This is a genomic window from Streptomyces sp. NPDC041784, assembly GCF_055591025.1.
The window spans coordinates 48,622-89,061 of record NZ_JBVJAB010000030.1 but is presented as its reverse complement, the minus strand read 5'-3'; the positions used below and the strand labels follow the sequence as shown (position 1 = coordinate 89,061).

Annotated in this window: 31 protein-coding genes and 1 pseudogene; 26 read left to right on the top strand and 6 right to left on the bottom strand. The window is 72.6% G+C overall.

Going from position 1 to position 40,440, the window contains the following annotated elements:
* The 3 genes and pseudogenes from ACZ6D7_RS39200 to ACZ6D7_RS39190 form a co-directional block, all read left to right on the top strand.
* A pseudogene (locus ACZ6D7_RS39200) lies at positions 1–147 on the top strand (IS481 family transposase); the annotation flags it as partial.
* A 158-nt stretch (positions 148–305) separates the two neighbouring features.
* Positions 306–977, top strand: coding sequence for a response regulator transcription factor (locus tag ACZ6D7_RS39195; protein ID WP_469501347.1), 672 nt, complete (start codon positions 306–308; stop codon positions 975–977).
* A gap of 78 nt (positions 978–1,055) precedes the next feature.
* Positions 1,056–2,270, top strand: a complete 1,215-nt coding sequence (locus tag ACZ6D7_RS39190) for a cytochrome P450 family protein (RefSeq protein ID WP_469501344.1) — start codon at positions 1,056–1,058, stop codon at positions 2,268–2,270.
* Positions 2,271–2,285: 15 nt separating this feature from the next.
* Here the strand turns inward: ACZ6D7_RS39190 and ACZ6D7_RS39185 are convergent, their stop codons facing one another.
* Positions 2,286–3,302 (bottom strand): Gfo/Idh/MocA family protein, encoded by a 1,017-nt coding sequence (locus ACZ6D7_RS39185; RefSeq protein ID WP_469501341.1) that lies wholly within the window; start codon positions 3,300–3,302, stop codon positions 2,286–2,288.
* A 129-nt stretch (positions 3,303–3,431) separates the two neighbouring features.
* On the opposite strand from ACZ6D7_RS39185, the gene ACZ6D7_RS39180 reads away from it, so the two are divergent.
* The 12 genes from ACZ6D7_RS39180 (at position 3,432) to ACZ6D7_RS39125 (ending at position 18,743) form a co-directional block, all read left to right on the top strand.
* The gene (locus tag ACZ6D7_RS39180; RefSeq protein ID WP_469501364.1) at positions 3,432–4,169 is read left to right on the top strand and encodes a GntR family transcriptional regulator; all 738 of its coding nucleotides are present in this window, start codon (positions 3,432–3,434) and stop codon (positions 4,167–4,169) included.
* 196 nt (positions 4,170–4,365) lie between these two features.
* Positions 4,366–5,370, top strand: a complete 1,005-nt coding sequence (locus ACZ6D7_RS39175) for a sugar ABC transporter substrate-binding protein (RefSeq protein WP_469501338.1) — start codon at positions 4,366–4,368, stop codon at positions 5,368–5,370.
* The gene (locus tag ACZ6D7_RS39170; RefSeq protein ID WP_469501336.1) at positions 5,367–6,482 is read left to right on the top strand and encodes an ABC transporter permease; all 1,116 of its coding nucleotides are present in this window, start codon (positions 5,367–5,369) and stop codon (positions 6,480–6,482) included. Before ACZ6D7_RS39175 ends, ACZ6D7_RS39170 begins: the two co-directional genes overlap by 4 nt.
* Complete coding sequence (locus tag ACZ6D7_RS39165; protein ID WP_469501334.1) at positions 6,479–7,300, top strand: ATP-binding cassette domain-containing protein; 822 nt, start codon at positions 6,479–6,481, stop codon at positions 7,298–7,300. Before ACZ6D7_RS39170 ends, ACZ6D7_RS39165 begins: the two co-directional genes overlap by 4 nt.
* Positions 7,301–7,366: 66 nt before the next feature.
* Positions 7,367–8,515 (top strand): ROK family glucokinase, encoded by a 1,149-nt coding sequence (locus tag ACZ6D7_RS39160; protein WP_469501362.1) that lies wholly within the window; start codon positions 7,367–7,369, stop codon positions 8,513–8,515.
* Entirely contained in the window at positions 8,512–9,105 is a 594-nt protein-coding gene (locus ACZ6D7_RS39155; protein ID WP_469501332.1) for a sugar kinase, read from the top strand. The genes ACZ6D7_RS39160 and ACZ6D7_RS39155 overlap by 4 nt, the downstream gene beginning before the upstream one ends.
* A 118-nt stretch (positions 9,106–9,223) precedes the next feature.
* Entirely contained in the window at positions 9,224–12,064 is a 2,841-nt protein-coding gene (locus ACZ6D7_RS39150) for a DEAD/DEAH box helicase (RefSeq protein WP_469501329.1), read from the top strand.
* Positions 12,064–14,088, top strand: coding sequence for an SWIM zinc finger family protein (locus tag ACZ6D7_RS39145; protein WP_469501326.1), 2,025 nt, complete (start codon positions 12,064–12,066; stop codon positions 14,086–14,088). The genes ACZ6D7_RS39150 and ACZ6D7_RS39145 overlap by 1 nt, the downstream gene beginning before the upstream one ends.
* 110 nt (positions 14,089–14,198) lie before the next feature.
* On the top strand, positions 14,199–15,788 hold the full coding sequence (locus ACZ6D7_RS39140) for a flavin-containing monooxygenase (protein ID WP_469501323.1): 1,590 nt from the start codon (positions 14,199–14,201) through the stop codon (positions 15,786–15,788).
* A 164-nt stretch (positions 15,789–15,952) separates the two neighbouring features.
* The gene (gene pcaDC / locus ACZ6D7_RS39135) at positions 15,953–17,254 is read left to right on the top strand and encodes a bifunctional 3-oxoadipate enol-lactonase/4-carboxymuconolactone decarboxylase PcaDC (protein WP_469501320.1); all 1,302 of its coding nucleotides are present in this window, start codon (positions 15,953–15,955) and stop codon (positions 17,252–17,254) included.
* A gap of 43 nt (positions 17,255–17,297) precedes the next feature.
* A complete protein-coding gene (locus ACZ6D7_RS39130) occupies positions 17,298–17,933 on the top strand; it encodes an MBL fold metallo-hydrolase (protein ID WP_469501359.1) in 636 nt (211 codons plus the stop codon).
* A gap of 30 nt (positions 17,934–17,963) precedes the next feature.
* Positions 17,964–18,743 (top strand): exodeoxyribonuclease III, encoded by a 780-nt coding sequence (locus ACZ6D7_RS39125; protein ID WP_469501317.1) that lies wholly within the window; start codon positions 17,964–17,966, stop codon positions 18,741–18,743.
* A gap of 1 nt (position 18,744) precedes the next feature.
* On the opposite strand, the gene ACZ6D7_RS39120 is transcribed toward ACZ6D7_RS39125, so the two are convergent.
* Positions 18,745–20,487 carry an SGNH/GDSL hydrolase family protein gene (locus tag ACZ6D7_RS39120; RefSeq protein WP_469501314.1) on the bottom strand — a complete coding sequence of 581 codons (1,743 nt, stop codon included), beginning with the start codon at positions 20,485–20,487 and terminating at the stop codon, positions 18,745–18,747.
* A gap of 163 nt (positions 20,488–20,650) precedes the next feature.
* Here ACZ6D7_RS39120 and ACZ6D7_RS39115 point away from each other — a divergent pair, with 163 nt between their 5' ends.
* On the top strand, positions 20,651–21,070 hold the full coding sequence (locus ACZ6D7_RS39115; RefSeq protein ID WP_469501312.1) for a DUF6278 family protein: 420 nt from the start codon (positions 20,651–20,653) through the stop codon (positions 21,068–21,070).
* Positions 21,071–21,436: 366 nt separating this feature from the next.
* On the opposite strand, the gene ACZ6D7_RS39110 is transcribed toward ACZ6D7_RS39115, so the two are convergent.
* Both ACZ6D7_RS39110 and ACZ6D7_RS39105 read right to left on the bottom strand, forming a co-directional pair.
* A complete protein-coding gene (locus tag ACZ6D7_RS39110) occupies positions 21,437–23,008 on the bottom strand; it encodes a CocE/NonD family hydrolase (RefSeq protein WP_469501310.1) in 1,572 nt (523 codons plus the stop codon).
* An 81-nt stretch (positions 23,009–23,089) separates the two neighbouring features.
* Positions 23,090–23,836, bottom strand: a complete 747-nt coding sequence (locus ACZ6D7_RS39105; RefSeq protein ID WP_469501307.1) for a hypothetical protein — start codon at positions 23,834–23,836, stop codon at positions 23,090–23,092.
* 144 nt (positions 23,837–23,980) lie between these two features.
* Between ACZ6D7_RS39105 and ggt the strand changes: the two genes are divergently transcribed.
* Entirely contained in the window at positions 23,981–25,795 is a 1,815-nt protein-coding gene (gene ggt / locus ACZ6D7_RS39100; RefSeq protein WP_469501304.1) for a gamma-glutamyltransferase, read from the top strand.
* Here the strand turns inward: ggt and ACZ6D7_RS39095 are convergent.
* Both ACZ6D7_RS39095 and map read right to left on the bottom strand, forming a co-directional pair.
* Positions 25,790–28,336: an ATP-dependent Clp protease ATP-binding subunit gene (locus tag ACZ6D7_RS39095; RefSeq protein WP_469501302.1), complete on the bottom strand. Its 2,547-nt coding sequence runs from the start codon at positions 28,334–28,336 to the stop codon at positions 25,790–25,792. The two genes, ggt and ACZ6D7_RS39095, sit on opposite strands and share 6 nt — an antisense overlap.
* 215 nt (positions 28,337–28,551) lie before the next feature.
* Entirely contained in the window at positions 28,552–29,322 is a 771-nt protein-coding gene (gene map, locus ACZ6D7_RS39090; protein ID WP_469501300.1) for a type I methionyl aminopeptidase, read from the bottom strand.
* Between the two features lie 32 nt (positions 29,323–29,354).
* Here map and ACZ6D7_RS39085 point away from each other — a divergent pair, with 32 nt between their 5' ends.
* The 9 genes from ACZ6D7_RS39085 (at position 29,355) to ACZ6D7_RS39045 (ending at position 40,355) form a co-directional block, all read left to right on the top strand.
* Positions 29,355–29,606, top strand: coding sequence for a helix-turn-helix domain-containing protein (locus ACZ6D7_RS39085; protein WP_469501298.1), 252 nt, complete (start codon positions 29,355–29,357; stop codon positions 29,604–29,606).
* Between the two features lie 144 nt (positions 29,607–29,750).
* On the top strand, positions 29,751–31,202 hold the full coding sequence (locus ACZ6D7_RS39080; RefSeq protein ID WP_469501296.1) for a hypothetical protein: 1,452 nt from the start codon (positions 29,751–29,753) through the stop codon (positions 31,200–31,202).
* Between the two features lie 180 nt (positions 31,203–31,382).
* Positions 31,383–32,225: a nitrilase-related carbon-nitrogen hydrolase gene (locus tag ACZ6D7_RS39075; protein WP_469501294.1), complete on the top strand. Its 843-nt coding sequence runs from the start codon at positions 31,383–31,385 to the stop codon at positions 32,223–32,225.
* A 29-nt stretch (positions 32,226–32,254) separates the two neighbouring features.
* Positions 32,255–33,505 (top strand): aspartate aminotransferase family protein, encoded by a 1,251-nt coding sequence (locus tag ACZ6D7_RS39070; protein ID WP_469501356.1) that lies wholly within the window; start codon positions 32,255–32,257, stop codon positions 33,503–33,505.
* 46 nt (positions 33,506–33,551) lie between these two features.
* The gene (locus ACZ6D7_RS39065) at positions 33,552–35,138 is read left to right on the top strand and encodes a PucR family transcriptional regulator (protein WP_469501291.1); all 1,587 of its coding nucleotides are present in this window, start codon (positions 33,552–33,554) and stop codon (positions 35,136–35,138) included.
* A gap of 155 nt (positions 35,139–35,293) precedes the next feature.
* Positions 35,294–36,136 (top strand): nitrilase-related carbon-nitrogen hydrolase, encoded by an 843-nt coding sequence (locus ACZ6D7_RS39060; protein ID WP_469501288.1) that lies wholly within the window; start codon positions 35,294–35,296, stop codon positions 36,134–36,136.
* A gap of 115 nt (positions 36,137–36,251) precedes the next feature.
* Complete coding sequence (gene hydA, locus ACZ6D7_RS39055) at positions 36,252–37,655, top strand: dihydropyrimidinase (protein WP_469501287.1); 1,404 nt, start codon at positions 36,252–36,254, stop codon at positions 37,653–37,655.
* Positions 37,656–37,666: 11 nt separating this feature from the next.
* Positions 37,667–38,686, top strand: coding sequence for a TIGR03842 family LLM class F420-dependent oxidoreductase (locus ACZ6D7_RS39050; protein ID WP_469501285.1), 1,020 nt, complete (start codon positions 37,667–37,669; stop codon positions 38,684–38,686).
* A gap of 139 nt (positions 38,687–38,825) precedes the next feature.
* Positions 38,826–40,355, top strand: coding sequence for an NCS1 family nucleobase:cation symporter-1 (locus tag ACZ6D7_RS39045; protein ID WP_469501283.1), 1,530 nt, complete (start codon positions 38,826–38,828; stop codon positions 40,353–40,355).
* Positions 40,356–40,440: the final 85 nt, after the last annotated feature.

Sequence of the window (40,440 nt, the reverse complement as noted above, 5' to 3'; positions counted from 1 at the left end):
TACCTACGGCCCTACACCAGCAACGAACAGCGAACGGCAGCCCTCAACACCTTCCTGCACACCTACAACTACCATCGCTGCCACACCGCACTCGGAGGCAAGCCCCCGATCAGCCGCGTCAACAACCCTGCGGGTCAATACACCTAGCGACCACCCGTCCGCCCCGGCCCCGTCCGCCCGGGCTTCCGGTCCCCGGCCTCCGGCCTCCCCCGGCTCAGCGGGGGGCGGTTCGGGGCACCACCCGCTCGTCGGCTCCGGCCGCCGTGCGGCCAACTCACCGGCCGTTGCCGTGATTACGTAAGCCCATGACTGCGATCAGACTCCTCCTCGTGGACGACGACCCCCTCGTGCGGGCCGGCCTGTCCTTCATGATGGGCGGCGCCGAGGACATCGAGATCGTCGGCGAGGCCGCGGACGGCGGCGAGGTCGAGGCGCTCGTCGACCGCACCCGGCCCGACGTCGTCCTCATGGACATCCGGATGCCGGCCGTGGACGGACTGACGGCCACGGAGCGGCTGCGGGCCCGGCCGGACGCCCCACAGGTCGTGGTCCTCACCACCTTCCACGCCGACGAGCAGGTGCTGCAGGCGCTGCGCGCGGGCGCCGCCGGGTTCGTCCTCAAGGACACCCCGCCCGCCGAGATCCTCGACGCGGTGCGCCGGGTCGCGGGCGGCGACCCCGTCCTGTCGCCCACCGTCACCCGGCAGTTGATGGCCCGCGCGGCCGGTACGGCGGCCGACGCCCGGCGTGCACGCGCGCGTGAGCGGCTCGCCGCCCTCGGGGAACGCGAACGGGAGGTCGCCGTCGCGGTCGGCCGGGGTCTGTCCAACGCCGACATCGCCGCCGCGCTGTTCCTGAGCGTCGCCACCGTCAAGGCCCATGTCTCGCGTGTCCTGGCCGAGCTGGGCCTCAACAATCGGGTCCAGATCGCCCTGCTCGCCCACGACGCGGGATTTCTGGAGGAGGACACACCCTAGGTGTGTTGCCCTGCGAGGTCGGGCTCGGGCACCAGTTCGCCGGCTCGGCCGTTGTCGCGGAAAGGGGAGAGGAGCGCCATGACGGACGTGGTGGACCTGGGGGAGTTCGGCGACGGGTTCCGGCGGGACCCGCACACGGTGTACGCGCGGCTGCGTGAGCGCGGGCCGGTGCACCGGGTGCGGCTGCCCGTGCCCGACGCGCACCACGAGACCTGGCTCGTCGTGGGGTACGAGGAGGCGCGCGCCGCGCTCGCCGACCCCCGCCTGTCCAAGGACGCGGCGCGGATCGGCGTCACGTTCCTCGACGAACAGCTGATCGGCAAGTACCTGCTGGTCGCCGACCCGCCGCAGCACACGCGCCTGCGCGCGCTGGTCTCGCGCGCCTTCACCATGCGCCGCGTGGAGGAGCTGCGGCCGCGGATCCGGCGGATCACCGACGACCTCCTCGACGCGATGCTGCCGCTCGGCCGCGCCGATCTCGTGGACTCCCTCGCCTACCCGCTGCCCATCACCGTCATCTGCGAGCTGCTCGGCGTCCCCGAGCTGGACCGCACGGAGTTCCGCAAGCTCTCCACCGAGGCCGTGGCACCCACCAGCGCGGAGAGCGAGTACGACGCGTTCGTGCGGCTCGCCGCGTACTTGACCGAGCTGATCGAGGACAAGCGGTGCGCCGGGCCGAGCGGTGACCTGCTGAGCGACCTGATCCGCACCACCGCCGAGGACGGCGACCGGCTCTCCGACGGCGAGCTGCGCGGCATGGCGTTCATCCTGCTCATCGCCGGCCACGAGACCACCGTCAACCTGATCACCAACGCCGTTCACGCCCTGCTCACGCACCCGGACCAGCTCGCCGCCCTGCGCGCCGACCCGTCCCTCCTCGACGGCGCGGTCGAGGAGGCCCTGCGCTACGAGGGGCCGGTGGAGAACGCCACGTTCCGGTTCGCCGCCGAGCCGCTGGAGATCGGCGGCACGGGCGTCGCGGCGGGCGAGGCGGTGATGATCGGCCTGAGCGCCGCCGACCGGGACGGGGAGCGCTATCCGGCTCCGGACCGCTTCGACATCCGCCGCGACACCCGGGGCCACCTCGCCTTCGGCCATGGCATCCACTACTGCCTCGGCGCTCCCCTCGCCCGCCTGGAGGCCCGTATCGCCCTCGGCTCCCTGCTCGATCGCGCGCCCGGCCTCGCCCTCGACGGCCCGCCCGGCGACTGGCTGCCCGGCACCCTGATGCGCGGGATGCGGAGTCTGCCGGTGCGGTGGCAGCGGGAACAGCAGCTGAAACCGGTCCGGTAGGCGCCCCGCGCACCCTCACACCGCCTCGGCCGCCCCCGCGATCTCCGCCATCGACACGGCCCTGCGCTCCCGTCGGGACGTCTCGCAGGCCTCGGCGACACGGAGGGCCTGGAGGGCCTCGCGGCCGTCGCAGGGGTTGGGGCGTTCACCCCGGAGGACCTCCACGAACGCGATCAGCTCGGCCTCGTACGCGGGGCCGAAGCGTTCCTGGAAGCCCGTCCAGGGCTTGTCGGCGGCCGGGGGGCCGGTGGGCTCGGTGGAGGCGATGGGGGTGCGGTCGTCGAGCCCGACCACGATCTGGTCCAGCTCCCCGGCCAGCTCCATGCGCACGTCGTAGCCCGCGCCGTTCAGCCGGGTCGCCGTGGCCGTGGCGAGCGTGCCGTCGTCGAGGGTGAGGACCGCGGCCGCCGTGTCGACGTCGCCCGCGGCGCGGAACATCGCGGGCCCCGCGTCGGACCCGGCGGCGTACACGTCCCGTACCTCGTGCCCGGTCACCCAGCGCAGACAGTCGAAGTCGTGGATGAGGGCGTCCCGGTAGATCCCGCCGGACACCGGCAGCCAGGCGGCCGGCGGCGGCGACTGGTCCGAGGTCAGCGCCCGCACGGTGTGCAGCCGCCCGAGCCGCCCCGAGCGCACCGCCTCCCGCGCGCCGGTGTAGCCCGCGTCGAAGCGGCGCTGGAACCCCATCTGAAGGATCGTTCCCGCAGCCTCGACCTCGGCGATCGCCTGTAAGGTCCCCGCCAGGTCCAGGGCGATGGGCTTCTCGCAGAACACCGGAAGCCCGGACCGCGCCGCCCGGCCGATCAGTTCGGCGTGGGCCGAGGTGGCCGTCGTGATCACCACGGCGTCCACGCCCCAGCGGAAGATCTCGTCCACCCCGGGGGCGGCCGTCTCGCCCAGCCGCAGCGCGAGCTCCTGGGCCCGCGCCGGTTCCGCGTCCGTCAGGATCAGGGATCCGACCTCGCGGTGACGGCTGAGAGTGTTCGCATGAATGGTGCCGATGCGGCCCGTCCCGATGACCCCGATGCGCATGAGACCAAAGTGACCTCGGAGCCCGCACCCTGTCAATGCGTATGTCCGGACAATCGAACTACACAACTTCCCGTCAACAGCGCACGGAGCTACGCTCGGCGGGTGCCGAAACCAGAAGTGGACCCGACCGTGCAGCTCGACCTCCGTGTGGACCGTAGCTCTCCGGTGCCCCTGTACTTCCAGCTGTCCCAGCAGCTCGAGGCCGCGATCGAGCACGGATCGCTCACCCCGGGCAGCCTGCTGGGCAACGAGATCGAGCTGGCGGCCCGGCTCGGCCTGTCCCGCCCGACCGTGCGCCAGGCGATCCAGTCCCTCGTCGACAAGGGCCTTCTGGTGCGCCGCCGGGGCGTCGGCACCCAGGTCGTGCACAGCCAGGTCAAACGGCCCCTGGAACTCAGCAGTCTCTTCGACGACCTGGAGGCGGCCGGCCAGCGCCCGGCGACGACCGTCCTGGTCAACGCCGTCGAGCCCGCGTCCGCCGAGGTCGCGGCGGCGCTCGCGGTCGCCGAGGGCAGTGAGGTGCACCGCGTGGAGCGGCTGCGGCTGGCGCACGGTGAACCGATGGCCTACCTCTGCAACCACCTCCCCGTCGGCCTGCTCGACCTGGACACCGGCCAGCTGGAGGCCACCGGCCTGTACCGCCTGATGCGCGCCGCCGGGATCACTCTGCACAGTGCCCGCCAGTCCATCGGCGCCCGCGCCGCCACCGCCGCCGAGGCCGAGCGGCTCGCCGAGGCGGAGGGCGCCCCGCTGCTCACCATGCAGCGCACCACCTTCGACGACACCGGGCGCGCCGTGGAGTTCGGCGACCACATCTACCGCCCGAGCCGTTACTCCTTCGAGTTCCAGCTGCTCGTACGGTCCTGAGCGCGGCCGCGACCGGCGGGCCCGGCCTGGTCGCATTGTCCGGACAAGGTGACCGGATGTCCGGACAAGGTGCCGGATATGTGCTCCCCGGTGATCATGTCGGTGATCCCTGTGTTCGATAATGGGGCGTTTGCGTCCGGTGAGCGGTCACCGAGCGTGCGCGTACGACTGAACACAGCAAGAAGGGCACGGCCTCGTGGCACGGTTTCGGACCTGGGCAGGGATCGCGTCGGCGGGGGCACTCACCGTGTCCCTGGCGGCGTGCAGCGCCACCGGCGGCAAGCGCGCGGAGGACGCCCGCGAGGCCGCGGCCGCCCGGGGCGGGGCGGCGGTGGACACGCCCCGCTGGACCATCGCGATGATCACTCATTCGGGTGATGGCGACACCTTCTGGGACATCGTCCAGAGCGGCGCCGAGCAGGCCGCCGCCAAGGACAACATCACCTTCCTGTACTCCCACGACGACGAGGCCCAGCAGCAGGCCCAGCTCGTGGACACGGCGGTCGACAAGAAGGTCGACGGGATCATCGTCACCCTCGCCAAGCCCGACGCGATGAAGGCGGCCCTGGCCCGTGCCGCGAAGGCCGGCATCCCCGTGGTCACGGTGAACTCGGGCTCGGCGGAGTCCAAGGCGTTCGGCGCGCTCGCCCACATCGGCCAGGACGAGTCGGTCGCGGGCCGGGCCGTCGGCGAGGAGCTGACCGAGCGCGGCCGCAACAAGGCGCTCTGCCTGCTGCACGAGCAGGGCAACGTCGGCCACGAGCAGCGCTGTGCCGGTGTGGCGGAGTCGTTCGCCGGCACGGTGGAGAACCTGTACGTCAACGGCACGAACATGCCCGACGTGCAGTCCGCGATCGAGGCCAAACTCCAGGCCGACCCCTCGATCGACGCCGTCGTCACCCTCGGCGCCCCCTACGCCGACACCGCCGTGAAGGCGAAGCGCGGGGCGCGCAGCAAGGCCGAGATCGACACCTTCGACCTCAACGCCAAGGTGGCCGCCGGCCTCGCGGACGGCACCCTCGGCTTCGCCGTCGACCAGCAGCCGTACCTCCAGGGCTACGAGGCCGTGGACCTGCTCTGGCTCCACAAGTACAACGGCGACGTCCTCGGCGGCGGCCGGCCGGTGCTGACCGGCCCGCAGATCGTCACCAAGGACCAGGCGGCCGAGCTGGCCCGCTACACCGAGCGGGGCACGCGATGAGCGCGACGACGGACGCGACGGACGCGACGGACACGACGGACGCGACGGACGCGACGGACGCGACGCGCACCACGGGCACGACGGCGCGGGTCACACCTGACGGAACGATTCCTCGGGCATCCGTCCTGCGCGGACTCCTCGGCCGCCCCGAACTCGGCTCGGTCGTCGGCGCCCTCGCGGTCTTCCTCTTCTTCGCCCTCGCCGCCGACAGCTTCCTGCGCGCGGCGAGCCTGAGCACGGTCCTGTACGCCGCGTCGACGATCGGCATCATGGCGGTCCCGGTCGCGCTGCTGATGATCGGCGGCGAGTTCGACCTCTCGGCCGGCGTCATGGTCACGTCCTCGGCGCTCATCTCGTCGATGTTCAGCTACCAGATGACGGCGAACGTCTGGGTGGGCGTCGGCGTCTCCCTGCTGGTCACCCTCGCCGTCGGCGCCTTCAACGGCTTCCTGCTCACCCGCACCGGTCTGCCCAGCTTCATCGTCACGCTCGGCACCTTCCTGATGCTGACCGGCCTGAACCTCGGCCTCACCAAGCTGATCGACGGCACGGTGTCCACGAAGACGATCGCGGACATGGAGGGCTTCGCGTCCGCCCAGGACGTCTTCGCGTCCACCCTCACCGTCGGCGGCGTCGACTTCAAGATCACGATCGTCTGGTGGCTCGCCCTCGTCGCGGTCGCCTCCTGGATCCTGCTGCGCACCCGGGCCGGCAACTGGATCTTCGCCGTCGGCGGCAACAAGGACGCCGCCCGCGCGGTCGGCGTCCCGGTCGGCCGGACGAAGACCGGCCTCTACATGGGCGTCGCCCTCGGCGCATGGATCTCCGGTCAACACCTGCTGTTCAGCTATGACGTCGTCCAGTCCGGCGAGGGCGTCGGCAACGAGTTGACCTACATCATCGCGGCCGTCATCGGCGGCTGTCTGATCACCGGCGGATACGGCAGCGCCGTCGGCTCGGCGGTCGGCGCGCTCATCTTCGGCATGACGAGCAAGGGCATCGTCTTCGCCGAGTGGAACCCGGACTGGTTCACCTTCTTCCTCGGAGCCATGCTGCTCCTCGCGACCCTGCTCAACGCCTGGGTCCGCCGGCGCGCGGAGGCCACCAAGTGACACTCGTCGAGCTGACCGACGTCAGCAAGCACTACGGCACCGTCCGCGCCCTCGAAGGGGTCTCCCTGGAGGTCCACGCGGGCGAGATCACGTGCGTCCTGGGCGACAACGGCGCGGGAAAGTCGACCTTGATCAAGATCGTCGCGGGACTGCACCGCCACGACGGCGGCGTCCTGCGTATCGACGGCGAGGAGACGGCCCTCTCCTCCCCGCGCGAGGCCCTGGACCGGGGCATCGCCACGGTCTACCAGGACCTGGCCGTCGTCCCCCTGATGCCGGTGTGGCGCAACTTCTTCCTCGGCTCCGAGCCCAGGAAGGGCGTGGGCCCCTTCAAGCGCCTGGACGTCGACCTCATGCGCCGCACGGCCCGCGCGGAACTCCTGCGCATGGGCATCGACCTCCGCGACGTCGACCAGCCCATCGGCACCCTCTCGGGCGGCGAACGCCAGTGCGTGGCGATCGCGCGGGCCGTCCACTTCGGCGCGAAGGTCCTGATCCTGGACGAACCGACGGCGGCCCTGGGCGTCAAACAGTCGGGCATGGTCCTGAAGTACGTGGCGGCGGCCCGCGACGAGGGCCTCGGTGTCGTGTTGGTCACCCACAACCCGCACCACGCGTATCTGGTGGGCGACCGGTTCGTGCTGCTGAAGAGGGGCGCGATGGCCGGCTCCCACACGCGCGCGGAGATCACGCTGGAGGAGCTGACACGGCAGATGGCGGGCGGAAACGACCTGGACGATCTACGCCACGAACTGCTGAGTGCCCAAGGGGCGCGGGGAACCGCGCGGGGAACCACGACGCACCCGCGGTCGGCATAGATCGTGGCCCCCCCTTCGTTCCCCCGGACGGCACCCGGTGTGAGCGTGAGGCAGAATTTGGCCTTGATGAGCACCTACGGCAACTTCACCGCCCCCATCGGCTCCCGCCGCGCGCCCGCGCTCCGCACCGTGGGCACCCGGGAGCGCCGCTCGCACCTGACCGCGCCCCGCGTGCCGACGGTCGGCATCGACATCGGCGGCACCAAGGTGATGGCGGGCGTCGTCGACGCCGACGGCAACATCCTGGAGAAGGTCCGTGCGGAGACCCCGGACAAGTCCAAGAGCCCGAAGGTCGTGGAGGACACGATCGTCGAACTGGTCCTGGACCTGTCCGACCGCCACGACGTGCACGCGGTCGGCGTCGGCGCCGCGGGATGGGTCGACGCCGACCGCAACCGCGTCCTGTTCGCGCCGCACCTGTCCTGGCGCAACGAGCCCCTCAGGGACCGCCTCTCCGGCCGCCTCGCGGTTCCCGTCCTCGTCGACAACGACGCCAACACCGCCGCCTGGGCGGAGTGGCGCTTCGGCGCCGGCCGCGGCGAGGACCACCTGGTCATGATCACCCTCGGCACCGGCATCGGCGGCGCGATCCTCGAGGACGGCCAGGTCAAGCGCGGCAAGTACGGCGTCGCGGGCGAGTTCGGCCATATGCAGGTCGTGCCCGGCGGCCACCGCTGCCCGTGCGGCAACCGCGGCTGCTGGGAGCAGTACAGCTCCGGCAACGCGCTGGTCCGGGAGGCCAAGGAGCTGGCCGCGGCCGACTCCCCGGTGGCGTACGGGATCATCGAGCACGTCAAGGGGCAGATCGGTGACATCACAGGGCCGATGATCACGGAACTCGCCCGCGAGGGCGACGCGATGTGCATCGAGCTGCTCCAGGACATCGGCCAGTGGCTCGGCGTCGGCATCGCCAACCTGGCCGCCGCCCTCGACCCGTCCTGCTTCGTCATCGGCGGCGGTGTCTCGGCCGCCGACGACCTGCTGATCGCGCCCGCGCGGGACGCGTTCAAGCGCCAGCTCACCGGCCGCGGCTACCGCCCCGAGGCCCGGATCGTGCGCGCCCAGCTCGGCCCGGAGGCCGGCATGGTCGGCGCCGCCGACCTGGCCCGGCTGGTCGCCCGCCGCTTCCGGCGCGCCAAGCGCCGCCGCGTGGAGCGCTACGAGCGGTTCGAGCGGTTCACCGAGGCGGCCCGGCGCGCCCGGGACACCGCGTGACCGCCTCCCTGCCCCGCCAGGCCGCGCCCCCGGACGAGCCGTCCCGGCCGCCGGAGGACCGCCGCCACGTGATCCGCCGCAGGGCGCTCACCCTGCTGATCATCGTGCTGCTCATCGGCGTCCCGGCCGGCTACCTGGTGATCTCCGCCAACCAGAGCCGGGACAGCGGCAAGGACAAGGAGGCGAAGTACTCGGCGACCGGCCTGACCGAGGGCTGGCCGTCGAAGGTCCAGCGCCGCCTGTACCAGGTGCCGATCCCGCACCCGTCGAACAAGGTCGCCTACTACGAGACGAACAACTGGAAGACCAGCCGGCTCTACGTGCAGTTCCAGACCACGCACGCCGGCCTCGACCAGTTCCTCGCGGACATCGGCGTCGGCCAGGACGACCTGGAGAAGGACGACATCACCATCGGCGCCCGCGACCGGGACGTCACCGGCTGGCGGTTCTCGGGCCCCGGCGCCCGCACGGGCGACTACTACGGCCTGGTCCGCGAGCGGAAGAACCCGACGCCCACCCTGGACGTGGTCGTGAACCACCAGAACCCGATATACCCCATGGTGTACGTCGTCTCGCGCACGGTTCCCTAGACCGGCCGGTCCCGGCCGGGTGTGCCGCTGCGGCCGGCCGCCGGGGCCGATTGTCAGACCCCGCCCGTAGAGTCGAAGACGACTGATCCGACACGCGGGCGGGAGGTGGACAGAGCGTATGGCAGCGCGTTTCGACGACACGGTCACGGAGCGGGCGCACGCCGCGTCCGTGCGGCTCGCCGCCGTCTTCCTGCCCGCGCCCCTGCCGCGCGACGGCCGGATCGCCCTGTGGGACCCCCAGGGCGGCCCCCTGCCCGACACACCGCACGCGGAGCCCACGGAGCTGACCGTCGTACGCCCCCACGGCAGCTCCGTCCGCCGCAGGCCGACCCCCGCCCTGTCGTTGCCGCTCGACAAGGCGCTCCCGCTGCTGGTCCGCGCCCGCCGCGACCCCGCCGCCCACCCCGCCACCGCCTGCTGGGGCGCCGCCGCGCTGCACGCGCTGCGGCTCACCGCCCGGGGCCGCCTGCTGCCCGGCATCACCCCGGCCGGCCACGACGCCTGGCGGGCGGGCCCGCTGGACCCGGAGGACATCGCGCACCTGCGCGCCGTCGCCGCCGCCCTGCCCCACGAGGGACACGCCGTCCCGCTGCCCGGCCCGGGCGCGCTCCGGCTGCCCCAGCCCGAGGCCCTGCTGCGCTCCTTCCTGGACGCCGTCGCGGACACCCTGCCCCGCACCCCCGCCGCGCCGCACGCGAGCGGGAGGCCCTTCGCGGACCGCCGGCCCCAGCGGCTGACCGGGACCGCCGCCCACGAGTGGGCCGCCGAGGTCGCCGCCGGGATGGACGCGGGCGTGCGGATCTCGCTCCGCCTGGACCTCTCGGCGTCCGACCTGTTCGACGACGGGGAGGGGGCGCGCCGCGCGGGCGCCGCGGTCGTCCAGGTGCACAGCCTCGCCGACCCCACCCTGGTGACCGACGCGGCGGCCCTGTGGGCGGGCTCGGCGGACGCCGCCTTCGGCCCCCGCGCGCGGGTCGACGCCGCGCTCGCCGTGCGCCGCGCGGCCCGGGTATGGCCACCGCTCGCCCGGCTCGCCGACCAGGACACACCCGACGTGCTCGCCCTGTCCGAGGAGGAACTGGGCGACCTGCTCGGGGTGGCCGCGACCCGCCTCGCGGCGGCCGGGGTCGCCGTGCACTGGCCGAGGGACCTCGCCCAGGACCTGAGCGCGGCCGCCGTCGTACGGCCCGCGCCGGGCTCGGCGACCGACGGCACCGGCTTCTTCGAGAGCGAGGAACTGCTCCAGTTCCGCTGGCAGCTGGCGCTCGGCGGCGACCCGCTCACCGAGTCCGAGATGGACACGCTCGCCGAGGCCCACCGCCCGGTCGTCCGCCTGCGCGACCAGTGGGTCCTGGTCGACCCGGCGCTGGTCCGCAAGGCCCGCAAGCGCGAACTGGGCCTGCTGGACCCGGTAGACGCCCTCGCCGCCGCCCTCACCGGCACCGCCGAGGTCGACGGCGAGACGGTGGAGGCGGTGCCCGTCGGCGCCCTGGCCGCCCTGCGCGACCGCCTCACCACCGGCATCCACCCGGCCGAACCGCCCGCGGGCCTTCGGGCCACGCTCCGCGACTACCAGCTCCGGGGCCTGGCCTGGCTGGACCTCATGACCTCCCTCGGCCTCGGCGGCTGCCTCGCCGACGACATGGGCCTCGGCAAGACGATCACCGTGATCGCCCTCCACCTCCGGCGGGCCCGCACCGCACCGACCCTGGTGGTGTGCCCCGCCTCCCTCCTCGGCAACTGGCAGCGCGAGATCACCCGCTTCGCGCCCGGCGTCCCCGTCCGCCGCTTCCACGGCACCGACCGCAGCCTCGACGACCTGACCGGCGGCTTCGTCCTCACCACGTACGGCACGATGCGCTCGGCGGCCCCGACGCTGTCCCAGCAGCCGTGGGGCATGGTCGTCGCCGACGAGGCACAGCACGTGAAGAACCCGTACTCGGCGACCGCGAAGGCCCTGCGCACGATCCCGACCCCCGCGCGCGTGGCCCTCACCGGCACCCCCGTGGAGAACAACCTGTCCGAGCTGTGGGCCCTGCTCGACTGGACGACCCCCGGCCTCCTCGGCCCCCTGAAGTCCTTCCGCGCCCGCCACGCGCGCGCCGTGGAGAACGGCGAGGACGAGGAGGCGGTGGAGCGCCTCGCCCGTCTGGTCCGCCCTTTCCTGCTGCGCCGCAAGAAGTCCGACCCCGGGATCGTCCCCGAGCTGCCGCCCAAGACGGAGACGGACCACCCGGTCCCGCTCACCCGCGAACAGGCGGCCCTCTACGAGGCGGTGGTGCGCGAGTCGCTGCTCGCCATCGAGACGGCCGACGGCATCGCGCGCCGGGGCCTGGTGCTGAAGCTGCTGGGCGCGCTGAAGCAGATCTGCGACCACCCGGCGCTGTACCTCAAGGAGGAGGCCACCTCCGTCGGCGACAGGCTCGCCGCCCGCTCCGGCAAACTGGCCCTGCTGGACGAACTGCTGGACACCCTCCTCGCCGAGGACGGCTCCGCGCTCGTCTTCACCCAGTACGTCGGCATGGCCCGCCTGATCACCGCCCACCTCGCCGCGCGCGCGATCCCCGTCGACCTGCTGCACGGCGGCACCCCGGTACCGGAGCGCGAACGCATGGTGGACCGCTTCCAGGACGGCGCCACCCCGGTCCTCGTCCTGTCCCTCAAGGCCGCCGGCACCGGCCTGAACCTCACCCGCGCGGGCCATGTCGTCCACTTCGACCGCTGGTGGAACCCGGCCGTGGAGGAACAGGCCACCGACCGCGCCTACCGCATCGGCCAGACCCAGCCCGTCCAGGTCCACCGCCTCATCACCGAGGGCACGGTCGAGGACCGTATCGCCGAGATGCTCCAGGCCAAACGCGCCCTGGCCGACGCGATCCTGGGCTCCGGCGAGTCCGCCCTCACCGAACTGACGGACCGTGAACTGACCGACCTGGTCCGGCTGCGGAGGGAGGCGTGATGGCGGAGCCGGAGAGCACCACCGGCGCCGCGCCCCGGGAGGACGGCGCGAGTCCCGCCGACGCCGCCCGCCGCGCCCTGCGGGCCGCGCGGGACCGGGCGCGAACGCAGGAACAGCCGACGACGGCGACCGACGCGGACGACGCCGGACGCGTGCCGAGGCCGGGCGACGCCGCGCGCGCGGCCCTGCGCCGCACGGCGGATCCGGCACCGGCCCCCACCGAGGAGCCGGGCGAGCCCCAGGCCACCCATGATCCGCACGAGAAGCCGCACCGGGAGCCCGACCAGAAGCCGCCCCACGATTCGCACCAGCAGCCGCCCCACGAGCCGCACCCGCCCCGGGGCACGCCCCGGTCCGGCGGGCGCCCCGGGGACATCGCCCGCGAGGCCCTGCGGGCGGCCCGCGCCCAGGCACGCAAGGCCGACTCCGACTCCGACGTCGGCGCCGACTCCGACGCCCGGGAGACGGCGACCGGGCCCGCCCACCCGCCGGCTCGGACCCGCGAACGCCCCACCTCCGCGCCCGACCGCGCCCGAGCCGTCCGCCGGTTGCTCGCCGACGCCTTCCGCATGCCGTCGGACTTTTCGGAGCCGACGGAGCCGACAGGGCCGACGGGACAGACGGAGCCGTCCGCCCCCTCGGACACGGCCTCCACGCACCCCGAGCCCGCACCGGACACCCCCCGCCCCCGCCCCACCACACCGACCACACCGGCCACCCCCGCCACACCCTCCATCCCCTCCATGGCCGCCCCCGCCCGCGACGGCGACCACCGCCGTACCTTCCCCGCCTACCCGCCCCGGTCGGCCGACGCGGGCGACGGCGACACCCGCTTCGCCGGGACCTGGTGGGGCAACGCCTGGGTCACCGCCCTGGAGGAAGGCGCGCTGGACGCCAAGCGGCTGGCGCGTGGCCGCGGTTACGCCGAGCAGGGCAACGTGGACGCCATCACGGTCACCCCCGGCCTGGTCCTGGCGTACGTGCAGGGCAGTCGCCCCCGGCCGTACCGGGTACAGGTACGGCTGCGGACGTTCGACGGGGACGACTGGGAGCGTTTCCTGGACGCCGCCGTGGAGCGCCCCGCGCACATCGCCGCGCTGCTCGACAAGGAGATGCCGGAGTCCCTCGCCGAGAGCGGGGTGCCGCTGCTGCCCGGCCCCGGCGACCTCGAACCGCACTGCTCCTGTCCCGACCGCGGCCACCCCTGCAAGCACGCCGCCGCCCTCTGCTACCAGACCGCCCGTCTGCTGGACGCCGACCCGTTCGTGCTGCTCCTGCTGCGCGGCCGGGGCGAACGCGAGCTGCTGGACGCGCTGTCCCGCCGTAACGCCACGCGCGCGGCCCGAGCCGCCCAGGAGCAGGAACCGGCGCCGCTGCCGGGCGTCCGGGCCACCGAGGCCGTCGCGCTCGCCGCGCGTCGACTCCCGCCGCTCCCGGCCCCGTTGCCCGTGCCGCCGCACCCCGAGCAGCCCCCGGCCTACCCGTCCGCGCCGGGCGGCCCCGACGCGTTCGCGCTCGACCAGCTCGCCACCGACGCGGCCGCCCGCGCCCACGCCCTGCTGGCCACCGGCCACGACGAGGTCGGTGAACTCACCCTGTGGCAGGACGCGGTACGGCTCGCCGCCGCCCGCCCCGGCTCCGGGCTCACCGTCGCCACCCGCTCCCTCTACGCCTCGCTCGCCTCCGCCGCCGGCCGCACCCCGGCCGAGCTGGCGCGCGCGGTCGCCGCCTGGCGGCAGGGCGGGCCGGACGGCCTGACGGTCCTTCAGGAGCCCTGGGACCCGCCGGCCGGCCGCTTCGACCGGGCCCGCCCGCTGCTCCTCGCCGCCGACCTGCCCGCCTTCCGCCCCTGGCGCAACCACCTCACCCACCCCCGCGGCCATGTCCAACTCCGCTTCGGCCGCGACGGGTTGTGGTACGCGTACGAGTCCGAGCCGGGCCACGACGACTGGTGGCCGCGGGGCACGCCCGACCCGGACCCGGTGGGCGCCCTGACCGGTCTGGGCGGCGGCGAGGAGCTGTGACCGGAGCCCGGGAGCGAGCCGTAGAGGCTGGATGACCGTGTCTTCCCGCGCCCTCTCCCGTTGCTGGTGGCAGGGGAGCGTGGCTCTCCGTTCCGGGGAGGAGCAGGTGTTTGCGGCACGAACTGTCACGCGGGGCGTCGGGAGGCAAGGACGCCCAGGTCATCGTCGTCGGTGCGGGCTTCTCCGGCATCGGTGCCGCCGTCCGGCTGCGCCAGGAGGGATTCGGTGACGTCCTGGTGCTGGAGAAGGCTCCTCAGCTCGGGGGGACCTGGCGGGAGAACACCTATCCGGGCTGCGCGTGCGATGTGCCGTCCTCGCTCTACTCCTACTCCTTCAACCCCAACCCCGGATGGAGCAGACTCTTCGCGGGGCAGCGGGAGATCCACGACTATCTCCGGGCGACCGCGGAGCGGTACGGCGTGGACGAAGCGCTGCGTTGCGGTGTCCGTGTGCTGCGTGCCGGATGGGATCGGTCCGCGGGGCGTTGGCGGTTGGAGACGACCGACGGCGACTACAGCAGCGAGGTGCTGGTCATGGCCACCGGCCCCTGGCACCGGCCACGGCGTCCTGAGGTGCCGGGACTCGCCGAGTTTCCCGGTCCGGTCTTCCACACCGCGCAGTGGGACCACACCGTGGACCTGGCCGGCCGACGCGTGGCCGTGGTGGGGAGCGGAGCGTCGGCGGTGCAGGTCGTCCCGGCCATCCAGGAACGGGCCGAAGCGGTGCACGTCTTCCAGCGCACCCCCCAATGGATCCTGCCCAAACCCGACTTCCCGGTCCCTCGGGCCCTGGGCTGGTGTCTGCGTCATCTGCCGGGCGCACAACAGGTCATGCGGAGCGCCCAGTTCAGGATGCAGGAGGGCTTCGGTTTTGCCTTCCGTCACCCCGGGCTCGTCCGCCCCCTCCAGGCAGCGGCCCGTGCCCATCTGTACCTCGCGGTCCGTGACCGGGGCCTGCGAGAGGCGCTCACCCCGCACTACACCCTGGGCTGCAAGCGCCTGCTGACCTCGAGCACCTACTATCAAGCGCTGGCCGAGCAGCACGTCCACCTTCATCCCACCGCTCTGTCCGCCGTTCGCGGGAACCGCCTCACCGGCGCCGACGGCACCCGGGCCGAGGCCGACGCGGTGATCCTGGCCACCGGCTTCCACATCGGCGAGCTGCCGCTGGCACGCAGCGTGCACGGCACGGACGCCCTGACCCTGCACCAGACCTGGGCAGAGGGGCCCGAGGCCTACCTCGGCACCACCGTCAGCGGCTTCCCCAATCTCTTCCTCCTCCTGGGCCCCAACATCCTCAGCGGTTCCACCTCCGCCCTCACCGTGCTCGAGGCCCAGCTCACCTACCTGTGCGCCGCCCTGACACACCGACGTGAGGGCGGCTACATCTCCCTGGACGTGAAGCCGGCGATCCAGGCCGCCTACAACGCCGCGTTGCAGGAGGCGCTGCGCACCACCGTGTACGACGCCGGCCACTGCTCCAGCTACTACCTGAGCCCCAGCGGGCGGAACACCTTCTCCTGGCCCTGGTCCACCGGCCGGCTCGTCCGCAGCCTCAGCCGCTTCGACCCGGCCGCCTACACCCTTCACGGACCACCCCTCCCCAGCCCCCGGTCCGCGCCCCTCATGCCGGATCACACCCGCCAGGCCGGTGAGACGGGCAACTCCGCCGGCGGGCCCACCGGATCACGGCGCTTCTGAAGCCGCGCAGGGTTCGTCTGTACGATGCACGCGCAGCATGTCTCACGTACCTGTGTGAAGCCCGGTGTGGAGGATCTTCGCGAGGCTGCCACAACGTGGGAAGGCTTGCACGGGGTTCCGACCCAAGTACGTGAGAAATTGTGAGATGTGGGAGCGTGAGCCGGGTGAGTGAGAGTACGTCCAGCACCCTGCAATACCGCTTTGACGGGCCGGAAGAGGCTCCGGTCCTGATCCTGGGGCCCTCCCTGGGGACAACCTGGCACATGTGGGACCGTCAGATTCCCGAACTGATCCAGCAGTGGCGGGTCTTCCGCTACGACCTGCCCGGCCACGGCGGCGCCCCCGCCTACCCGGCGGGTTCCGTGGGAGACCTCTCCGAGCGCCTCCTCGCCACGCTCGACGGCCTCGGCGTGCAGCGCTTCGGCTACGCGGGCTGCGCGCTCGGCGGCGCGGTCGGCGTGCAGCTGGCCCTGCGCCACCCCGAGCGGGTCGCCTCGCTCGCGCTGATCGCCGCCTCGCCGCGGTTCGGCACGGCCGACGAGTTCCGCCAGCGCGGGGTGATCGTGCGGACCAACGGCCTCGACCCGATCGCCCGCACCTCCCCCGACCGCTGGTTCACCGCGGGCTTCGCGGCCGCGCAGCCCGCGATCACCGAGTGGGCGGTGCAGATGGTGCGCACCACCGACCCGGGCTGCTACATCGCGGCCTGCGAGGCGCTCGCCGCGTTCGACGTCCGCGCCGAGCTGGGCCTGATCGGTGTCCCGACCCTGGTCCTGGTCGGCTCGGACGACCAGGTCACCGGCCCCGCCGAGGCGCGCACCCTGGTCGCCGGCATCCCGGACGCCCGGCTGGCCGTCGTACCGGGCGCCTCCCATCTGGTCCCGGTGGAGCAGCCGGCCGCCGTCACCGACCTCCTGGTGCGGCACTTCTCCACCGCCTGGCAGCCCGCCCACGACTCCGCCACCGGCCAGACCGCCGTGCCCGGGATCCCCGTCCGGGCGGTCCTGGGCGCGCCTCCGCAGCCGGTGCCCATCGCGGAGATCGCGCCCGCCCCGTTGGTCGAACCGCCGCAGGTCATGGGCCGCCCCGACCCGTACGACGCCGGGCTGAAGGTGCGCCGCGAGGTCCTCGGGGACGCCCATGTGGACCGGGCGCTGTCGCAGGCCGACGACTTCTCCGGCGACTTCCAGGAGTTCGTCACCCGCTACGCCTGGGGCGAGATCTGGGACCGCCCCGGTCTCGACCGGCGCTCCCGCTCCTGTGTCACGCTGACCGCGCTGGTCGCCGGCGGCCACCTGGAGGAGCTGGCCTTCCACACCCGCGCCGCCCTGCGCAACGGGCTCACCCCGGACGAGATCAAGGAGGTGCTGCTCCAGGCGGCCGTGTACTGCGGCGTCCCGGCGGCGAACAGCGCGTTCCGGGTGGCGCAGCAGATCATCCGCGAGGAGACCACCCCGCAGGAGTGAGCACCCGCCGGACGTGAGCGGCAGGATGGACCCCATGACGACCATGAAGCTCACGAAGAAGTCGCACGCCTGCGTCCGTCTGGAGAAGGACGGGCGCACGCTCGTCATCGATCCCGGCGGCTTCAGCGAGGCGGACGCCGCGGCCGGCGCGGACGTCATCCTGGTCACGCACGAGCACCCCGACCACTTCGACGAGGAGCGGCTGCGCGCGGCCATGGACGCCAACCCGGCCGCCGGGATCTGGACCCTGAGGTCGGTGGCGGAGAAGATCTCCGCCGCCTTCCCGGGCCGCGTCCACACCGTCGGCCACGGCGACACCTTCACCGCGGCGGGCTTCGACGTCCAGGTGCACGGCGAGCTGCACGCGGTCATCCACCCGGACATCCCGCGCATCACCAACGTCGGCTACCTCGTCGACGGCGGACGCGTCTTCCACCCCGGCGACGCCCTGACCGTCCCCGACCACGCCGTCGAGACGCTGATGCTCCCGGTCATGGCCCCCTGGAGCAAGATCTCCGAGGTGATCGACTACGTCCGCGAGGTGAAGCCGCGGCGCGCCTACGACGTCCACGACGCCCTCCTCACGGACCTGGCCCGCCCGATCTACGACAACCAGATCGGCGCGCTCGGCGGCGCGGAGCACCTGCGGCTGGCGCCCGGCGAGGCCGCCGTCCTGTGAGTGTCGGTGGTGCCCGGTAGGTTGTGGGACATGCGCATCGCGACCTGGAACGTCAACTCGATCACCGCCCGCCTGCCGAGGCTGCTGGCCTGGCTGGAGAGCAGCGGCACCGACGTGCTCTGCCTCCAGGAGGCCAAGCTGGCCGAGGCGCAGTTCCCGTTCGACCAGCTGCGCGAGCTGGGCTACGAGGCCGCGGTGAACGCCACCGGCCGGTGGAACGGCGTGGCGGTCATCTCCCGCGTCGGCATCGAGGACGTCGTCAAGGGCCTGCCCGGCGACCCGGGCTACGACGGGCTCGAGGAGCCCCGCGCGCTCTCGGCGACCTGCGGCCCGGTCCGTGTCTGGTCGGTGTACGTGCCGAACGGCCGGGAGGTCGACCACCCGCACTACGCCTACAAGCTCCAGTGGTTCGAGGCCCTGAAGGCGGCCGTCGCGGGCGACGCGGCGGGCAGCCGCCCCTTCGCCGTCCTGGGCGACTACAACGTGGCACCGACCGACGACGACGTCTTCGACGTGGCGGCCTTCGAGGGCCTCACCCATGTCACCCCGGCCGAGCGCGCCGCCCTGGCGTCCCTGCGCGAGGCCGGCCTGTCGGACGTCGTCCCGCGCCCCCTGAAGTACGACCACCCGTTCACTTACTGGGACTACCGCCAGCTGGCCTTCCCCAAGAACCGCGGCATGCGCATCGACCTGGTGTACGGCAACGGGCCGTTCGCCCAGGCCGTCAAGGACTCCTACGTGGACCGCGAGGAGCGCAAGGGCAAGGGCGCCTCGGACCACGCGCCGGTCGTGGTCGACCTCGACGTGTAGGTCACAGCAGCGTCAGGTCCACCGCCTCGGCGAGCGCCGCGTACCCGGCGTCCCCGGGGTGCAGATGGTCCCCGCTGTCGTACGCGGGCAGCATGCGGGTGGGGGCGGCGGGGTCGCGCAGGGCGAGGTCGAGGTCGAGGACGCCGTCGAACGCGCCGGCGTCCCGGATCCAGGCGTTCACGGCGGCCCGCTCGGCCTCCATGGCCGCCGTGTACTTCCCGGAGCCCCCGCACGGCAGCAGCGTCGCCCCGAGGACCCGCACGCCGTGCGCCCGCGCCCGTTCGGCGATCTCCCGCAGTCCGGCGATGACCTCGACCGCCGTGGTCCCGCCGCGCACGTCGTTGATGCCCTCGAACACGACCAGCGTGCGGACCGCGGTCTGCGCGAGCACGTCCCGGTCGAGCCGGTGCAGCGCGCTCACGCCGCCGCCGACCGTGGACACCCCGTCGCCGGGGTAGCGGTCGGTGACCACGCGGTTCGCGGAGATCCCGGCGTTGAGCACGCCGTAGTGCGGCACCGTGTCCTGTCCGCGCAGCCGGGCGGCCAGCGCGTCGGGCCAGCGCCGGTTGGTGTCCGTCGTCGACTTGTCGCCGTCGGTGATCGAGTCCCCGAGCAGCACCACGGACCCGGGCCCGCCGGTCACGTCCACGCCGGTCAGCAGCGGCCAGCTGGTCACCGTCGTGCCGTACGCCGTCCCGGCCGGGTCCGCCGTGTGGTCGCCGGGCTCGCTGAGGTACGACCGCTGCACCGCCAGTCCGTGCCAGGGCGCCGAGGTCACCGTCCCGGGCAGATGGAGGCTCACCAGCAGATCGGTCCCCGGGGGCACCGCGAAGGCGAGCGGATCGCTCACCGCCTGCGCCCCCGCGGGCACCTCGACGCCCGCCTCGCCCTCGAAGGACAGCGGCACCGGCACCGCCGTCGCCGTCGCGTCCCCGGCCCGCAGGGCCACCGTCGCCGCACCGATGCGCACCGGCGCGGACGCGAAGGTGTTGGCGAACCGCAGCCGCACCCCCGGCCCGCCCGCCGAGGTGTGGACCACCAGCCGCAGCGTCCGGTCGGTCCAGGGCCCCACGGCCGGCTGCGCGGACGTGGACGCCGCCCAGCTCCCCGTCCAGCCCGGCGCCGACCCTCGCACCGCCAGTGCGAACACGTGCAGGTCGGGTGCGAGGGGCAGCCGCACCGAGGCCACCGCACGGCCGCGGGCCAGCGGCACCGTCACGACGTACAGCCGGGCCCGCTCGGCGATCCGGCCTGCCGGGGTGTCGATGTGCGGCAGGGCGAGCGCCTTGGCACCGAGCGGCCCGGTGCGCCAGTCGGGCACGGTCAGCCGGTAGCCGGAGGTGGAGCCGTCGGTGTAGCCGACCGTGCCGGTGCCGCCCACCGCCGTCCCGCCGGTGCCGGTGGCCAGGAAGGCGAGGGCGTCGCCGCGACCGCCCAGGCGCACGGCCTGCCCGGCGGCGCGGACGTTGTCGGGGGTGCCCGGCAGGTGGCGCGGCCAGGTCAGGTGCGCGCCGTCCACGGTCAGTTCACGGCCGGGTGTCCAGCCCGCGGCCGCGAGGTCCCCGGCCGGCAGGGCGTTGCCCGCGCCGTCCAGGTCCGTGAGGGCCGCGTTGTCGTACAGCGCCTGAAGCGGCAGCGGCGGCGGGAGGGGCAGCGGCCGGGCCGCCCGCACCGGTGACGCCGGCGCCAGGAAGAGCCCGCACAGGGCCAGCACCAGGGGAAACCTCCGGACACGTCGGCGCATCCACCGACTCCTCCCGCGCGCGGTGATCGACAGCGGCTGGCGACGCTAGGGACGCGGGGGGTGCCGGTCAACGCGCCATGCGCGCCCGGCGGTGGAATTCGACCGGAAGCGCCTGCCCGCGCGCCTGTGGTGCGCACGTCGGTGCGAATGACACGCTGGACGTATGAACATCCCTTTCCTGGGCAACAGGCGCAAGAAAGCCGGAGAAGCGGTGGTCGCCGCGGACCCCGAGGGGGTGGCCGAACTCCTCTCCGAATGCGAGCTGCTGCGCTCCCTGGCGGCCCGGGAGGGGATCCGGCTCGACGACACGGTCGCCTCGCTGGAGGCGCTGGACCAGCTGCTGCCGCGCTGGCGCGACGACGAGGAGATCCTGCCGTGGCTCGGCAACGACGCCGGGCTCTATCTGGGCACGGTCATCGTGCGTACCGTGCCCGGTGCCGCATGGGACTTCTGGCCGGACGGGCAGCCCGTCGTCCGGCTGCTGTCCGGCCGGGAGTTCGACGTCGTGACGGCCGGACAGGAGTGGGCCACGAACGGCGTTCCCGAGCTGTCGCAGCTGTACGGAGAGGTGGCGGAGAGCTGATCGTCGTACACCGTCCGGAGTAAATACGGCTAATGCCCGGAAAGTGCGTGTCGATTCCATGACCTGGTCCCCTCTGGATAGTTTGCGGCGACCACGACACGGCTGAAAGTGAGTAGGGCTGCGGATGGCCGTCGATCCACCGATCGAACTACGGGACGTCACCACGCACTTCGGGGGGCCGTTGGGCGCTCGCGTGCTCACTCGTCGACAGGGCGACTAGAGTGGGCCGTTCATCCCCCATGACCGGGGTCGCGACCGCCGCGGCGAAACCGGGGACGCAGCTGCCGGGTGGGGGACCCCCGTCGGCCACCCGGTCGTAGGGGGCAGCAGTCACAGAGCCATACCCGCCCGGCAACCGGCCGGAGATCACTGCTCGCGCAGCGGAACCGACACGTACGACGGGTCGTCCGCCGGCGAGGAGAAGGTCAGCCGTGCGCCGGACGGGTTGTGCTCGATGTAGAGCGGGTCGACCGTGTCGACGACCAGGGCGAGTCGGTGCCCTGCCGGGACGTCGTAGGCCGTGGAGTACAGCTCCAGGTCGAGACCGAACGGCTTTCCGGGCGTGCGCCCGTGGAAGGTGTACGGCGCGTGCGAGACCAGCTTGCCGAGGCCGAGCGGCCCCACGTCGTACAGGTAGGCGACGAGGGTGCCGCTCTCCTTGGTCGGGGTGAGCGTCGTGTGCAACGACGCCGTACCGCGCACCCGTTGGGCCGTGGCGTACCGCTCCGACTGCCATACGGCGGCCCAGGCGCGCGGGAGCAGGGGGATCGGGGCCACCGGGGGCAGCCGGGCGATCTGGTCGAGGATGCTGGAGAGGAAGACGATTCCGCCGTCGGCGCCGGAGTCGACGTTCGTGTGGATCGTGGTGGTGCCCGCGAGGGCGATCTTCCGGCGGTCGGCGCCCACCGACTTCCAGTCCGGATAGCCCTCGTAGCCGTTGGTGGAACGGGACTTGAGCTGGACCGGCTGTTCGCCGTCGATGCCGTTCGGCGTGCCCTTGAGGTAGCGGTCGAGCCAGCGCCGGGTGTCGGTCCAGACGTCGTTGGGCAGCCCGAACAGTCCGGTGAGTTCGGCGGTGCCGTGGTCGCCGGGGCGCAGTTCCAGACGCTTGGGGCCGGTCAGCTTCTCGTAGAGGGCGACGGACTGGTTGGGCGGGAAGACGGTGTCGCCCCAGCCGCCGGCCAGCATCACCGCGGCGCCGTTCCGGTTGATCCGGTCCGCATAGGTCGTGGGTGAACGCTTCTTCCCCCAGGCGACGATCTCCTCCTCCTTGGTCAGGTCGGAGGAGTAGAAGGCGGAGAAGATCTCCCGGGACTCCGCGCTCTGCCGGCCGGCCACCGTGCCCACGGTGTCGAGCAGGGCGGCCGCCTGGAGGTGCTGGGTGCGGCCGGAGTAGATGGAGTCGATCAGGTCGCCCCAGCCGCTGAGCGCGGCGACGGCCTTGACGCGCGGGTCGTGCGCGGCGGCCAGCAGGCTGATCCCGGCGCCGTAGGAGACGCCCGCCATGCCGATGTGCCGCGGGTCGGCCGGGGTGTGGGCGAGGGCCCAGTCGACCACCTTGGAGGCGTCGCTGACGTCGCGCGGGCCCGCGACGTCGATCTCCCCGCCGGACTGCCAGAAACCGCGCACGTTGTAACTGAGCACGACGTAACCGGATTCGGCGAGTCTCTTCGCCTGGGCCAGGTACTCGACCTGGGGGAAGCCCCAGCTCGTCGGCAGCACGACCAGCGGGTAGCGGCGGCTGCCGTCGGCGCCGGGCGGGGTGACCACGTTCGCCTTGAGGACGGTGCCGCCGTCCCCGGCGATGTCGACGTACCGGACCCCGCCGGTGGCGGCCTGGGCGGCCGGGGCGAGGCCGAGGACGCCGCCGGCGAGAAGGGACCCGCAGACGGCGCCGACGGCGGTCGTACGCAGGGCCATGCGGTGCGGTCGTCCCATGGGGTCACTCCTCGGCGCGCCTCGGTGCAAAGTGACCCGACGGTAACCGGCGCGCCTTACTGGAAGTAACCCGTCGGTAAGTTACGTGGCAGTAACGATTGTTGTGGCAGGCAGGGGTGCCTGGGCGGGCCGCGTCACGTCCTCGACGAGTTCGACCACATCAGGGCCGTACACCTGCGAGTTGATCACCTTGAGCAGCAGGACGAAGGAGTGGTTCCCGTGTCTGCGGGCCAGCCGCTCGTGGTTGCGGACGAGATAGCGGGTGGCGGCCTGGTTGGTGATCGCGCGCTGGCCGCAGAACAGGAACACCGGCCGTGCCTCGCGCCGTTGGCCGGCCGTGAGCCGGGCCAGCAGCACATACTCGGTGACGCCCGCCTCCATGCGGTAGTGCTCGCCGCCGATCTGGAACGCCAGCCGGTCCGGGCCCGGCTCCGGGTCGGTGTTGATCCGCACCCCGGGCAGCATGGCGCTGATGTGGGCCGCCATCCGCCGGTTCGACCCCGGGCCGCCGACGCAGAACTCCGTTCGCTCCCCGAACCCCTGTCGGGCCGCGTCCTGGGTGATCACCTCGGCGTTCGCGCCGCAGTCCTTGATGAGCGCGGCGAGTTCCAGGAGCGCGAACACGTCGTGGCGGTGCACCGAGAGGTCGGCGCTGCCCGCGTCGCGGTTCACGACCAGCAGCGATTCCGAGTTCTCCGGCAGCCCGAAGAACGCCTGCTTGCGCCGGAGTTTCCGGCGCCACAGGTAGGTCCTGGCCACCCAGCCGAGCGCGGCGCTGACACCCGCCGCGACGACACCCAGGACGATGTTGCGCACGTCGTCGTTCATGGGCGCGCATGGTAGCGGTCCGCCATGCGGTTGACGTACCCCTGTTCGAGGTGTGGCAGTCGTATGACAGTGCCCGGATGCGGCCTGTCGCGGCCCCCGCGATGTGGTTACGCTGCGCGGACGGTTTTCGGACTGGAGGTATGGATGCGTCGCCCTGTCGCGCGGAAACTGTCGGTCCTGGCGGTCTCGGCCGCCGTGGTCACGGTGGGGGCGGCGGCGCCACCCGCCGCGCAGAGAACGACGGTCGAGAGAACGACGGTCGAGAAGGTACCGGTGGCCGTCGGATACGGCGGTGCCGTCGCCAGCGTCGACGCGGACGCCTCCGCCGCCGGCATCGAGGTGCTGCGCAAGGGCGGCAACGCCGTCGACGCGGCCGTCGCCACCGCCGCCGCCCTGGGCGTCACCGAGCCCTACTCGGCCGGCATCGGCGGAGGCGGCTACTTCGTCTACTACGACGCCAAGTCCCGTACGGTGCACACCATCGACGGCCGGGAGACCGCGCCGCTGACAGCGGATTCCGGCCTCTTCCTGGAGAACGGCACGCCCGTCCCGTTCGCCGAGGCCGTCAGCAGCGGCCTCGGGGTCGGCACCCCGGGCACGCCCGCCACCTGGGCGTCCGCGCTGGACCAGTGGGGCAGCAGGAAGCTCGGCACCCTCCTTCGGCCCGCCGAACGCCTGGCCCGCGACGGCTTCACCGTCGACACCACCTTCCGCTCCCAGACCGCCGCCAACGAGAACCGCTTCCGCTACTTCCCGGACACCGCCGAACTCTTCCTGCCCGGCGGGCAACTCCCCGTCGTCGGCTCGACGTTCAAGAACCCCGACCTCGCCGCCACCTACGCCGAACTCGGCCGCAAGGGCGTGCGCGCGCTGTACCGGGGAGCCATCGGCGAGGACGTCGTCGACACCGTCAACCACCCGCCCGTGGACCCGGCTTCGGCCTGGACGGCCCGCCCCGGCCGGCTCACCGCCCGCGACCTCGCCGCCTACCGCGCCAAGAACCAGGCGCCCACCAAGGCCACGTACCGCGGTCTCGGCGTCTACTCCATCGCGCCCTCCTCCTCCGGTGGCACCACCGTCGGCGAGGCCCTCAACATCCTCGAGAACACGGACCTGTCGAAGGCCACCGAGGAGCAGTACCTGCACCGGTTCATCGAAGCGAGCAGGATCGCCTTCGCCGACCGTGGGCGCTGGGTCGGCGACCCCGCCTTCGAGGACGTACCGACGAAGGAACTGCTGTCGCAGAAGTACGCCGACTCGCGCGCCTGCCTCATCAAGGACGACGCGGTGCTCACCAGCCCGCTCGCCCCCGGCGACCCCCGCCACCCGGCCGCCTGCGGCACCGCCGGCACGGCCGCGCCGACGACGTACGAGGGCGAGAACACCACGCACCTCACGGTCGCCGACAAGTGGGGCAACGTCGTCTCCTACACGCTGACCATCGAGCAGACCGGCGGCAGCGGCATCACCGTGCCCGGCCGGGGCTTCCTCCTCAACAACGAGCTGACCGACTTCTCCTTCGCCCCGGCCAACCCGGCCGTCCACGACCCGAACCTGCCCGGCCCGGGCAAGCGGCCGCGGTCCTCGATCTCCCCGACGATCGTCCTCGACCGGCACGACAAGCCCGTGGTGGCGCTCGGTTCGCCCGGTGGCGCGACCATCATCACCACCGTGCTCCAGACCCTCACCGGGTTCCTCGACCGCGGACTGCCCCTGGTCGACGCGATCGCCGCACCGCGCGCCAGCCAGCGCAACCAGACGACCACGGAACTCGAACCAGGGCTGTACGACAGTGGGTTGAGGAGCCGGCTGGAAGCCATCGGGCACGGGTTCCGGCTCAACGCCGAGATCGGCGCCGCCACCGGCGTGCAGCGGCTGCCGAACGGCAGGTGGCTGGCCGCCGCCGAGACCGTCCGCCGGGGCGGCGGCTCGGCGCAGGTGGTGTACCCGGCCTCATAGCTCGGCGGTGGGGACGGGCGGCCGCGTACGGAACGCCAGCCGTCCGTCCTCGACCTCCACCCGCACCTGGTCGCCCTCCTTCAGCCGGCCGTCGACCAGCAGCCGGGACAGCTCGTTGTCCACCTCGCGCTGGATCGTCCGGCGCAGCGGCCGGGCACCGTACTCCGGCTGGTGGCCGTGCTCCGCCAGCCAGTCGACGGCCTCGTCCGCGAACTCGACGCCGATGCCCTGCGCGTTCAGCAGCCGTCGCGTCTTCTCCAGCAACAGGTCGGTGATCTGCCGCAGTTGCCCGCCCGTGAGCCGGTGGAAGACGACGATCTCGTCGATGCGGTTGAGGAACTCCGGCCGGAAGTGCTCACGCAGCGGCCGCAGGATCTGCTCGCGCCGCGCCTCCTCGTCCGCCTGCGCGCCGCCCGGCCCGAAGCCGATGCCGGACCCGCGCCGGGTGATCGCCTCCGAACCGAGGTTGCTGGTCATCACGATCACCGTGTTGGTGAAGTCGACCGTGCGGCCCTGGGAGTCGGTGAGCCGCCCGTCGTCGAGGACCTGGAGCAGGATGTTGAAGACGTCCGGATGGGCCTTCTCCACCTCGTCGAGCAGGAGGAGGGAGTACGGGTGGCGCCGGACGACCTCCGTCAGCTGTCCGGCCTCCTCGTGGCCGACGTACCCGGGCGGGGCGCCCACCAGCCGGCTGACCGTGTGCCGCTCCTGGTACTCGCTCATGTCGAGCCGGACCATCCGCTCCTCGCTGCCGAACAGCGCCTCCGACAGCGCCCGGGCCAGCTCCGTCTTGCCGACGCCCGTCGGCCCGAGGAAGAGGAAGCTGCCGATCGGCCGGTCCGGGCTGGCCAGCCCGGCGCGCGAGCGCAGCACCGCGTCCGCGACCACCCGTACGGCCTCCTCCTGGCCGACGACCCGCTGGTGCAGATGCTCCTCCAGCCCCAGCAGGCGGTCCTTCTCCTCCTGGGTGAGCCGGGAGATGGGGATGCCCGTCTGCCGGGACACCACCTCGGCGATCGCCTCCGCCGTGACCTCCAGGTTCTGGCCCTCGTCGGCCGCCTCCTCGCCGCTCTCCTCGGCGATGCGGGTCTTCAGCTCGGTGATCCGGTCCCGCAGCCTGGTGGCCTGCTCGTAACTCTCGTCGGCGACCGCCTGGTCCTTGTCCCGGGCCAGCCGGTCCACCTCGCGCTCCAGGGCCCGTACGTCCGTGCCCTTCGTCCGGGCACCGAGTCGCACCCGGGCGCCCGCCTGGTCGATCAGGTCGATGGCCTTGTCGGGCAGCCGCCGGTCGGTGAGATAGCGGTCGGACAGCTCCACGGCCGCGACCAGCGCCTCGTCGGTGTAGCGGACCTGGTGGTGGGCCTCGTAGCGGTCGCGCAGCCCGCGCAGGATCTCGATCGCGTCCGGCACGGACGGCTCGGGGACCAGGATCGGCTGGAAGCGGCGGGCCAGTGCCGCGTCCTTCTCGATCCTGCGGTACTCCTCCAGCGTGGTCGCGCCCACGATGTGCAGCTCGCCGCGGGCCAGCGCCGGTTTGAGGATGTTCCCGGCGTCCATCGAGCCGCCCTCGCCGCCCCCGCCCGCGCCGACGACGGTGTGCAGCTCGTCGATGAAGACGATCAGCGTGTCGGAGTGGGCGCCGATCTCGCCGACGATGGCGTTGAGCCGCTCCTCGAAGTCGCCGCGGAAGCGGGTGCCCGCCACCACGCCGGTCAGGTCCAGGGCGACGACCCGGCGGCCGTCGAGGACGTCCGGCACGTCACCGTCCACGATGCGCTGCGCCAGCCCCTCCACGATGGCCGTCTTGCCGACGCCCGCGTCACCGATCAGCACCGGGTTGTTCTTGCCGCGCCGGGAGAGCACCTCGATGGTCTGCTCGATCTCGTCGTCCCGGCCGATCACCGGGTCGATACGGCCCTGGCGGGCGAGTTCCGTGAGGTCGCGGCCGTACTTGTCCAGGGTGGGGGTGCCGGTGGGCTGCCGCTGCCGGTCGGGGTGGGCCTGAGCCGTCTCCGGGGCCTCGGGCGGCATGCCCGTCGACGCGAACCGGGCCGCGTTCAGGATGTGCCCCGCCGCGGAGTCCGGGTTGGAGGCGAGGGCGCTGAGCACGTGCTCCGGGCCGATGTAGCCGGCGCCGCGGGACCGCGCCAGGTCGTGGGCGTCGAGCAGGGCGCGCTTGGCGGCCGGGGTGAGGGACAGCGAGGTCGGCGGCGGCACCTCGCCCGGCGGGTGCTGGACCGGGCCCGAGCGCTCGTCGATCTGCGACGCCAGGGAGTCCGGGTCCGCACCCGCCCGGCTGAGCAGACCGCGGGTCGGCTCCGCCGAGAGGGCCGCGCGCAGCAGGTGCTCGGTGTCCAGGTCGCGGCTGCCGTGCTCGGCGGCGTACTGGGCGGCGCCGCGGACGAGGTCTCGGGCCGGCTGGCTGAGGAGCTGGCCGATGTTGATCTGGCGGGGGCCGGGGCGAGGCCCGCCGAAGAAGCGGGCCAGGAACTCACCGAAGGGGTCGCCGTAGCCCTCCGGGCTGGGGTAGCCGCTGGTCATGGCGTTCCGATCGATCGACGTGCGTATGCGGTGCCGACGGGTGCCCGGTCCGTGCCGGGCTACACCACGATTGCACGTTCGCCGGGGTGCGGCATGTGCTGCGGGCCCGTCGACGTACCCGTCGACGTACGGCGCGTGCGGGTCCGATGGGGTGGCCCGCGCCCACGCGGCCAAGCCGCATGTCGAAAGAGCCCCGCGCCCCGGGCGGGCGGCCGCTATCGCCGCTCGGTCAGCACCCTCGGTCCGCTGTCGGTGATCGCCACCGTGTGTTCCACGTGGGCCGCCCTGGAGCCGTCGCTCGTCCGGAGGGTCCAGCCGTCGGGGGCCTCGCGGTAGTCGTCCCGGCCGCTCGCGATCAGCATGGGCTCGATGGCGATGACCATGCCGTGGCGCAGCCGGAAGCCGCGGCCCGGGCGGCCCTCGTTGGGGACCGCGGGGTCCTCGTGCATCCGGCGGCCGATGCCGTGGCCCCCGAAGCCGTCCGGGATGCCGTAGCCCGCCGTACGGCACACCGTGCCGATCGCGTGGGCGATGTCCCCGATGCGGTTGCCGGCCACCGCCGCCGCGATGCCCGCCGCGAGCGCCCGCTCGGCCGTCTCGATCAGCCGGACGTCGGCCGGGCGCGCCGTGCCCACGGTGAGGCTGAGCGCGGAGTCGCCGACCCAGCCGTTCAGCTGCGCGCCGAAGTCGGCCGAGAGCAGGTCGCCGTCGCGCAGCCGGTAGCGGGTGGGGATGCCGTGCACGATCGCGTCGTTCACCGAGGCGCAGAGCACCGCCGGGAAGGGGACCGGGGCGAAGGAGGGACGGTAGCCGAGGAACGGTGACGTCGCGCCCGCCTCCCGCAGCACGTCGTGCGCCAGCTCGTCCAGCTCCAGCAGGGAAACGCCCACGTCGGCGGCGTCCCGCACGGCCGTCAGGGCTCGTGCGACGACCTGCCCCGCCTCGTACATGGCGTCGATCGACGTGTCCGTCTTCAGTTCCACCATGCCAATTACTATACCGGTATTAGAATGGCGGCATGGTGCGTACCCCGTTGACCCAGGAAGAGCGTGAGCGCGGCGAGCGGCTCGGGCGGCTGCTGCGCGAGGCCCGCGGTGGCCGGAGCATGGCCGAGATCGCGGCGATCGCGGGCATCTCCGCCGAGACCCTCCGTAAGATCGAGACCGGCCGGGCCCCGACCCCGGCCTTCTTCACCGTCGCCGCGCTGGCCGGCGCGCTCGGACTGTCCATGGACGAACTGGCGGGGGCGTGCGCGCTCGCCGCGGTGTGAGGCCCGGGGCGCGGTGGGCGCATTCCGGGCGAGGCGGTCCTGGGAGGCCGTCGCGTCCCCTTCGAAAACTCCCCGTAGCCGCGCTGTAACACAACTGGTGTTTTCTTGACGGTCGGAGTGTTCCGGGCGGGCGGGAGTTGGGCGATGGCTGTGGATCAACTCCCGGGTCGGGTACGGGAGTTCGCGAGCTACCTGAACGGGCTGATGGCGCGCCTCGATCAGGGCGCCGGCTGGTGCGCCGTGTTCTGGCAGCGCGATCCCGACGGCATGCGGGCCTGCCTCGAAGGACGCGAAGTGCCGCCCTGGGACGTGGTGGAGGCCCTGCTCCAGGACCTCGCCACCGAGTACGGCACCCAGGCCGCCGCCCAGGAGGCGCACCGCGTCCGGCCGCTGCACACCGCCGCCCTCACCGCGTACGACACCCGGCCCGGCGGGCGGGACGCCCTCGGTGACCGGCTCGACGTCATGCTCCGCGAACAGCGCTACGCCGTCGAACGGCAGGCGGAACTGGGGCGCCGGCTCGCCGCCGCGGGCAGCCGCGAGGAGGCCGACGCGCTCCGCCTCGACCTCGCCTGGGCCCACGACGACCATGAACGGGCCACCGCCCGGTGCGTCGAACTCCGGTACCGGATGGCCGAGTTCGACCGGCGGCCGGCGGGCGGGCCGACGGAGCCCGGCGCCACGGTCGCCGCATACGACGAGTACGACCGGGACGAGCACGACCGGGACGAGCACGACCGGTACGACGGGTACGACACGCAGGCGCCGGACGCCGAGACCGGGCCCATGCCCTCCGTCTCCGCCGAGCCCGAGCCCGAGCCCGAACCCGAGCCCAGCACCCCCGCCCCCGTCCCCAAGCAGCGCAAGCGCCGCCGGGGCAGTGCCCGCTTCGCCGGGATGGTCGAGGAGGAGGAGGCCGCCCCCGTCGTCGTACCGCCGACCGCGGAGCCCTCCGCGCAGCCCGCGCCCGCCCCCTCCGGCCGCCGTTCGCTGCGCGGGGCCCGGTTCGCCGGGGCCGCCGAGGCGGTGGAGCAGCGGCCCGAGCCCCGGCGGGAGCCGCTGGACGCCGACGCCCGGCGGGAGACCGTCGAGGCGGTGGAGCGGCTGGTGGCGCTGCGCGCGCAGGGCCGCAGCGGCGAGGCGCACGCCCTGCTCGTGGAGTGCGCCCACTGGCCCGCCGCCCGGATCCCGCTGCTCGCCGCCGAACTCCAGCGGGCCGGGCTCTCCGCCGACTGGACGACCCTCCTGTGGGAGGCCGCCTCGCTGCCCGCCGACCGTCTGGTCGCCGCCGCGGACGCCCTGGTCGCGGTGGGGCGCACGGCCGACGGCGAGCAGATCCTGCGCCAGGGCGTCGCCCGCCCGGCCGACGAGATCGGGCGGGCCGTGCTGGGGCTTGCCGGGGAGGGGCGCCGCCGCGAGGTGCGCGCGCTGCTGGACGCGTACGTCCGGGTCCGCACCCCCGAGGAGGCGGCCCGCAGCGTCGCCCCGGACCCGCACGCCCTCGTCCCGCTGCTGCTGGAGGCCGCCCGGGGCGTCTCCGAGCAGCGCCACTGGGACCTGGTCCACGCCCTGCGGGTGGCCGGCCTCACCGCCTGACGGGGGCTGGGCCCCTACGCCGTCCGCCGCGCGAATCACCCACCGGAGTGTGAAACGCGATGGACTCCGCGGGTTAACGACGATGGTCTTGGCAAGCCCCTCCCGGAGGCTTACGTTCGTCCCTCTACGACCTTCGTCTACGGGCGTAGAGGCTCTGACGTCCCGTCGAAGGAGCAGCTCATGGCCAACGTCGTACGTGCCGCACTGGTCCAGGCCACCTGGACCGGCGACACCGAGTCCATGGTGGCGAAACACGAGGAGCACGCCCGTGAGGCGGCCCGGCAGGGCGCGAAGGTCATCGGGTTCCAGGAGGTCTTCAACGCTCCGTACTTCTGCCAGGTCCAGGAACCGGAGCACTACCGCTGGGCCGAGCCGGTGCCCGACGGGCCGACCGTGCGTCGTATGCAGGAGCTGGCGCGCGAGACGGGCATGGTGGTCGTCGTCCCGGTGTTCGAGGTCGAGCAGTCAGGTTTCTACTACAACACCGCCGCCGTGATCGACGCCGACGGCACCTACCTCGGCAAGTACCGCAAGCACCACATCCCGCAGGTCAAGGGATTCTGGGAGAAGTACTACTTCAAGCCGGGGAACGCGGGCTGGCCCGTCTTCGACACGGCCGTCGGCAAGGTCGGCGTCTACATCTGCTACGACCGTCACTTCCCCGAGGGCTGGCGGCAACTGGGGCTCAACGGCGCCCAGTTGGTCTACAACCCGTCCGCCACCCACCGTGGCCTGTCCGCCCACCTCTGGCGCCTGGAGCAGCCGGCCGCGGCCGTCGCCAACGAGTACTTCGTCGCGGCGATCAACCGTGTGGGAGTCGAGGAGTACGGGGACAACGACTTCTACGGGACGTCGTACTTCGTCGACCCGCGAGGGCAGTTCGTGGGCCAGGTGGCGAGCGACCGGAGCGAGGAACTCCTCGTCCGCGACCTGGACTTCGACCTGATCGAAGAGGTGCGGCAGCAGTGGGCCTTCTACCGCGACCGCCGCCCCGACGCCTACGAAGGGCTGGTGCAGCCGTGAGCGACCTGTACGCGCGTCACCGGAGCGTCATGCCGGACTGGCTCGCGCTCTACTACGAGGAACCGCTGGAGATCACCCACGGCGAGGGCCGGTACGTCTGGGGCGCCGACGGCACGAAGTACCTCGACTTCTTCGGCGGCATCCTCACCACCATGACCGCGCACGCCCTGCCCGAGATCACCAAGGCGGTGAGCGAGCAGGCCGGGCGGATCGTCCACTCCTCCACCCTGTACCTCAACCGGCCGATGGTGGACCTCGCCGAGCGCGTCGCCCAGGTCAGCGGCATCCCGGACGCCCGCGTCTTCTTCACCACCTCCGGCACCGAGGCCAACGACACCGCGCTGCTGCTCGCCACCACCTACCGGCGCAGCAACACGATCCTCGCGATGCGCAACAGCTACCACGGCCGCTCCTTCAGCGCGGTCGGCATCACCGGCAACCGCGGCTGGTCCCCGACCTCGCTCTCCCCGCTCCAGACGCTGTACGTGCACGGCGGGGTGCGCGGACGCGGCCCGTTCGCCGCCCTGAGCGACGACGAGTTCATCGCCGCCTGCGTCGAGGACCTCAAGGACCTCCTCGGCCACACCCGGCCGCCGGCCGCCCTGATCGCCGAGCCCGTCCAGGGCGTCGGCGGCTTCACCTCGCCCCCGGACGGCCTGTACGCGGCCTTCCGCGACGTGCTGCACGAGCGGGGCATCCTGTGGATCGCCGACGAGGTGCAGACCGGCTGGGGCCGCACGGGCGACCACTTCTGGGGCTGGCAGGCGCACGGCCGCAGCGGCCCGCCCGACATCGTCACCTTCGCCAAGGGCATCGGCAACGGCACCTCCATCGGCGGAGTGATCGCCCGCGCCGAGATCATGAACTGTCTGGACGCCAACAGCATCTCCACCTTCGGCGGCACCCAGCTCACCATGGCGGCCGGCCTCGCCAACCTCACCTACCTCCTCGAACACGACCTCCAGGGCAACGCCCGACGGGTCGGCGGCCTGCTCATCGAGCGCCTGCGGGCCGTCGCCGCCCAGGACCCGGGAGTACGCGAGGTGCGCGGGCGCGGGCTGATGATCGGCGTCGAGCTGACGAAGCCCGGCACCGACCGCGCCGACCCGGACCGCGCGTCCGCAGTGCTGGAGGCGGCCCGCGCGGGCGGCCTGCTGATCGGCAAGGGCGGCGGTCACGACACCAGCGCCCTGCGGATCGCGCCGCCGCTCTCCCTCACCGTCGCGGAGGCCGAGGAGGGCGCCGCGATCCTCGAGGACGCCCTGAGAAGCACGCAGTAGCACCGCCCCGGCACCCCGATCGCCGGTCGAGCAAGGGAACACCGCCATGACCACCACCCTGGAGACCTGGGGCCCCGTCGAACCCCTGGAACCCGCCCTGTCGGTGCGCCGGGTCCTGACCCTGGAACGGGTCCTGGCCGGGGAGCCCGAGGTGGTGGCCGGCGCGGCCCAGCTCGACCGGCCGGTGCGCTGGGTGCACGTCGCCGAGGCCGCCGACGTCGGGGTGATGCTCACCGGCGGCGAGATGGTCCTCACCACCGGCGTGCTGCTCGCCGGCGACGAGAACGCGCAGGCCGAGTACATCCGTTCGCTGCACCGGGCCGAGGCCGCCGCCGTGGTCCTCGGCCTGGGGCGGGCCTTCCCGGCCACACCGGACGTGATGCGGCGCGCCGCCGAACGCTGCGGTCTGCCCATGGTCGTGCTGCACCGGCCCTTCCCGTTCGCCCAGCTGACCGAGGAGGTCCAGTCCCGGCTGGTGCGGCGGAAGTTCGCCGCCGTCAGCCTCTCCGAGGCCGTACGGACCGCCCTCACCGGACTGATCACCGCCGGGGCGCCGCTGCAACGGCTGCTCGACGAGATCGCCCACCACACCGGCTGCCCCGTCGTCGTCACCAACCTCGCCCACCGGGTGCTGGCCACCGCGGGGGAGCGGCCCGCGGTCGACGACGTGCTGCGCGACTGGGAACGCATCGCCCGGCAGGCGGGCGGCAGCGAGGGCGACGGCTGGATCCGCGCCGAGCTGGGCGGGCGCGGCGAGCGGTGGGGGCAGATCATGCTCTGCGGCTACCGCGGCGACACCGCCGGCGGCCGGCTGCTCGCCGACCGGGCCGCCGAGGCCCTGGTCCTGCACCGCATGCTCGGCGGCACCTCCGCGCACACCTGGGAGGAACAGTCCGCGCAGAGCCTGCTGACCGACCTGCTCTCCGGCGTCGTACCGGCGCGCCAGCTGCTGCCGCGGGCCCGGGCGGCCGGACTCCCCGTCAACCGGCGGACCTTCGTCCCACTGGTCGTACGGGACGGCGATCCCGCCCAACTGGAGCGCATGCTCAGGCTGTTGGGACTGCCCGGACTGGTGGCGGAGTTCGCCGAAGGGGCGGTCGCCGTGCTGCTCAGCCTCGCCCGCGACCAGGACGCCGACGCGCTCGCCGCGCACTTCGCAGCCCGGCTGCGCACCGAGTCCGCGGAGAGCCACACCGTCGTCGCCGCGGCCGACCCGCGCATCGTCTGGGACGACGTCCCGGCCGGACTGCGCGAGGCCCAGCACGTCGCGGACGCCGTCGCCGACTCCTCCGCCGCCCTCGACCTGCCCGCCGTCGTCCGCCTGCGGGACGTCCATCTGCGCGGCCTCATACGGCTGTTGCGGGACGACCCGCACGTGCAGTCGTTCGCCGAGCGGGAGCTGGACGGGCTGCTGTGCGACACGGCGGGCGACGACCTGCTCGCCGTCCTGCGCACCTATCTCGCGACCGGCCGCAACAAGTCGCGCACCGCCCAGCTCCACCACGTCTCCCGGCCCGCGCTGTACCGCCGGCTGGAGGCGATAGAGGCGCGGCTGGGTGTCGACCTGGACGACTTCGAACAGGCCGCCTCGGTGCACATCGCGCTGCTCGCGCACGATGCGCAACAGGCCTGAAATATGTGACGACCTGGGAAAACGGCGGTGAAACATGAGCCCAAGAAGACGTGACACGGTGGCACGCCGCACTCCCGCAGACGTGACACGGTGCAACTCAAATGGGTCTTCCGGTCTTTCTAGGCTCCTCGGACACCGAGCGACCGGAGGTCCCGATGAGCAGAGTGATCCGAGCCGCCGTCTTCCAGACTGCCTGGACCGGCGACAAGGAATCGATGATCCAGGTCCACGAGCAGGCGGTCCGCGACGCGGCCGCGCAGGGCGCTCAGGTCCTGTGCTTCCAGGAGCTGTTCTACGGACCGTACTTCTGCCAGGTCCAGGACCCGGCGTTCTACGAGTACGCCGAGCAGATCCCGGACGGCCCCATCGTCCAGCGCTTCCAGGCACTCGCCCGCGAGCTGGGCATCGTCCTGGTGCTGCCGATGTACGAGGAGGAACAGCCCGGCATCCTCTACAACACGGCCGCGGTGATCGACGCCGACGGCTCCTACCTCGGCAAGTACCGCAAGCACCACATCCCGCAGGTCAAGGGCTTCTGGGAGAAGTTCTACTTCAGGCCCGGCAACGTGGGCTGGCCGGTGTTCGACACCGCCGTCGGGAAGATCGGCGTCTACATCTGCTACGACCGGCACTTCCCCGAGGGCTGGCGCGCGCTCGGCCTGGAGGGCGCCGAGATCGTCTTCAACCCGTCGGCCACCTCGCGCGGCCTGTCCGCCTACCTGTGGCAGCTGGAGCAGCCGGCGGCCGCCGTCGCCAACGAGTACTTCGTCGGCGCGATCAACCGGGTCGGCGTCGAGGAACTCGGCGACAACGACTTCTACGGGACCTCGTACTTCGTGGACCCGGAGGCCCAGTTCGTCGGCGAGGTGGCGAGCGACAAGGAGAGCGAACTCGTCGTCCGCGACCTGGACATGGCCAAGCTGCGCGAGGTCCGCGACCGCTGGCAGTTCTACCGGGACCGCCGCCCGGACGCCTACGGCCCGCTGACCGCCCCGTGACCACGCGGTTCCCCGCGCCCCGGAGAAGGGCGCGGGGAACCGCGCGATCGACCCGAGACGACCGGCAGATTCCGGACTCCGCACCCCAGTGGAGCGCTTGCGTAGGAGAGGGAGTATGAGCAGCCGTACCGTCATCCGCGGCGGTCTCGTCGTCACCGCGTCCGACGAGATCCACGCCGACGTCCTGATCGAGGACGGCCGTATCGCCGCCCTCGCCGCCTCCGGCACCCCGGCCGCCGAGGCATGGACCGCCGAGCGGATCATCGACGCCACCGGGAAGTACGTGATCCCGGGCGGCGTCGACGTCCACACCCACATGGAGCTGCCGTTCGGCGGCACCTTCGCCTCCGACACCTTCGAGACCGGCACCCGGGCGGCCGCCTGGGGCGGCACCACCACGATCGTCGACTTCGCCGTGCAGAGCGTCGGCCACACCCTGCGCGAGGGCCTGGACGCCTGGCACGCCAAGGCCGAGGGCAACTGCGCGATCGACTACGGCTTCCACATGATCGTCTCCGATGTGAACCAGGAGACGCTCAAGGAGATGGACCTGCTGGTGGAGGAGGGGGTGACCTCCTTCAAGCAGTTCATGGCCTATCCCGGGGTCTTCTACTCCGACGACGGCCAGATCCTGCGCGCCATGCAGCGCTCCGCCGAGAACGGCGGCCTGATCATGATGCACGCGGAGAACGGCATCGCCATCGACGTGCTGGTGGAGCAGGCGCTGGCGCGCGGCGAGACCGACCCCCGCTACCACGGCGAGGTCCGCAAGGCCCTGCTGGAGGCCGAGGCCACCCACCGCGCCATCAAGCTCGCACAGGTCGCCGGAGCACCCCTGTACGTCGTGCACGTCTCGGCCATGGAGGCGGTGGCCGAGCTGGCCCGGGCGCGCGACGAGGGCCTGAACGTGTTCGGCGAGACCTGCCCGCAGTACCTGTTCCTGTCCACGGACAACCTCGCGGAGCCCGACTTCGAGGGTGCCAAGTACGTGTGCAGCACACCGCTGCGGCCGAGGGAGCACCAGGCCAAGCTCTGGCGGGGGCTGCGCACCAACGACCTCCAGGTGGTCTCCACCGACCACTGCCCGTTCTGCTTCGTCGGCCAGAAGGAGCTGGGCCGCGGGGACTTCTCCAAGATCCCCAACGGTCTGCCGGGCGTGGAGAACCGGATGGACCTGCTCCACCAGGCCGTCGTCGACGGGCACATCTCGCGCCGCCGCTGGATCGAGATCGCCTGCGCCACCCCGGCCCGGATGTTCGGCATGTATCCGAAAAAGGGCACCATCGCCCCGGGCGCCGACGCCGACGTCGTCATCTACGACCCGCACGCCGAGCAGATCGTCTCCGCCGAGACGCACCACATGAACGTCGACTACTCGGCGTACGAGGGCAAGCGTCTCACCGGCCGCGTCGAGACGGTCCTCTCACGGGGCGAACCCGTCATCACCGAGCGGGAGTACACGGGACGCGCGGGTCACGGCGTCTACACCCCGCGCTCCACCTGTCAGTACCTCAACTAGGAGTGGCGCACATGGACTTCGGACTCGTCCTGCAGACCGACCCGCCGGCCTCGAAGGTCGTCGAGCTGATGCAGCGTGCCGAGCGGAACGGCTTCACGTACGGCTGGACCTTCGACTCCGCCGTGCTCTGGCAGGAACCGTTCGTGATCTACAGTCAGATCCTGGCCAACACCAGCACGTTGACCGTGGGCCCGATGGTGACCAACCCCGGCACCCGCACCTGGGAGGTCACCGCCTCCACCTTCGCCACCCTCAACGACATGTTCGGCAACCGCACGGTGTGCGGCATCGGCCGCGGCGACTCCGCGATGCGCGTCGCCGGCCGCCACCCCAACACCCTCGCCCGGATCAGCGCGGCCATGAAGGTCATCCGGGCGCTCGGCTCGGGCCAGGAGGCGGACCTCGGCGGTACGGTCGTCCGCTTCCCCTGGATCAAGGAAGGCGCCCGGCTCCCCGTCTGGATGGCCGCGTACGGCCCCAAGGCGCTGAAGATGACCGGCGAGGAGGCCGACGGCTTCATCCTCCAGCTGTCCGATCTCTATCTGACCGAGTACATGGTCAAGGCCGTCAAGGACGCGGCCGTCGCCGCCGGCCGTGACCCGTCCGAGGTACGGATCTGCGTCGCCGCCCCGGCGTACGTCACCGACGACGACTCGCCCGAGGCGCTCGCCCACGCCCGCGACCAGTGCCGGTGGTTCGGCGGGATGGTCGGCAACCATGTGGCCGACCTGGTGTCGAAGTACGGCGAGCACTCCGCGGCCGTACCCGACGAACTCACCGACTACATCAAGGCGCGCGAGGGCTACGACTACTCCCACCACGGACGCGCCGACAACCCCGACACCGCGTTCGTCCCGGACGAGATCGTCGACCGGTTCTGCCTCATCGGTCCGGTCGAGCGGCACATCGAGAAGCTGAACGCCCTGCGCGCGCTGGGCGTCGACCAGTTCGCCGTCTACGACATGCACGACGCGCGGGAGAAGGTCATCGACGCGTACGGCACGACGGTCATCCCCGCCGTCAACGGCTGACCCCTCCTTCCTCCGCGTTCAACTCCCCATCCCCCCACTCCAGTTCTCCCCTCCCTCCCCCCGCCGTCCCGGGGAGGGGGAGGGGGCCGGAGACCCGCACGGCCTTTCCGGATCCGCCCCTCGTTTGATTGGCCTGCCCATGACCGACACCGCTCCCACGGCGATACCGCCGACGTCCCAAGTCACCCTCGCCGACGGCCGGGTGGAGATCGCCCCTGGTTCGCCGCAGCCCAGCGGCCCCTACGCCAACGAGGACCTGCTGCCGGTCCCGGTGGAGAAGCGCACCTGGACCACGTACAACTTCTCCGCGCTGTGGGTCGGCATGGCCCACAACACGGCGTCGTGGACGCTCGCTTCCGGTCTGATCGCCGTCGGCATGGACTGGAAGCAGGCGGTGTTCACCATCGCGCTGGCCAATGTGATCGTGCTGGTCCCGATGCTGCTCACCGGGCACGCGGGACCGAAGTACGGCATCCCCTTCCCGGTCTTCGCCCGTGCCTCCTTCGGCGTGCGCGGCGCCAACCTCCCCGCTGTCGTACGGGCGTTGGTGGCGTGCGGCTGGTTCGGCATCCAGACCTGGATCGGCGGCGAGGCGATCTACTTCCTCGCCGGGAAACTGATCGGCAACGGCTGGAGCGACGCCGGGAAGATCGGCGGCTACGCCTGGACCATGTGGCTGTCGTTCGCCATCTTCTGGGCGATCCAGGTCGCGATCATCTACCGGGGCATGGAGACGATCCGCCGCTTCGAGAACTGGGCTGCGCCCTTCGTGCTCGTCGGCGCGTTCGTGATGCTGATCTGGATGAGCAACAAGGCCGGCGGCTTCGGCCCGCTGCTCGACCAGCCCTCCAAGCTCGGCTGGGGCGGCGACTTCTGGAAGCTGTTCTGGCCGTCCCTGATGGGCATGATCGGCTTCTGGTCGACGCTGTCGCTGAACATCCCGGACTTCACCCGCTACGGCAAGTCCCAGAAGGCGCAGACCTGGGGGCAGGCGCTCGGTCTGCCCACGACCATGACGCTCTTCGCGCTGCTGTCCGTCATGGTCACCTCCGGCTCGCAGGCCGTGTACGGCGAGACCATCTGGGACCCGGTCCAGCTGGCCGCCAAGACGGACAACGTCGTCGGCCTGCTGTTCGCGCTGGTCACCGTGCTGGTGGCGACCCTGTCCGTGAACATCGCCGCCAACCTGGTCTCCCCGGCCTTCGACTTCTCCAACATCGCGCCCCGGAAGATCAGTTTCCGCACCGGCGCGCTCGCCACCTGTGTCCTCGGCGTGCTGATCTTCCCCTGGAAGCTGTACTCCGACCCGCAGGGCTACATCTTCACCTGGCTCGGCCTGGTCGGCGGTCTGCTCGGCACCGTCGCCGGCATCCTCATCGCCGACTACTGGATCCTGCGCCGCGGAAAGCTCGACCTGACCGACCTGTACCGCACCGGCGGACGCTACTGGTACGACGGCGGCTGGAACTGGCGGGCCGTGGTGGCCTTCGTGACCGGTGGTGTCCTCGCCGTCGGCGGCGCCAGCTTCAAGCCGCTGATCGACGGCCGGCCCATCCCGGCGCTGGAATCCCTCGCCGACTACGGCTGGGCCGTCGGCCTGGGCACCTCGATGGCGGTGTACCTGGCCCTGATGCTGCTGCGCGGACGGCAGGAGGAAGGCGGCGCCTGACGCGTGGTGGCGGAGGGGGGGGGGGGGGGGGGGGGGGGCCGCCGCTCCTCCTGCTCCCGCCCCACCCCCCCCTCCCCCACCCCCC

What these genes read in the sequence shown, in the direction of transcription:
- ACZ6D7_RS39195 (WP_469501347.1), top strand. Translation starts at nt 306, where the DNA reads ATGACTGCGATCAGACTCCTCCTCGTGGACGACGACCCCCTCGTGCGG.
- ACZ6D7_RS39190 (WP_469501344.1), top strand. Translation starts at nt 1,056, where the DNA reads ATGACGGACGTGGTGGACCTGGGGGAGTTCGGCGACGGGTTCCGGCGG.
- ACZ6D7_RS39185 (WP_469501341.1), bottom strand. Translation starts at nt 3,302, where the DNA reads ATGCGCATCGGGGTCATCGGGACGGGCCGCATCGGCACCATTCATGCG.
- ACZ6D7_RS39170 (WP_469501336.1), top strand. Translation starts at nt 5,367, where the DNA reads ATGAGCGCGACGACGGACGCGACGGACGCGACGGACACGACGGACGCG.
- ACZ6D7_RS39160 (WP_469501362.1), top strand. Translation starts at nt 7,367, where the DNA reads ATGAGCACCTACGGCAACTTCACCGCCCCCATCGGCTCCCGCCGCGCG.
- ACZ6D7_RS39150 (WP_469501329.1), top strand. Translation starts at nt 9,224, where the DNA reads ATGGCAGCGCGTTTCGACGACACGGTCACGGAGCGGGCGCACGCCGCG.
- ACZ6D7_RS39145 (WP_469501326.1), top strand. Translation starts at nt 12,064, where the DNA reads ATGGCGGAGCCGGAGAGCACCACCGGCGCCGCGCCCCGGGAGGACGGC.
- ACZ6D7_RS39130 (WP_469501359.1), top strand. Translation starts at nt 17,298, where the DNA reads ATGAAGCTCACGAAGAAGTCGCACGCCTGCGTCCGTCTGGAGAAGGAC.
- ACZ6D7_RS39125 (WP_469501317.1), top strand. Translation starts at nt 17,964, where the DNA reads ATGCGCATCGCGACCTGGAACGTCAACTCGATCACCGCCCGCCTGCCG.
- ACZ6D7_RS39120 (WP_469501314.1), bottom strand. Translation starts at nt 20,487, where the DNA reads ATGCGCCGACGTGTCCGGAGGTTTCCCCTGGTGCTGGCCCTGTGCGGG.
- ACZ6D7_RS39115 (WP_469501312.1), top strand. Translation starts at nt 20,651, where the DNA reads ATGAACATCCCTTTCCTGGGCAACAGGCGCAAGAAAGCCGGAGAAGCG.
- ACZ6D7_RS39110 (WP_469501310.1), bottom strand. Translation starts at nt 23,008, where the DNA reads ATGGGACGACCGCACCGCATGGCCCTGCGTACGACCGCCGTCGGCGCC.
- ACZ6D7_RS39105 (WP_469501307.1), bottom strand. Translation starts at nt 23,836, where the DNA reads ATGAACGACGACGTGCGCAACATCGTCCTGGGTGTCGTCGCGGCGGGT.
- ggt (WP_469501304.1), top strand. Translation starts at nt 23,981, where the DNA reads ATGCGTCGCCCTGTCGCGCGGAAACTGTCGGTCCTGGCGGTCTCGGCC.
- ACZ6D7_RS39095 (WP_469501302.1), bottom strand. Translation starts at nt 28,336, where the DNA reads ATGACCAGCGGCTACCCCAGCCCGGAGGGCTACGGCGACCCCTTCGGT.
- map (WP_469501300.1), bottom strand. Translation starts at nt 29,322, where the DNA reads ATGGTGGAACTGAAGACGGACACGTCGATCGACGCCATGTACGAGGCG.
- ACZ6D7_RS39085 (WP_469501298.1), top strand. Translation starts at nt 29,355, where the DNA reads ATGGTGCGTACCCCGTTGACCCAGGAAGAGCGTGAGCGCGGCGAGCGG.
- ACZ6D7_RS39080 (WP_469501296.1), top strand. Translation starts at nt 29,751, where the DNA reads ATGGCTGTGGATCAACTCCCGGGTCGGGTACGGGAGTTCGCGAGCTAC.
- ACZ6D7_RS39075 (WP_469501294.1), top strand. Translation starts at nt 31,383, where the DNA reads ATGGCCAACGTCGTACGTGCCGCACTGGTCCAGGCCACCTGGACCGGC.
- ACZ6D7_RS39070 (WP_469501356.1), top strand. Translation starts at nt 32,255, where the DNA reads ATGCCGGACTGGCTCGCGCTCTACTACGAGGAACCGCTGGAGATCACC.
- ACZ6D7_RS39065 (WP_469501291.1), top strand. Translation starts at nt 33,552, where the DNA reads ATGACCACCACCCTGGAGACCTGGGGCCCCGTCGAACCCCTGGAACCC.
- ACZ6D7_RS39060 (WP_469501288.1), top strand. Translation starts at nt 35,294, where the DNA reads ATGAGCAGAGTGATCCGAGCCGCCGTCTTCCAGACTGCCTGGACCGGC.
- hydA (WP_469501287.1), top strand. Translation starts at nt 36,252, where the DNA reads ATGAGCAGCCGTACCGTCATCCGCGGCGGTCTCGTCGTCACCGCGTCC.
- ACZ6D7_RS39050 (WP_469501285.1), top strand. Translation starts at nt 37,667, where the DNA reads ATGGACTTCGGACTCGTCCTGCAGACCGACCCGCCGGCCTCGAAGGTC.
- ACZ6D7_RS39045 (WP_469501283.1), top strand. Translation starts at nt 38,826, where the DNA reads ATGACCGACACCGCTCCCACGGCGATACCGCCGACGTCCCAAGTCACC.